Origin of the sequence: Sphingomonas sp. BLCC-B65 (genome assembly GCF_028550675.1) — a bacterium.
Lineage (GTDB): Bacteria > Actinomycetota > Actinomycetes > Actinomycetales > Microbacteriaceae > Microbacterium.
This window is the reverse complement of sequence record NZ_JAQQGL010000001.1, coordinates 2,629,464-2,685,963: the sequence shown is the minus strand read 5'-3', so window position 1 is coordinate 2,685,963 and position 56,500 is coordinate 2,629,464. Positions and strand designations below refer to the sequence as shown.

The 56,500-nt window shown below is 70.3% G+C and carries 53 protein-coding genes (2 of these 53 only partly in view); 25 read left to right on the top strand and 28 right to left on the bottom strand.

Features of this window, described 5'->3' with window-relative positions; translation table 11 throughout:
• The 3 genes in view from PP359_RS12665 to PP359_RS12655 are tightly spaced (at most 36 nt apart) and all read left to right on the top strand, a layout consistent with a single transcriptional unit that may run on beyond the window.
• A protein-coding gene (locus tag PP359_RS12665; protein ID WP_112930874.1) for an ABC transporter permease crosses the window boundary here: on the top strand, positions 1-162 show its final stretch. Its footprint begins 531 nt before the window's first position; only the last 162 of its 693 coding nucleotides appear in the window; its start codon lies beyond the left edge, outside the window; its stop codon occupies positions 160-162.
• Positions 159-872: an ABC transporter permease gene (locus PP359_RS12660; protein ID WP_347417600.1), complete on the top strand. Its 714-nt coding sequence runs from the start codon at positions 159-161 to the stop codon at positions 870-872. Before PP359_RS12665 ends, PP359_RS12660 begins: the two co-directional genes overlap by 4 nt.
• Positions 873-908: 36 nt before the next feature.
• On the top strand, positions 909-1,838 hold the full coding sequence (locus PP359_RS12655; protein WP_294947389.1) for an ABC transporter substrate-binding protein: 930 nt from the start codon (positions 909-911) through the stop codon (positions 1,836-1,838).
• 183 nt (positions 1,839-2,021) lie between these two features.
• On the opposite strand, the gene PP359_RS12650 is transcribed toward PP359_RS12655, so the two are convergent.
• The 6 genes from PP359_RS12650 to PP359_RS12625 form a co-directional block, all read right to left on the bottom strand.
• Complete coding sequence (locus tag PP359_RS12650; RefSeq protein WP_499250740.1) at positions 2,022-3,338, bottom strand: LLM class flavin-dependent oxidoreductase; 1,317 nt, start codon at positions 3,336-3,338, stop codon at positions 2,022-2,024.
• On the bottom strand, positions 3,335-4,645 hold the full coding sequence (locus PP359_RS12645) for an O-acetylhomoserine aminocarboxypropyltransferase/cysteine synthase family protein (RefSeq protein WP_499250739.1): 1,311 nt from the start codon (positions 4,643-4,645) through the stop codon (positions 3,335-3,337). The genes PP359_RS12650 and PP359_RS12645 overlap by 4 nt, the downstream gene beginning before the upstream one ends.
• 103 nt (positions 4,646-4,748) lie before the next feature.
• The gene (locus PP359_RS12640; RefSeq protein WP_499250738.1) at positions 4,749-5,714 is read right to left on the bottom strand and encodes a hypothetical protein; all 966 of its coding nucleotides are present in this window, start codon (positions 5,712-5,714) and stop codon (positions 4,749-4,751) included.
• A gap of 33 nt (positions 5,715-5,747) precedes the next feature.
• On the bottom strand, positions 5,748-6,824 hold the full coding sequence (locus tag PP359_RS12635) for a DNA glycosylase AlkZ-like family protein (RefSeq protein WP_294947400.1): 1,077 nt from the start codon (positions 6,822-6,824) through the stop codon (positions 5,748-5,750).
• 50 nt (positions 6,825-6,874) lie between these two features.
• The gene (locus PP359_RS12630; RefSeq protein ID WP_294947403.1) at positions 6,875-7,621 is read right to left on the bottom strand and encodes a sulfurtransferase; all 747 of its coding nucleotides are present in this window, start codon (positions 7,619-7,621) and stop codon (positions 6,875-6,877) included.
• 20 nt (positions 7,622-7,641) lie between these two features.
• Positions 7,642-8,592 carry an aldo/keto reductase gene (locus PP359_RS12625; protein ID WP_039411528.1) on the bottom strand — a complete coding sequence of 317 codons (951 nt, stop codon included), beginning with the start codon at positions 8,590-8,592 and terminating at the stop codon, positions 7,642-7,644.
• Positions 8,593-8,648: 56 nt separating this feature from the next.
• Between PP359_RS12625 and PP359_RS12620 the strand changes: the two genes are divergently transcribed.
• The 5 genes from PP359_RS12620 (at position 8,649) to PP359_RS12600 (ending at position 12,502) form a co-directional block, all read left to right on the top strand.
• Positions 8,649-8,981, top strand: coding sequence for a hypothetical protein (locus PP359_RS12620; RefSeq protein WP_347417604.1), 333 nt, complete (start codon positions 8,649-8,651; stop codon positions 8,979-8,981).
• A gap of 184 nt (positions 8,982-9,165) precedes the next feature.
• Positions 9,166-9,657 carry an FBP domain-containing protein gene (locus PP359_RS12615; RefSeq protein WP_499250737.1) on the top strand — a complete coding sequence of 164 codons (492 nt, stop codon included), beginning with the start codon at positions 9,166-9,168 and terminating at the stop codon, positions 9,655-9,657.
• A gap of 45 nt (positions 9,658-9,702) precedes the next feature.
• Positions 9,703-10,734: an LLM class flavin-dependent oxidoreductase gene (locus PP359_RS12610; RefSeq protein WP_135949454.1), complete on the top strand. Its 1,032-nt coding sequence runs from the start codon at positions 9,703-9,705 to the stop codon at positions 10,732-10,734.
• A 168-nt stretch (positions 10,735-10,902) separates the two neighbouring features.
• Positions 10,903-11,547, top strand: coding sequence for a dihydrofolate reductase family protein (locus tag PP359_RS12605; protein ID WP_294944627.1), 645 nt, complete (start codon positions 10,903-10,905; stop codon positions 11,545-11,547).
• 22 nt (positions 11,548-11,569) lie between these two features.
• Positions 11,570-12,502 (top strand): extracellular catalytic domain type 1 short-chain-length polyhydroxyalkanoate depolymerase, encoded by a 933-nt coding sequence (locus PP359_RS12600; protein WP_499250736.1) that lies wholly within the window; start codon positions 11,570-11,572, stop codon positions 12,500-12,502.
• A gap of 265 nt (positions 12,503-12,767) precedes the next feature.
• On the opposite strand, the gene PP359_RS12595 is transcribed toward PP359_RS12600, so the two are convergent.
• Both PP359_RS12595 and PP359_RS12590 read right to left on the bottom strand, forming a co-directional pair.
• Positions 12,768-14,072, bottom strand: a complete 1,305-nt coding sequence (locus tag PP359_RS12595; RefSeq protein WP_112930862.1) for an alpha/beta hydrolase — start codon at positions 14,070-14,072, stop codon at positions 12,768-12,770.
• Positions 14,073-14,081: 9 nt separating this feature from the next.
• On the bottom strand, positions 14,082-16,907 hold the full coding sequence (locus PP359_RS12590) for a lamin tail domain-containing protein (protein WP_499250735.1): 2,826 nt from the start codon (positions 16,905-16,907) through the stop codon (positions 14,082-14,084).
• Between the two features lie 225 nt (positions 16,908-17,132).
• Here PP359_RS12590 and PP359_RS12585 point away from each other — a divergent pair, with 225 nt between their 5' ends.
• The 5 genes from PP359_RS12585 to cydC all read left to right on the top strand — a co-directional run bounded on the left by PP359_RS12585 (position 17,133) and on the right by cydC (position 23,785).
• The gene (locus PP359_RS12585) at positions 17,133-17,756 is read left to right on the top strand and encodes a helix-turn-helix transcriptional regulator (RefSeq protein ID WP_378795206.1); all 624 of its coding nucleotides are present in this window, start codon (positions 17,133-17,135) and stop codon (positions 17,754-17,756) included.
• A 100-nt stretch (positions 17,757-17,856) separates the two neighbouring features.
• On the top strand, positions 17,857-19,302 hold the full coding sequence (locus PP359_RS12580; protein WP_039411509.1) for a cytochrome ubiquinol oxidase subunit I: 1,446 nt from the start codon (positions 17,857-17,859) through the stop codon (positions 19,300-19,302).
• 8 nt (positions 19,303-19,310) lie between these two features.
• Positions 19,311-20,345 (top strand): cytochrome d ubiquinol oxidase subunit II, encoded by a 1,035-nt coding sequence (gene cydB / locus PP359_RS12575; RefSeq protein WP_135949457.1) that lies wholly within the window; start codon positions 19,311-19,313, stop codon positions 20,343-20,345.
• 78 nt (positions 20,346-20,423) lie between these two features.
• Positions 20,424-22,109 (top strand): thiol reductant ABC exporter subunit CydD, encoded by a 1,686-nt coding sequence (gene cydD, locus PP359_RS12570; protein WP_499250734.1) that lies wholly within the window; start codon positions 20,424-20,426, stop codon positions 22,107-22,109.
• Complete coding sequence (gene cydC, locus PP359_RS12565) at positions 22,106-23,785, top strand: thiol reductant ABC exporter subunit CydC (RefSeq protein ID WP_499250733.1); 1,680 nt, start codon at positions 22,106-22,108, stop codon at positions 23,783-23,785. The genes cydD and cydC overlap by 4 nt, the downstream gene beginning before the upstream one ends.
• A 2-nt stretch (positions 23,786-23,787) precedes the next feature.
• On the opposite strand, the gene moaA is transcribed toward cydC, so the two are convergent.
• Positions 23,788-24,846 carry a GTP 3',8-cyclase MoaA gene (gene moaA, locus PP359_RS12560; protein ID WP_499250732.1) on the bottom strand — a complete coding sequence of 353 codons (1,059 nt, stop codon included), beginning with the start codon at positions 24,844-24,846 and terminating at the stop codon, positions 23,788-23,790.
• Between the two features lie 128 nt (positions 24,847-24,974).
• Here moaA and PP359_RS12555 point away from each other — a divergent pair, with 128 nt between their 5' ends.
• Entirely contained in the window at positions 24,975-25,490 is a 516-nt protein-coding gene (locus PP359_RS12555) for a tetratricopeptide repeat protein (protein ID WP_499250731.1), read from the top strand.
• 24 nt (positions 25,491-25,514) lie between these two features.
• On the opposite strand, the gene PP359_RS12550 is transcribed toward PP359_RS12555, so the two are convergent.
• The 4 genes from PP359_RS12550 to PP359_RS12535 are packed head-to-tail and all read right to left on the bottom strand — an operon-like array spanning position 25,515 to position 28,613.
• Positions 25,515-26,597, bottom strand: a complete 1,083-nt coding sequence (locus tag PP359_RS12550) for a sulfate/molybdate ABC transporter ATP-binding protein (RefSeq protein WP_295776244.1) — start codon at positions 26,595-26,597, stop codon at positions 25,515-25,517.
• Complete coding sequence (locus tag PP359_RS12545) at positions 26,594-27,418, bottom strand: ABC transporter permease (protein WP_499250730.1); 825 nt, start codon at positions 27,416-27,418, stop codon at positions 26,594-26,596. Before PP359_RS12545 ends, PP359_RS12550 begins: the two co-directional genes overlap by 4 nt.
• Positions 27,415-28,218 (bottom strand): molybdate ABC transporter substrate-binding protein, encoded by an 804-nt coding sequence (gene modA, locus PP359_RS12540; protein ID WP_499250729.1) that lies wholly within the window; start codon positions 28,216-28,218, stop codon positions 27,415-27,417. Before modA ends, PP359_RS12545 begins: the two co-directional genes overlap by 4 nt.
• Complete coding sequence (locus PP359_RS12535) at positions 28,218-28,613, bottom strand: TOBE domain-containing protein (RefSeq protein WP_499250728.1); 396 nt, start codon at positions 28,611-28,613, stop codon at positions 28,218-28,220. Before PP359_RS12535 ends, modA begins: the two co-directional genes overlap by 1 nt.
• 126 nt (positions 28,614-28,739) lie before the next feature.
• Here PP359_RS12535 and PP359_RS12530 point away from each other — a divergent pair, with 126 nt between their 5' ends.
• From PP359_RS12530 to PP359_RS12515, 4 genes are read left to right on the top strand one after another with little or no spacing between them, the layout of a single operon-like run.
• Positions 28,740-29,855, top strand: a complete 1,116-nt coding sequence (locus PP359_RS12530; protein ID WP_499250727.1) for a ThiF family adenylyltransferase — start codon at positions 28,740-28,742, stop codon at positions 29,853-29,855.
• The gene (locus tag PP359_RS12525) at positions 29,840-31,117 is read left to right on the top strand and encodes a molybdopterin molybdotransferase MoeA (protein ID WP_499250726.1); all 1,278 of its coding nucleotides are present in this window, start codon (positions 29,840-29,842) and stop codon (positions 31,115-31,117) included. Before PP359_RS12530 ends, PP359_RS12525 begins: the two co-directional genes overlap by 16 nt.
• On the top strand, positions 31,105-31,584 hold the full coding sequence (gene moaC / locus PP359_RS12520) for a cyclic pyranopterin monophosphate synthase MoaC (protein ID WP_499250725.1): 480 nt from the start codon (positions 31,105-31,107) through the stop codon (positions 31,582-31,584). Before PP359_RS12525 ends, moaC begins: the two co-directional genes overlap by 13 nt.
• Positions 31,584-31,817, top strand: coding sequence for a MoaD/ThiS family protein (locus PP359_RS12515; RefSeq protein ID WP_499250724.1), 234 nt, complete (start codon positions 31,584-31,586; stop codon positions 31,815-31,817). Before moaC ends, PP359_RS12515 begins: the two co-directional genes overlap by 1 nt.
• A gap of 3 nt (positions 31,818-31,820) precedes the next feature.
• On the opposite strand, the gene PP359_RS12510 is transcribed toward PP359_RS12515, so the two are convergent.
• The 7 genes from PP359_RS12510 to PP359_RS12480 form a co-directional block, all read right to left on the bottom strand.
• Positions 31,821-32,249, bottom strand: coding sequence for a molybdenum cofactor biosynthesis protein MoaE (locus PP359_RS12510; protein WP_499250723.1), 429 nt, complete (start codon positions 32,247-32,249; stop codon positions 31,821-31,823).
• A complete protein-coding gene (locus PP359_RS12505; RefSeq protein ID WP_499250722.1) occupies positions 32,249-32,725 on the bottom strand; it encodes a MogA/MoaB family molybdenum cofactor biosynthesis protein in 477 nt (158 codons plus the stop codon). The genes PP359_RS12510 and PP359_RS12505 overlap by 1 nt, the downstream gene beginning before the upstream one ends.
• 4 nt (positions 32,726-32,729) lie before the next feature.
• Positions 32,730-33,350, bottom strand: coding sequence for a GNAT family N-acetyltransferase (locus PP359_RS12500; RefSeq protein WP_499250721.1), 621 nt, complete (start codon positions 33,348-33,350; stop codon positions 32,730-32,732).
• Positions 33,351-33,359: 9 nt separating this feature from the next.
• The gene (locus tag PP359_RS12495) at positions 33,360-34,919 is read right to left on the bottom strand and encodes an SDR family oxidoreductase (protein WP_499250720.1); all 1,560 of its coding nucleotides are present in this window, start codon (positions 34,917-34,919) and stop codon (positions 33,360-33,362) included.
• A gap of 74 nt (positions 34,920-34,993) precedes the next feature.
• Positions 34,994-36,937 (bottom strand): helicase HerA-like domain-containing protein, encoded by a 1,944-nt coding sequence (locus PP359_RS12490; protein WP_499250719.1) that lies wholly within the window; start codon positions 36,935-36,937, stop codon positions 34,994-34,996.
• 5 nt (positions 36,938-36,942) lie between these two features.
• Entirely contained in the window at positions 36,943-37,587 is a 645-nt protein-coding gene (locus PP359_RS12485; protein WP_295776275.1) for a phosphatase PAP2 family protein, read from the bottom strand.
• A 27-nt stretch (positions 37,588-37,614) separates the two neighbouring features.
• On the bottom strand, positions 37,615-38,955 hold the full coding sequence (locus PP359_RS12480; RefSeq protein WP_231560203.1) for a multidrug effflux MFS transporter: 1,341 nt from the start codon (positions 38,953-38,955) through the stop codon (positions 37,615-37,617).
• A gap of 245 nt (positions 38,956-39,200) precedes the next feature.
• On the opposite strand from PP359_RS12480, the gene PP359_RS12475 reads away from it, so the two are divergent.
• Both PP359_RS12475 and PP359_RS12470 read left to right on the top strand, forming a co-directional pair.
• The gene (locus PP359_RS12475) at positions 39,201-39,911 is read left to right on the top strand and encodes a thioredoxin-like domain-containing protein (protein WP_499250718.1); all 711 of its coding nucleotides are present in this window, start codon (positions 39,201-39,203) and stop codon (positions 39,909-39,911) included.
• The gene (locus PP359_RS12470) at positions 39,908-40,582 is read left to right on the top strand and encodes a DUF305 domain-containing protein (RefSeq protein ID WP_499250717.1); all 675 of its coding nucleotides are present in this window, start codon (positions 39,908-39,910) and stop codon (positions 40,580-40,582) included. The genes PP359_RS12475 and PP359_RS12470 overlap by 4 nt, the downstream gene beginning before the upstream one ends.
• A gap of 9 nt (positions 40,583-40,591) precedes the next feature.
• Here the strand turns inward: PP359_RS12470 and PP359_RS12465 are convergent, their stop codons facing one another.
• From PP359_RS12465 to PP359_RS12445, 5 genes are all read right to left on the bottom strand, one after another.
• Complete coding sequence (locus PP359_RS12465; protein ID WP_499250716.1) at positions 40,592-42,253, bottom strand: amidohydrolase; 1,662 nt, start codon at positions 42,251-42,253, stop codon at positions 40,592-40,594.
• On the bottom strand, positions 42,250-45,117 hold the full coding sequence (locus tag PP359_RS12460) for an HAD-IC family P-type ATPase (protein ID WP_499250715.1): 2,868 nt from the start codon (positions 45,115-45,117) through the stop codon (positions 42,250-42,252). Before PP359_RS12460 ends, PP359_RS12465 begins: the two co-directional genes overlap by 4 nt.
• 75 nt (positions 45,118-45,192) lie before the next feature.
• Positions 45,193-46,170 carry a carbohydrate ABC transporter permease gene (locus PP359_RS12455; protein WP_112930843.1) on the bottom strand — a complete coding sequence of 326 codons (978 nt, stop codon included), beginning with the start codon at positions 46,168-46,170 and terminating at the stop codon, positions 45,193-45,195.
• The gene (locus PP359_RS12450; protein ID WP_112930842.1) at positions 46,167-47,513 is read right to left on the bottom strand and encodes a carbohydrate ABC transporter permease; all 1,347 of its coding nucleotides are present in this window, start codon (positions 47,511-47,513) and stop codon (positions 46,167-46,169) included. The genes PP359_RS12455 and PP359_RS12450 overlap by 4 nt, the downstream gene beginning before the upstream one ends.
• 117 nt (positions 47,514-47,630) lie before the next feature.
• Entirely contained in the window at positions 47,631-48,965 is a 1,335-nt protein-coding gene (locus PP359_RS12445; protein WP_036314783.1) for an ABC transporter substrate-binding protein, read from the bottom strand.
• 227 nt (positions 48,966-49,192) lie between these two features.
• Between PP359_RS12445 and PP359_RS12440 the strand changes: the two genes are divergently transcribed.
• A complete protein-coding gene (locus PP359_RS12440; protein ID WP_112930840.1) occupies positions 49,193-50,212 on the top strand; it encodes a LacI family DNA-binding transcriptional regulator in 1,020 nt (339 codons plus the stop codon).
• A gap of 69 nt (positions 50,213-50,281) precedes the next feature.
• Here the strand turns inward: PP359_RS12440 and rplL are convergent, their stop codons facing one another.
• Positions 50,282-50,665 carry a 50S ribosomal protein L7/L12 gene (rplL, locus tag PP359_RS12435; protein WP_005051460.1) on the bottom strand — a complete coding sequence of 128 codons (384 nt, stop codon included), beginning with the start codon at positions 50,663-50,665 and terminating at the stop codon, positions 50,282-50,284.
• Positions 50,666-50,714: 49 nt separating this feature from the next.
• Positions 50,715-51,203, bottom strand: a complete 489-nt coding sequence (gene rplJ / locus PP359_RS12430; RefSeq protein ID WP_005051470.1) for a 50S ribosomal protein L10 — start codon at positions 51,201-51,203, stop codon at positions 50,715-50,717.
• Positions 51,204-51,521: 318 nt separating this feature from the next.
• Between rplJ and PP359_RS12425 the strand changes: the two genes are divergently transcribed.
• From PP359_RS12425 to PP359_RS12410, 4 genes are all read left to right on the top strand, one after another.
• Positions 51,522-52,214 carry a YqaJ viral recombinase family protein gene (locus tag PP359_RS12425; protein WP_294944579.1) on the top strand — a complete coding sequence of 231 codons (693 nt, stop codon included), beginning with the start codon at positions 51,522-51,524 and terminating at the stop codon, positions 52,212-52,214.
• A gap of 145 nt (positions 52,215-52,359) precedes the next feature.
• Positions 52,360-54,066 (top strand): MDR family MFS transporter, encoded by a 1,707-nt coding sequence (locus PP359_RS12420; RefSeq protein ID WP_499250714.1) that lies wholly within the window; start codon positions 52,360-52,362, stop codon positions 54,064-54,066.
• A complete protein-coding gene (locus PP359_RS12415; RefSeq protein ID WP_036316898.1) occupies positions 54,059-54,523 on the top strand; it encodes a MarR family winged helix-turn-helix transcriptional regulator in 465 nt (154 codons plus the stop codon). Before PP359_RS12420 ends, PP359_RS12415 begins: the two co-directional genes overlap by 8 nt.
• A gap of 168 nt (positions 54,524-54,691) precedes the next feature.
• Entirely contained in the window at positions 54,692-55,744 is a 1,053-nt protein-coding gene (locus PP359_RS12410; protein WP_295776296.1) for an NADP-dependent oxidoreductase, read from the top strand.
• Here the strand turns inward: PP359_RS12410 and PP359_RS12405 are convergent.
• Positions 55,731-56,500 carry the 3' portion of a LysR family transcriptional regulator ArgP gene (locus tag PP359_RS12405; RefSeq protein ID WP_499250713.1) on the bottom strand. The gene runs 151 nt beyond the window's last position, so 770 of the gene's 921 nt are visible here — the last part of the coding sequence; its start codon lies off the right edge, out of view — the gene reads right to left on this strand; its stop codon occupies positions 55,731-55,733. The genes PP359_RS12410 and PP359_RS12405 overlap by 14 nt on opposite strands.

Below are 56,500 nucleotides of genomic sequence, written 5' to 3'. Positions count from 1 at the left end.
GAAGTGCTCGCGGGCGTGGTGATCGTGGTGCTGATCGCGCTCCTCTTCGATCTGCTGCTCGTTCTCGCGGGACGCCTGCTCATGCCGTGGGTGCCTCGCCGCGACGGCAGTCGCGCCGAGCGACGCGCCCTGCGCCGCTTCGCGGCCGAGGGGGCGGCATGAACCTCTTCGCCGACGCCTTCGCGTGGATCTTCTCCCCCGACCGCCTCACCGGCTCGCTCCCGCTGCCCGAGGCGATCGCTCAGCACCTGGCGTTCACCTTCGGCTCGGTTCTCGTCGCCGCGCTCATCGCCATCCCCGCCGGTTGGGCGATCGGCCACACCGGCCGCGGACGGGAGTTCGCGGTCGCCCTCTCCGGGGCGGCGCGGGCCATCCCCACGCTCGGTCTGGTCGTGCTGCTGTATCTGCTGGTCGGCGTCGTCTACAAGAGCCAGGCCGCCGTCGTGGCCTTCGTCATCCTCGCGATTCCCTCTATCCTCGCCGGCGCCTACGCCGGCTTCGAGGCGATCGACCGGTCCACGATCTCCGCGGCGCGCGCGGTCGGCATGACCGGTCGCCAGATCCTCTGGAAGGTCGAGGTGCCGCTCGGCCTGCCGCTGCTGATCGGCGGCGTCCGTTCCGCGACCCTGCAGGTCGTCGCCACCGTGACGATCGCCACCTATGTCGGTCTCGGCGGCCTCGGCTTCTACATCATCCAGGGCATCCAGCTGCGCGACACCGCCCAGATCCTCGGCGCCTCCCTCCTCGTCGTCGCCTTGGCACTCGTCATCGACGGAATCTTCGCGCTGCTGCAGCGCATCGTCGTGCCGCGCGGCGTCGCCGGTCGCGCCGCGCGTGCACGGCCGACCAGCCGGCCCGCCACGGCATCCTGACGTCCTCCTCACAGCACCCAACGAAAGGCACCCCTCATGTCCGCACTGCGCACCTCCCGCGTCGGAGCGCGCCTGGCCCTGGCGGCCACGGCGCTCACCGTCACCGCCCTCGCCCTCACCGGCTGCGGCTCCAGCGGCTCCCTCGAGCAGCCGGCCGCCACCGGCGGCGCGACCGGCTCGTCCGAGACGATCACCATCGGCTCGCAGGCCTACTACTCGAACGAGATCATCGCCGAGATCTACGCTCAGGCGCTCGAAGGCGCCGGCTTCACGGTGGACCGCAAGTTCAACATCGGACAGCGCGACGCGATCGTGCCGTCGCTGCAGAACGGCACGATCTCGCTGACCCCGGAGTACACCGGAAACCTTCTGCAGTACTTCGACAAGAGCACCACCGCAACGACCACCGAGGACGTGTACGCGGCTCTGAAGAAGGCGCTGCCCGAAGGCCTGAGCGTGCTCGACCAGGCGTCGGCGACCGACCAGGACTCCTACAACGTGACGGCGGCCTTCGCAGCGCAGCACAACCTCAAGAGCATCGCTGACCTGGCCAACGTGCCGAACCTCGTCCTCGGCGGCGCGCCCGAACTCGAACAGCGCCCCTACGGTCCGACCGGGCTGAAGGACAAGTACGGCGTCACGGTGACTTTCAGCGCCACGGCCGACACGACCGTCGACGAGCTCGTCGCCGGCGGCATCCAGCTGGCCGACGTCTACAGCGCCGACCCGAGCATCAAGACGAAGAACCTCGTGACGCTGGAAGACCCGAAGGGCCTGTTCCTCGCCTCGCACGTCGTGCCGCTCGTGGGAACCTCGTTCCCGGCCGATGCGGCGGACGTCATCAACGCGGTGGACGCGAAGCTCACCCCCGAGGGTCTCGTCGCGCTGAATGTCGAGTCCAAGGTCGACCAGAAGTCGACGAAGGACATCGCCGCCGCCTGGCTGAAGTCCAACGGCCTGGGCTGACCTCGCCCCCGATTCGCTCGTCTGCGTTTCGACTCGTCTGCGTTTCGACTCGTCGCTGCGCTCCTCGCTCAACGACCGGGTACAAACCCCCGGTCGTTGAGCGAGCGCGCGTCGAAACGCAGAGCACAGCGCGTCGAAACGCAGAGCACAGCGCGTCGAAACGCCGCGCCCTCGGTCGCGGCGTCAGAACGACTGCAGGCTCGCGCGCAGGCCGCCGTCCGACAGCTCGTCGCGCAGGATGCCGCGGCGACGCAGCACCGGTACGAGCTCGTCGAGCGTGCGGTGAATCGTCACGGGGTGCAGGTCGCCCCACAGCAGCACCCCGTCGTTGCCCCACTCGCCGAGTTCCTCGACGAGATCGGCAAACTCCTCCGCCGTGCCCACGAAGCCGGTGCGGTCCGAGATGCGACCCGCCCGTGACAGCGCGGTGAGGTGGGTCCGCAGTGGCGCGGTCGCGGCATCCCGGTCGCCGATGAGTCGACGGATGGATCCCTGCGAGACGTGTTCGGCGAAGATGCCTTCCGGCAGCGGAGCATCCAGATCGAGGACGGTGAGGTCGGTCTCGAGGTCGCTCGACTGCCGTTGGGCGATCGCACGCAGAGCGGCGTCGTCGGGGTGCGCGGAGGCGGCGACGACCCGGTCCGCCTCCTCCGCCGACGAGACGATCACCGGCTGCAGCGCGAACAGGATCTTGACGTCGGACGGCGCCCGCCCGCGCTCCGCGGCGGCGGCGTGGATCTTCGCGCGGTAGGCGCGCACGCTCTGCTCCGTCAGCGGCGCGAGCGCCAGTTGGATGTCGGATTTCGCGCCCGCGAAGCCGAGCCCACGCCCCGACCCTCCGGGTGAGGCGATGACGGGTTCGCCGCGCCGGAACGGCACGGCATTGAGCGGGCCGTCGAAAGCGAAGTACTCGCCGCGGTGTCGCACCGGATCCAGTTTCGTGCCGTCGGCGTAGACGCCGGTGGCTGCATCGCGCACCAGCGCCCCCTCACCCCACGAGTTCCAGAGGGCGCGGATGCCGTCGAGCCACTCCTCGGCGCGATCGTAGGCCGCGTCGTGGCTCAGCTGTGGAGCGCCACCGAAGTGGCGGGCGCTTCCGGTGTCGGTCACGACGTTCAATCCGAGCCGGTCGCCGCTCAGATGCTGCAGCGTCGCGAACTGGCGGGCGGCCGTGTAGGGAAGGTACGCGGCCGGGTTGACCGTCGGGATCACACCCAGGCGCGTCGTCGCTTGGAGGAGGTACGGGGCCAGCAGCAGCGGGTCGAGCTTCGGACCGCCGAAGGCGTGCCGTACGCGCAGGTCGATGGTCTCGGGCGAGCCGAGCGAGGGCGCGTCCTCGATGAGCACGAACTCGAAGCCGGCACGTTCGAGATCTCGTGCGGACTGCTGGTAGAGATCGGGACGCGTCCAGTCCCAGTTCCAGTCCAGGTACGGATGCCCCCAGCCATGCGGCCCGAAGCCGCGCGCCAGGAACCAGCCGAAGTGCTGCAGCCGGCTCACGCGAGCACCGCGACGGGAACGTCGCTGGCGACCGACAACGCCTGGGCGAGGTCGTCGATCAAGTCGTGGACGTCTTCGATGCCGATCGAGACCCGCAGCGTTCCGGGGTGCACGCCGACCGCGGCGCGCTCGGCGTCGGTCAGCGCCGCGTGGGAGGTGGATGCCGGGTGCAGCACGAGCGAGCGCACATCGCCGAGGTGCGTCATGTGGGTGAAGACGTCGAGGGCTTCGACGAACCGGCGCGCCGTCTGGGCGTCACCGTGGAGTGTGAAGCTGAACACGGATCCGAACCCGTCGGCGAGATCGCGCTGGGCGAGTTGATGATCGCGATGCGAAGCGAGACCGACGTAGTCGACCGCGGCCACTTCGGGGCGCGCTTCCAGCCATTGCGCGAGTGCCCACGCGTTGGCGCTCTGGCGCTCGACCCGCAAGCTGAGAGTCTCGATGCCCTGTCCGATCAGAAACGCGTTCAGCGGCGAGGGCGTGGGGCCGAATCGCGGAGCGACCGACTCACGGGCATACGCGATGCGCGCGTCTGCGCCCGTCCGCTCGAAGATGCTCGGCGCGCCGCCCCGACCCGGCCCCACCAGATGCGGGTAGGTCTGCGCGATCGTCGCGGCGTCGATACGGCCACTGTCGACGATGGCGCCGCCGAGCACGCTGCCGTGGCCGGCGAGGAACTTGCTCGCAGAGTGGACCACGATGTCGGCGCCGAGCTCGAGCGGTCGGACGAGGTACGGAGTGGCGAAGGTGTTGTCGATGACCAGAACGATCCCGTGCCGATGCGCGAGCGCCGCAAGCGCCGGAATGTCGACGAGTCGGTTGCTCGCGTTGGAGATCGATTCCGCGAACAGCGCACGGGTCGTCGGGAGGATGGCGGCCTCCCAGGCGGAGAGGTCGTCGATCTCGCTGACGAAATCGGTCGTCACGCCCAAACGTGGCAGGTTTTCGCGCAGCAGGCCGCGGGTTCCCTCGTAGATGTGGGTCGATGCCACAATGTGCTGCCCCGCTTCGAGCAGCGAAAGCAAAGCGACCGTCGTCGCCGCCTGGCCGCTGGCCAGCAGCAGTGCCTGCGAGCCGCCTTCCAGGGCGGCCAGGGTGTGCTCGACCGCGTCGATCGTCGGATTGCCGATGCGCGTGTAGGCATAGCCCTCTCCCCGACCGAAATGCGCGGCGGCGTCGTCGTACTCGCCGAACTCGAAGCCGGCGGTGAGATAGATCGGTGTCGCACGGGCCGCCGCGATCGCGCCCTGGTCTCGCGGCGGCCGGTCGTGCAGCTGCCGTGTGGTGAATGCTCGCCTGCTCACGGGTCCTCCTGTCGACATCGACGGATCGGGCGTCGATGACCGACCCATCGTCGCGGTCGAGCGCGGTCGAGGACCAATCGCGTTTCGTCGTGTGACGGCCCACTCAGGCCGACGCCGCTCCCGCCCGCGACAGCGCGCGCAGTGCGAGGAACGTCACCCATCTGGAGGGCTCACCGACCTCGACATCCAGGGGGAACCACACCTCGCCGGGAAAGTGAAACCCCTGCAGCCAGCGACCGTCGCTCTGACAGCCGGCACGCACGATCTCGAGAGTGTCGGCGGCGCGCGGATCCAGAAGGATGCCGTCGTGCACGGCCGCCGCGGTGACGTGGTCGGCGGCCTTCAGCGCACTGAACGGCGCTCGGTAGGGATACACGAGCAGATCCGTCCAGGGTCCGACCTGTTCGCCGGTCGACAGGCGGGTGCGCAGACGCCGGACGAGCAGGTACTCCTCGCCTCGTCGCCGCGAGGCCGCCACAGAGCTGTCACCGGTCAGCTCCTCGTACGCGAGCAGGCCGCGCACGGCATTGATCGTCGAGTGGAACGATGAGCGCACCGACCCGTCGACCCACTCGCAGTTCCAGCCGCCGTCCGGCAGCTGATGAGCGTCAAACCACGCGGCGAGCGGCGACATGTCGCGACCCAGCCACGCCCCGTTCGCCAGCGTCATCGCGTTGATGCAGACATCGACCTCACCGTCCCAATAGGGCAGATCGTCGTACTCCCAACGGGCGCTCACGGCCAGCCGGTCGGCCGTGTCGCCGAGCGCGGCGGCATCCATCCCCCACTCGCGCAGGGTCGTCAGTGTCCAGGTCGTCGCGGTGTACGGCTGACCGGGAATCTCATCCTGGGTGGCGACATCGAAGCCGTCCGGAAAGAAGGCGCCGCCCGCCCACTGTCCGTCGGGATCCTGATACGAAAGCAGACGCGCGCCGTCGCCCTCGAGAGGGATTCGGGCGCGCGTCGCGCGCCACACCTCGGCGGGTTCGTCCAGGAGGTCGCGCTCGACCTGCCATCGCAGCGTGGGGTCCGAATCGAGCAGCCAGTCCCGAACCGTCTCGTCGATCATGCGCACACCCCTCCCTCGCCAGACCCGCGCGCCTCACCGCGCCCGTTGAACGGGAACACCGAGCCAGTCGGCCAGATCACCGATCTCGGCCTCCACCATCTCGCGCTCCTCGGGTTCGAGCTCGATGAACTCGTGCACGGCGGTCACCACGAGGTTCTCCTTCTTCTTGTCCAGCTCGGCATCCAGGAGACCGACGAAGCGATCACCCACGAGGATCGGGTGTGCGAAGTATCCGTAGCGACGTTGGGCCTTGGGCTTGAACTGCTCGAGCACGAAGGAGAACTCGAAGAGCTCGGTCAACCGTGGACGGTCGAAGAGCATGCCGTCGTACGGATTGAGGATCGCCACCCGACCTCCGGCGTCGTCGTCGAGCGCGGCGAGTGCTGCCGGATCGACCCGCCATGACCATGACGATCCCTCGACCGTTGCCGGTTCTCCCACGGTGCCCACCGGCGTCCATCGCGAGTTCTGCCGCGCGATGCCGGCGGCCTGCAACCGGCGCTCTTGCACAACGCGCGCGGCCTCGTCGGGATCGATCACGGGCACGTCGGCGTACACCCGCTCACCCAGGTCCCACACGCGCTGGCGGCCCTCGCGGCCGACGACCGCCGCCTCGCCGACGGAGGACAGCAGGTCGAGCATCCGCGGCACCTGGTTCGAGCCGTACCAGCCGGCCTCGTCCTGGTGCGCGACCTGGCTCGTATCGTCGATCTGGCCCGCCAGCAACGGGCCGTCGGCGCGCAGGCGCGCGAGAACGTCTGCGCGAAAACGCGCATTCGCCTCCAACCAGCCCGCCGCCTGCGCTCGGAACACCCGCGCACGCATGCCTGCGAGCAGTGCAGGTCGCAGGGATGCCGCGTGGAACTGCCCGTCGAACTCGAACAGCGTCCGATCGTCCTCGACCGCCTTGGTGAGCTGGCCGGGTTCGTACCCCCAGCCGATCCGGGTGAACGGGATGGTCTGCTCAGCGGGCGCGATCGTGGCCGTGGGATCGATCTTGATCGACCCGAGCTGTTCGCCGACTTCGACGACGTCTCCGGGGCGGTCGGCGTCGAGCAGCTGAGCGCGCACGGCGATGCGTCGCGCCTGCTCCCGACTCAGGTGATGCATGCCGCGAGCGTACTCGCCGTCACGGACACGCACCGCTGCCCGTGCCGCCCTCAGCCCGCCGTGGCCGGTGCGAGTGCACTGTCGACGGCGACGCGCTCATCGAACACGAAGCAGTCGCCGCGGTAGTGCGCCTGCCCCTGCGCAGCGAACCACCCCAGGATGCCGCCATCGAGCTGCCAGGCCTCGATGCCCTCCTCGCGAAGGACGAGCGCAGCCTTCTCGCACCGGATGCCGCCGGTGCAGTAGCTGACGACCGTCTTGTTGCGCAGCTCGCCACGATGTGCGGCGACGGCATCCGGAAACTGCGTGAAACGCTCCAGCCGCCAGTCCAGGGCCCCTTCGAAGGCACCGTCGTCGACCTCGAAGGCGTTGCGGGTGTCGAGCATGACGACCTCGCGGCCCGCGTCGTCGTGCCCCTGATCGAGCCAGCGGCGCAGCGTCTCCGGCGAGACCGCCGGAGCGCGCCCCTCTGCCGGGCGGATCGTCGGGCGGTCCATCCGGATGATCTCCCGCTTGAGCTTCACCAGCATCTTGCGAAACGGCTGCGCGGAAGACCAGCTCTCGGTAGCCCGCAGCGGGGCGAAGCGAGGGTCGGCGCGAAGCTCGTCGAGGTAGGCGCGCAACGGCTCCGCCGCACCCGCCAGGAAGAGATTGATTCCTTCCTCGGCGAGGATGATCGTCCCCTTCAGCCCCGCAGCGACCGCACGCTCCCGCATCGGCCCGCGCAGTTGCGCGGCATCCGTGAGCGCGGTGAACAGGTAGGCGGACACGTTGAGCACGGCGGGAGGGGCAGACACCGTTCGAGCCTACGGCGCGCTCACATGTCGGTCGGAGTCCACTCCGAGACCTCGTCGAGCTCGGCCACCTCGTCGGCCGTCAGCTCGACGCGGCCGCCGTCGAGAAGGTCGGCGACCTGCGACAGCTTCGAGGCCGACGCGATCGGGGCGACGACGGTCGGCTTCGCGCGCAGCCAGCCGAGGGCGGTCGCGGCGATCGACACGTCGTGCGCGGCGCCGATCCGCTCGAGCACCTGGATGATCTGAAGCCCCTGGGGGGTGGCGTACACGGCCGCTCCCTGCGCGCGGGGGGTGTCGTGCGCGGCGGCGTCCGTGGAACGGTACTTGCCCGTCAGGAAGCCCTTCGCGAGCGAGAAGTACGGCACCAGCGACAGGCCGAACTCCTCGGCGACCGGCACGATGTCGTTCTCGGTCTCGCGGTGCACGAGGTTGTAGTGGGGCTGGATGGCGACGGGTTCGGCGACGCCCAGCTCGCGGGCGATGCGCACCCACTCGCGAATGCGGTCGGCGGAGTAGTTCGACACGGCGGTGTAGCGGACGAGGCCGTCGGACACGAGCTGGCCGAAGGCCGCGACCGTCTCCTCCAGGGGCGTGTCGGCATCGTCGAAGTGCGCGTAGTACAGGTCGATCGACTCGACGCCCAGCCGCTCCAGCGAAGCCTCCGCGGCGGCACGAACGGTGGATGCCGCAAGGCCCTTGAACTGCGGGTGCTGGCTGACCTTGGTGGCCACCGTGACGTCGGTGTGGCCGCGCTCGGCGAGCCATGCGCCGATGATCGTCTCGCTCTCGCCTCCGGTGTGTCCCGGCGCCCAGGCGCTGTAGGAGTCGGCGGTGTCGATGAAGGTGCCGCCGCCGGCGTGGAACGCGTCGAGGATCCGGAAGGACTCCTCACGGTCGGCCGTCCAGCCGAACACGTTGCCGCCGAGGGCGAGGGGGAAGACGTCGATGTCGGTGTGCGCGATGCGGGTCATACCTCGATCCAACCACCGCCGTGGCGGAGGTGTTCCCCGGGTCTTACGCTGACGTCATGATCGGGGCTGCCGTGATGTGGTTCTTCCTGGCGATCCTCAGCGCGGCACCATTGTGGTTCTGCTGGTATGCCTGGGACACGGCGCGCCGACGCCGGCGAGGCGAGGCCGTCTCTCGGCCGTCCGGCGGCTCCTTCGGGTTCGACGAGGTCTGGCGTCCGAGCGCGGCAGAGGCGCAGGCGGTGTGGGAAGCCGAGCAGATCACTCCCGCTCCCGCCCCGATTCCCGGTGACGGCCCGGGCGTGATCACGGACGGTCGCATCGTGATCGAGACCGGCCTTCGGCCCCCGCGCGCCACCACCCCAGACCAGAGGCGTAGCCTGGAGGGGTGAGTATCGGGAACGGCCCCCGACGTGCGGGCCAGAGGGAGGTCATCGGCGAGCTCTTCGCCGATGAGAGGTGAGTTCGCCTCGGCGCCGTGAGCCGCGTGTCAGACGCGCCCGGCGCCGACCGTCGACCTCGCTTCACGGATGCCGCCAGGGCATCCGCTCCTACGACCTCACGAAAGGCATGCTCATGCACGCACTCACCGAAGCGCAGATCCGCGCATCGCTCATCAACGTCACCCAGTCCGAGCGCCGCAGCCTCACCCTCCCGAACGGCGTCTCCGACACACCCTGGGACGCGCTGCAGTTCTACGGCGCACGCGACCGCAAGCTCGCGCTGGTGGGCTACGTCGTCGTCGAACTCGACGGGGAACCGACCGGGCTGTTGCTGCGACAGGCCGACGCTCGACCGAAGAATCGCGCGCAGTGCTCGTGGTGCAACGACATCCATCTGCCCAACGACGTGCTGCTGTTCACGGCCAAGCGCGTCGGCGACGCCGGACGGCGCGGTGACACGGTCGGCACGCTCGCCTGCGACCGCTTCCAATGCAATGAGAACGTGCGACGCCGCCCCGCGTCGGCATACATCGGGTTCGACGTCGATGCCGCGCGCGCGACGCGCATCGCCGCGTTGCGCGAGAACGTCGAGGCCTTCGTGCGCAGCGTCCGCGACGGCCGTTGACCCATTCAGCGGAATGGATATCGGAAGCGTAGCGTTGTCGCCATCATGCAACGTTTCGGAACTCTCTCGTTCGGCCACTACGGCCCGCTCGGCGGCGGTCGCGAGCTGACCGCCGGCGACATGCTGCACCAGGCGATCGATCTCGCGCAGGGCATGGACGATCTCGGTGTCAACGGTGTCGCGGTGCGGGTGCACCACTTCGCCCGCCAGCAAGCCGCCCCGATGCCGCTGCTGGCGGCGATGGCCGCGAAAACGAAGCGGATCGAGGTCGGCACCGGCGTCATCGACATGCGCTACGAGAACCCGCTGTACCTCGCCGAGGAGGCGGCCGCGGTCGACCTCATCTCCGACGGTCGGCTGGCTCTCGGCGTCAGCCGTGGGTCACCCGAGACGGTCGTGCGCGGCTACGAGAAGTTCGGCTACACGGCATCCGACCCGCGCGGCGCCGACCTCGCACGCGAGCACATGGACCTGTTCCTGCGCGCGATCGACGGCGAGGGCCTGGCCGAGCGCGACGCCAACTCGCCTTTCGGCGGCGGTCACGGACTGCAGCGCATCGAGCCGCACGCGCCGGGTCTGCGCTCGCGCGTCTGGTGGGGCGCGGGCTCGCGCGACACGGCCGAGTGGGCGGGACGCACGGGACTGAACCTGATGTCCTCGACCCTCGTCACCGAGGCCGACGGGCGCCCGTTCGACATCCTGCAGGCCGAGCAGATCGATCGTTTCCGCGCCGCCTGGGCGCAGGCGGGCCACGCCGGCACGCCGCGGGTCTCGGTGAGCCGATCGGTGTTCCCGATCACGACCGCCGAGGACGAGCTGTACTTCGGCCACAGTCAGGAGGGCGACGGCATCGGCTACATCGACGGCTTCCGTTCGACGTTCGGCAAGACGTATGCCGCCGCCCCCGACGTGCTCGTCGAGCAGCTGCTCCAGGACGCCGCGGTCATGTCCGCCGACACCTTGATGCTCACCATCCCCAGCCAGTTGGGCGTGGAGTTCAACCTCCGCATCGTCGAGTCGTTCGCGACGCACGTCGCGCCCGCCCTCGGCTGGCAGTCCACCCTCGCGTCGGCCTGACCCGTCGCTCGCGGGGGTTTCGCACGCGCAGATTCGGAGATGCGCACCGGATGCGGACCGTGGATGCCGCGGCATCCGCATCCGGTGCGCAGATCCGAATCCGATGCGCGCGGGGCGAGCGCCGGGGCGACCTTGCGCGGAGGCTGACGATGACCGACGCTGGTCGTCATGAGCCGTGTGCGCCTGGACCTGAACATCTCCCTCGACGGATTCGCGACGACGACCGATCAGACCCCGGAGAACCCTTTCGGTGACGATTGGGGGCGCCTGACCCGCGACTACACCGCGACGCGAACGTTCCGGGAGCGCGTGCTGCACGACGACACGGGCGCGGGGACCACCGGCGTCGACGACGAGTATGCGCAGCGCTACTTCGCCGACCTCGGCGCCGAGATCATGGGCGCGGGCATGTTCGGCCTGCACGACCACGGCGACGACCCCGACTGGCGGGGATGGTGGGGGGACGAGCCGCCGTTCCGCGTGCCCGTGTTCGTGCTCACCCACACGCCGCGGCCGTCCATCGAGATGGCCAACGGCACGAGCTTCCGCTTCATCGATGCGTCAGCCGAGGATGCCCTCGCCCAGGCGCGCGCCGTCGCCGCCGGGGGTGACATCCGTATCGGCGGGGGCGCCAGGACGGCGCGCTCCTTCCTCGATGCCGGCCTGGTCGACGAGCTGCACGTCGCTGTCGTGCCCATCATCCTGGGGCGCGGCATCCGCCTCTGGGACGACCTGCGCGGCCTGGAGAACGGGTACGAGGTGCGCGCCGAGGCAGCCGAAAGCGGCGTGACCCACCTCACGTTCCGCCGCTGAGGCATCGGGAAGGCAGCCGCGGATGCGCCGGGCGATCACCGTCATCGCACTGCTCGCGATCATGGCGAGCCTCACCGCGTGCGCCGGCTCTCGGTTCGACCCGCCTGCGCTCTCCACGGCCGGCGTCAGCGCCCCCGGAAGCTCGGAGCATCGCCTCACCGTCGGCGGCCACGACCGGTCGTATCGGCTGTACGTGCCCGCTCACCTCTCCGCGCCGGCGGCACTCGTCGTGATGCTGCACGGTGGCTACGGGTCGGCGCAGCAGGCCGAGGCGTCGTACGGGTGGGACCGGATCGCCGACGAGCACGGCGTCGTCATCCTCTACCCGGACGGCGATGGCCGGGCCTGGAACGCAGGTGGGGGATGCTGCGGGCGGCCCGCCCGCGACGGCACCGACGACGTGGCGTTCATCGCTGCGGCCGTCACCGACGTGCAGAAGCGGGTTTCGATCGATACCGGGGCCGTCTTCGGCGCCGGCATGTCCAACGGCGCAATGATGGCCTACCGACTCGCGTGCCAGACGACGCTGTTCGCCGCGATCGGCCCCGTGTCGGGAACGATGCCGGTCGGGCTGGAATGCGCGGCTCCCGCCCCGATCTCGGTGATCGCCGTTCACGGCGTGGACGACACCCGTGTGCTCTACGAGGGCGGTGCGTCCACCGTCGGCACCGCCCGGATCGACGCCACCGCACAGCAGGATGTGCACACGCTCTGGGCGCGCGCGGCGTCGTGCGACGAGGACGTCACCACCTCGGCACCGCCGCTGAGCACCGAGACGGCGGCCTGCCCCGATTCCCGCGCGGTGCAGCTGGTCAGCATCGCCGGGTACGGCCACGAATGGCCCTCGCCCGACGGCGGATCCACGCCGCAGGGCGAGCAGGTGTACCGCGGATGGGACGCCACCGCGCAGCTGTGGTCGTTCTTCGACGCGCACCGGCGAGCGGCATCCGGCTGAGCGGGCAGGACGATGAAGGCGACCGTCGCATCCCCCCAGACCGACGATCGCCTTCATCGTGTCGCTGTCCGGCTTCGGGCGCCGGATCGCGTAGTCACGACGCTACGTCCCCGAGCCGCGCACGCCCAGCGAATACAGCCAATCTTGCGCTGACCTCCACATTCGAGTGAATGGAACGCTTCGGACGGGCGTGCCGACCACTCGGAACGCATGGATCTTGCGCAAATCTTGAGGAAGTCAGTCTTGACAAGAAGTCAACAGCTCGCTAAAGCTTGGTGCCGACCGAGAGGCCGAGGACGGGATAGAGCACGGTGAATCCCTCGACCAGGCCGAGCTTCAACGCGTCTCCCGTGTGCCCGACCCCCGGGATGTCGTACCGGGTGACGGTCATCCCCGCCTTTCGCGCGGCCTCCGCCACGGTGTCGGCATGCGCCATATAGGCAGGGTCGGCCGATCCCGCCGTGAACACCGCGGTCATCCCGGCATACGTCCCGGCCGGAGCAGCCGCCAGGATGTTGACGGGCTTGGAAGCCTCGAACGCCGCGCCGCTGCCGCCGTACACGGTCTTGGTGATGTTGGCGACCTGCTCTGATCCCGGAAAGGGCTCCCCCGAGATGTCGAGGATGTTCTTCCACATCGTCGGATAGTCGGCCCCGAACGAGATCGCACACCCTCCTCCGTTGGAATATCCGGCGATGGTCCAGAAGGCGGGGTCGTCGATGATGTGCAGGTGCGTCTTGGCCCATGCGACGACGTCCTGCGTCACATAGGTGCGCGCCCGACCGAGCGCCGCGGAATCGGCGCACGCAGTGTCGGCGTTGGCGGATCCGACCTGGTCGGCGACGATCACGATCGGCGCCAGGCCGTGATTGCGCGCAGCGAACTCGTCGAGCACGTCACTGATCGCGGTCGGGTCGGGGTTTCCGGGATGGCCCATCATCATGATGACCAACGGGAGGGCCGGGGCGTTGGCGACGAGCGCCGCCGGGGGAAGATAGAGACCCGCGGGGCGCGCCGCGAACCCGGATGCCGTCGCAGGGATGATCTGGGTGCCGCGCGACCCCTTGGCCGGCATCCCGGCAGGCGGCACGAAGGATTGAGCCAGCGGAACGGTCGGAACCCCGGAGGTCGGCCCGACATCGGGCAGATCGAGCCGGTCGTAGCCTGATACGCCGAACAGCGTCGCCAAGGTGGGGTTCAGGCCGAAGCCGGCGTTGATGCCGATCGTCGCGGCGAGCAGGAACGCCACCACGGCGAGGGCGGAAACGATCCGCCGCCACCACCGCGCGCCGACCATCGCGGCGAGGGCCCCTCCCGAGGCGGCCAGGGCGCCGGCGGCCCACTGCACGACGAAGACCGGCAGAGGCGCCGTCCCGAACAGCTGCATCCGGTCGACGATGTGCACGAGCGCCACGCCGAGCCCGGCCCCGACGATCGCGCCGCCCGCGGCCCACAGGATGCTGCGCCTGTTCCAGCGGCGCACGAGCACGACCAGGAGGAACGCTCCCGCGATCGTGTAGACGATGATCGGGACAGCGCCATCGATGATCGGCAACTGCCAGATCTGCATGCACCGACTCTAGGGCGACACACCTTGGCCATCGCTGAGCGCCGCGGGAGAGATCTCCCCGACTCGTCGCCGGCGGCTGCGCCTGTGCAGCGCGCCGAGACCCGCGAGCAGCGCGATCAGCGCGAACGTGACGAGCGCCGGAAGCGACTGCGCGTCGGAGCCCGTGCTCGCCAGCGCGGATGCGTTCACCGTGATCTCCGTCCAGCCGAGTACTGCTCCGGCGGCATCGGTCACGACCAGGCGGTGGACACCCGCCGACGCCGTCAGCGGCAGGGCCGCCGACACCGTGTGCGCCGCCGTGACGGTCGCCGCACCGAGGTGGACGGGGGTCGAGAACATCCAGATGTCCACCGTCTGGCCGGGCAGCGCCGCCGGAACGGTGATCGTGACCGTCTGGCCGGGCAGCGCGGATGCCGGACCACTCAGCCCGCCCCGGTTCGCGCCGGTCAGCGCGGATGCGGCGGGAGGGACGGGCGTCGTCGCGCCGGCGGTCGGGGCGAGGGTCGGCGACGGCAGCGGCGTGGGCGCGGATGTCGGTGTGACGGTCGGGGTCGGCTGCGGTGTCGGCTGCGGTGTGGGCGTGGAAGAGCCGGCGGTGCAGGCGATCGTGCCGCTGCGCAGCGAGAAGCCGTCGGTACGCGCATCGTCGGCGTAGAAGGTCTCCGCGACGCCGTCGACGCAGGTGTCACCGATGGCGAACCCTTCGTTCGCGACGTTCGCGGTCTGCGCCGGGCGTGCGTACAGATGCGTCTGGCGGAATGTGCCGCCCGCCGTGCCGGCAGACGGCGGGGTGATCTCGAAGGTCGCGATGCGGCCGTCGCACGCGTCGTCGCAGACGATCCAGAGGCGATCGCCGGAAAACTGCACCTCCGCGACGATCGGGAACGGCGAGGGGATCGTCGCGATGCGTGAGAATCCGCCGTCGGCGGCCAGGGCATAGGCATAGACCGCCGCCGTCCCCTCGACGCCGACGAAGAACAGACCGTCACCGTGGCCGGGGTAGCGCGTCGGGACGTACGCGGCGCCCGTGGTCGCATCGACGAACCCGCGAGCGGTCAGCCATGCGTCCGAAATCCAGGTCAGACCCTCGATGCCCGCGTTGGCTCCGAGCCCCGGCAGATCGGCGGCGAGGTTCCACTCGGCCGTCGCGACGAGCTCGCTCGCCGACGTCGAGGGCTGATAGCGCAGCACCGCGGGGCGGCTGACCTTGTTGTTGTCGTTGTCGCGTTCGCTGCCCACATACACGGCGTCGCCGACCACGGTGACCGCCTCGGCATCCACCCGTCCCGACCCGTTCGGGTAGTGCAGCGCCTTGCCGTCGGCCCAGCCGGCGGCCTGCACCCACCCATCGCCCTGCGGGACGATGCGGTGAAGCCGGCCGCGGCCGTTCTCCACGGCCCACAGTGCGCCGTCCGCGACATCGAGCCCGCTGAGGTTCGCGTCGGGGTACTCGTTCTTGGCATCGAGCACCCGCACGCTCGCACCGCCCGGCCACACCTCGGCGGTGGGTGCATCTGCGGTGCAGGCGTTCACAGAGCCCGGGGTGGATTCCACGGTCTCGCCGAACGAGCCCGTGGCGTCGGGGCAGCGCCCCCAGGTGGTGGCGGCGTGTGCGGTCCACGATGTCGCATCGAGTTCGGTGACACCGTCGCTGTCGAAGAGGTGGACCGCGTCGGCCCCGCCCAGACCGAAACCGAACGCCGCCTTCTCGAGGACGAGGTGGCCCTTGGCCGCAATCGTCGTGCCCGCCGGGATCGTGTAGCGGTTCTTCGTGATCTCGGAGTCGGTGACGACCAGGCCCGCGACCGAGATCTCGGCGTTGGAGCGGTTGACGAGCTCGATCCAGTCATCGGGGCTGCCGCCGTTGGACTCGACCTCGTTGATCGCCACGGGCACACCGCACGCGTTGGCCGCCCCCTTGGTCGCCGCGGCCGTCTCCCGCAGCTCGCCGGTGCCGTCGGGGCAGCGACCGAGCGTCGTCGCAGCGTGAGCCGCCCATGCCGCCTCGGCGACGAGCGTCGTGCGATCCGGCGCGAACAGGCGCACCTTGTCGGCACTGCCGAGCCCGAACGGGAACCCGGGGGCGGAGCCGACGCTCTTCTGCACGACCAGGAAGCCCCGCGCGGGCAGGATCGAGCCCGACGGCAGGTCATAGCGGTGGTCCGAGGCGTCGCCGTCATCGCGCACCTCGTAGCCGGTGAGGTCGATCGCGGCGTTCGTCGTGTTGAAGAGCTCGAACCAGTCGTCGGGGTCACCGCCGTTGGACTCGACCTCGTTCACGACCACGGCGCCGGACGGCGGCACCGCGCTCGTCGGCGAGGGGGTCGGGGTGGGAGTCGGGGTCGCCGCGCCGCAGGCATTGGACGCGCCCCGCGTCGCCGTCGTGGTCTGCGAGAACCCACCGACGCCGTCCGGGCACCGGCCGTAGGTCACCGTCGCGTGAGCCGTCCACGTGTACGAGTCGACGAGTGTTGTGCCATCGGGACGGAACAGACGTGCCGCATCTGCTTTGCCGAGTCCGAACGACATCGCCGGGGCGGTGAACACGTAGAAGGCGCCGGGCGCGAGCGTGGTTCCCGCCGGAACCGCATCGGTGCGGCTGTCGTCGTCGTCCTTGAGGATCCAGCCGGAGATGTCCACCGGTGCGCTCGAGGTGTTGACCAGTTCGATCCAGTCGGGGTTCTTGCCGTCGTCGGACTCGATCTCGTTGATCACGACCCCCGCGGGCGTCGGCACGGCGGCAGCGGGGAGGGCGACGGCGATGCCCGCTGACAGACAGGCGAGTCCGGCGGTCAGCAGCGCGATCAGGCGCAGACGCGAAGACGAGGAGGACAAGTCGGCTCCAGACTCGAGACGAACGCTCGATGAGAGGGTCGGCGGGGCCGCCGCGACGGCGACTCTGCCGACGTTTGCGGGTGCGGGAGAACGCCGCATCGACGGCAGGTGAACGGATGCCGACGCCCGCGTTTCCACCCATCGGACCGCCTTCCGCCCCGCCGGAAGAAACCCCCCGCAGATCGGGGGTGGCGCACACGAGCGACACCGTGAATAATGTGAGGTATGACCACAGGTCGCCCGGTTGGGTACAGCGCCATTTCCAGCTATTCACGTGTCGAGATCCTGCACCTCGTCCAGGAGCAGCCGCGTCGCACGATCACCGAGATCGTCGAGGCGACGGGCCTGCACCCGAACACCGTGCGCGAGCATCTGCAGCGCCTGATCGACGAGGGCTACGTCGTGTCGGCGGCGGAGCACCGCACCACTCGCGGCCGCCCCCGAGTCCTCTACAGTGCGGCCGACGGCGTCCTCGCCTCCAGCCCCATCCAGCGCCGCAAGGTGCGCGCCGCCGCAGAGCGGGGCGATCTGATGCGTCGCGTGCTGCCGGGGGCCGCCCCCGAGCTGGACACCGAAGCCCTCCACCAGGTCGACGCCCTCGTGGAAGACCTGATCGACGCCGGCTTCGATCCCCTCGTCGATGAGCGCGAGCTCACGGTCGACCTCACCCCCTGCGCACACGCGTCTTCGCAGGCCGAGCATCGCGAAGTGCTCTGCCGCGTGCACCTGGGGCTCATGCAGAGCGTGCTCAGCGCCGCCGGTGGGCCGCTCGCCGTCGACGACATGCGCCCCTCGTGCGACCCGCGCGAGTGCGTCGTCCAGCTGATGTTCGCCGGCGCCACGGCCTGATCAGAACGCCTTTCTTTTTCACGGCCCAGGGCGCCTGCGGCTGGGAAATCCCTGTGTAGCTTCAGTCTCGAAGAAGACTCCCGCCCTCGGAAGGATGACGATGGACTTCCTGGACCCGCTACTGCTGGCACGCTGGCAGTTCGGCCTCACGACCCTGTACCACTTCATCTTCGTGCCGCTCACGCTCGGCATGTCGCTGTTCGTCGCCATCTTCCAGACGGTGTGGCACCGCACCGGTGACGTGAAGTGGCTGCACCTGACGCGCTTCTTCGGGAAGATCTTCCTGATCAACTTCGCGATGGGCATCGTCACCGGCATCGTGCAGGAGTTCCAGTTCGGCATGAACTGGTCGAGCTACTCCCGCTTCGTCGGCGACGTCTTCGGAGCCCCGCTCGCCTTCGAGGGCCTCATGGCCTTCTTCTTCGAGGCCACGTTCATCGGTCTGTGGATCTTCGGGTGGAACAAGCTCCCCCGGCGCATCCACCTGCTCACCATCTGGATGACGGTCGTCGGCACCTGGTTGTCGGCGTACTTCATCCTCGCGGCCAATGCCTTCATGCAGAACCCGAAGGGCTACCAGATGTCGGCCGCGGGTCACCGCGCCGAAATGGCCGACTTCTGGCAGGTGCTGACCAACCCGGTCGCACTGACGCAGTTTCCGCACACCATCTCCGCGGCGATCATGTTCTCCGCCGGTGTCGTGATCGCGGCATCCGCCTGGCACCTCGCCCGCAAGCAGAACATCGAGATGCTGCGCCCGGCGCTGAAGTTCGGCCTCTGGGCGATGATCATCGGTTTCGTCGCGGTGTTCCTGTCCGGCGACCAGCTGGGACTCGTGATGGTCCAGACGCAGCCGATGAAGATGGCCGCCGCCGAGGCGATGTTCAACTCGGCCTGCGGGGCCAATGCCTCCTTCTCGATCTTCTCGATCGGCACCCCTGACGGCACCGGTGAAGTGTGGTCGCTGCGCGTTCCGTACGTGCTCGCATTCCTGTCGACCCACGACTTCAACGGCTGCGTCGAGGGCATCAACGACCTCAACCAGCTGTACACGACGCAGATGTTCCCGCAGTTCGCCGATCAGGTCGGCGGCAACTTCGCGCCCGTCCTGTGGGTCACCTACTGGGCCTTCCGCTGGATGATGGGCTTCGGCCTGCTGTCCACCGCGATCGCGGCCGCGGGCCTCTGGGTCACCCGCAAGAACGCGAAGCGCCCGGTCGCCGGCTGGATGTGGCGGCTCGCCGTCTGGCAGGCGCCGCTGGCCCTGCTCGGCATCCTCGTCGGCTGGATCTTCACCGAGATGGGACGTCAGCCCTGGATCGTGTTCGGTCTCATGCTCACGCAGGACGGCGTCTCGCCGAACGTGCCCGGCTGGACCGTCCTGATCTCGCTGATCGCCTTCACCGCGATCTACGCGATCCTCGCGGTCGTCGAGTTCGGCCTCATCGTCAAGACGGTCAAGGAGGGTCCGCAGCCCCTGCCCGGACCCGATGACCCCGACCCGTCCGATGTCCCGGTCGATCAGACCCCGTCCACGGTGTACTAGGAGCTGACATGGACCTCGCCTACCTCTGGTTCTTCATCGTCGGAGTGCTGTTCGTCGGCTACTTCGTGCTCGACGGCTTCGACTTCGGTGTCGGCATGTCGCTGCCCTTCCTCGGCAAGGACGAGGTGTCGCGACGCCAGGTGATCAACACGATCGGACCGATCTGGGACCTCAACGAGACCTGGGTCATCGTCGCGGGCGCCTGCCTGTTCGCGGCCTTCCCGGAGTGGTACGCCACGCTGTTCAGCGGCTTCTATCTCCCCCTGCTGCTCATCCTGCTCGCGCTGATCGCGCGCGGCGTCTCGTTCGAGTACCGCCACCAGCGCGACGACCTGCGATGGAAGCGCCGTTTCGACTGGATGATCACGATCGGCTCCGCGGTGCCCGCGCTGCTGTGGGGCGTCGCGGTCGCGAACATCGTGCAGGGCGTGCCGATCGACGCCGACAAGAACTTCACCGGCTCGCTCCTCACGCTGCTGAACCCCTACGGGCTCTGGGTCGGCGTGACGACACTGCTGCTGTTCTTCCTGCACGGCGTCTACTTCGTGGGCCTGAAGACCGACGGTCAGGTGCACCACGACGCGCAGGCGCTCGGCAAGAAGCTCGCGATCCCGACCGTGATCTTCGCGGCCGGAACCGTGGTCTGGACGATCTTCCTCGCCGCCGGTCGCGGCGCCCCGCTGCTGTGGGCGGTCATCGCGTGCGGCGTGATCGCGGCCGTCGCGCTGCTCCTGTCGGTGTGGTTCAACATGGCCGACCGGGACGGCAAGGCCTTCGCGGCCGGAGCGGTCACGATCGTGTTCGCCGTGCTCACCCTGTGGCTGGCTCTGTTCCCCTACGTCATGCCGTCGACGACCGATGACGCCTTCAGCCTGACCATCTCGAATGCGTCCAGCACGCCGATGACGCTGCAGATCATGTCGTGGGCCGCGCTCATCTTCCTGCCGCTCGTGCTCGCCTACCAGGCGTGGACGTACTGGATCTTCCGCAAGCGGATCACCCGCACGACGATCGAGAAGGCGGAGCTGACCGCAGCCCACTGAGTGCGCTGCACCGGCCCCGGCGCTCACCCCACGGGTGAGGACCGGGGCCGGTGTCCGTTTATGAGGCAGGATCGAAGAATGGCAACCGAAGCCGACCAGGGCCGAACGCGGGTGCGGCCCGTCGACCCGCGACTGGTGCGCTACGCGTCGGCATCACGGGCGTTCTTCGCCGCGATCGCGGTGATCGGCGTGCTGCAGACCGCGGTCGTCGTCGCGTTCGCGTGGCTGCTGACGCACGCGATCACGCGCGCGATCGACGGGATGCCGTGGGCCGAGCTGACCGCACTGCTGACCGCGCTGGCCGCCGTCATCGTCGCCCGTGCGCTGCTGCTCTGGGCGCGCGAAGCCCTCTCGGCGCGCGCCGCCGCGCGCGTGCAGGCGCAGCTGCGCGCGCAGCTCGTGGATGCCGTCGGCATCCTGGGTCCGGGATGGCTCGCCGGACGCAACTCCGCCCAGCTCGCCGTGACCGCGGGGCGCGGTCTCGAAGCGCTGGACGCGTACTTCGGCCGCTACCTGCCGCAGCTCGTGCTCACCGTCATCGCGACGCCGGTGCTGGTGGCCGTGATGTGGTGGCAGGACTGGATCTCCGGGCTGACGGTACTGCTCACCCTCCCCCTGATCCCGTTGTTCATGGTGCTGATCGGCCTCGCGACGCGAACGGTGCAGCAGAAGCAGTGGCGCACTCTGGGGCGTCTGGCCGCCCGCTTCGCCGATACGGTCCAGGGCCTGTCGACACTCAAGGTCTTCGGGCGTCAGCACCGCGCCGTCCGGTCCATCGAGAAGGTCACCGAGACATACCGGGTCGAGACGATGCGGGTGCTGCGCGTGTCGTTCCTGTCGGGATTCGCGCTCGAACTGCTGGCGTCGATCTCGGTGGCGATCGTGGCCGTGTCGATCGGCTTCCGGCTGGTAGACGGGTCGCTGGCGCTGGCCGTCGGCCTGTTCGTGCTGCTGCTGGCGCCTGAGGCCTACCTTCCGCTTCGCCAGGTGGGCGTGCAGTTCCATGCCGCGGCAGAGGGCGTCGCGGCGACCGAGGACGTCTTCGCGGTGCTCGATGAGGCGCGCGCCGCCGGATCGGCGCACGCACGGCGCGGAGTCGCGGCATCCGGTCCGGCCCGCCTCGTGCTGCGCGGCCTGAGGGTGCGGCGGGGCGATCTCGTGCTGCCGCCGGTCGACCTCGTGGCCGAGCCCGGCACCGTGACACTGATCGAGGGCCCGAGCGGCGCCGGCAAGTCCAGCGTGTTCGCCGCGTTGCGCGGCGCGGTGGCCTTCGACGGCGACGCACGACTGAACGACACGCCCGTCGACACCCTCTCCCCCGCGACGTGGCTCGCCTGGGCGGGCCAGCACCCGGGCCTGGTCGGCGGCACGATCGCCGAGAACGTCGCGCTCGGCGACGACGAGACGGATGCCGCGTCACGCCGCGATCTGGTGCGGCGTGCCCTCGCCGTCGCACAGGCCGACGCCCTCGATCCGGATCAGGAACTCGGCGTCCAGGGCGCCGGCGTGTCGGGCGGGCAGGCCCAGCGGCTGGCGGTGGCGCGCGCCGTGTTCCGCCACCTCCGCGGCCGTGCGCCGGTCATCGCCCTCGACGAGCCGAGTTCGGCGCTGGATGCCGCGACCGAGGCGGCCCTGTGGCACGGCATCCGCGGGCTCGCCGACGACGGCGCCACGGTGCTTCTGATCTCGCACCGACGCAGCGCGCGCGAGATCGCCGACCGCGTCGTGACGCTGTCGGCGACGCGGGCGGAGGTCGGCGCATGACCACCACGACGGACGTACTGCGCCGGGCGATGCCGTCGTTGCGACGATTCTGGCCGGGCGCCGCAGCGGGCTTCCTCTCGGAGGCCTCGGCGGTCGCGCTGCTCGCCTGCAGCGCGTGGCTGATCGTCCGCGCCAGTGAGCAGCCTCCGGTGATGTACCTGTCGGCAGCCGTCGTGGGCGTGCGCGCCTTCGCACTCAGTCGGGCCGCCTTCCGCTACACGGAGCGACTCGCGAGCCACGATGCGGCCCTGCGCCAGCTCGCGGTGACCCGCACCGATCTGGTGCGCCGGCTCATTCCGCTCGCCCCGGACGGGCTGACCCGCACCCGGCGCGGCTCGGTGCTCGGAGCGCTCGTCGACGATGTGGACGAGCTGCAGAACCTGCCGCTGCGCGTCGTGCTGCCTCTCGTATCGTCGGCGGCGGCGGCCCTCGGCGCCGTCGTGCTCGTCGGCATCGTCTGGTGGCCCGCGGCGCTCACGCTCCTCGCCTGCCTCGTCGTGGCGGCCATCGTGGCGGTCGGCTGGGGATGGGTGGCCGGCTCCCGCGCGGAGCGTTCCATCGCGCCTTTGCGCGCCGGTCTCGCCGACGCCGTGCTCGATCACCTCGCAAGCCTGGACGTCCTCGCCGCGTACGGCGCCGACGATCAGAGCGCGCGGCGCATCGCCGCGGCGGACGATGCCCTGCGGCGGGCGGTGACCCGCCGCGCCGGGGCGCAGGCGGGCTCCACCGCCGTCGTGTCAGTACTGGCCGGCGCGGCCTCCGTCGTCGCCGTCCTGGCCTCCGTTCCGGCACTCGGCGACGGCACGATCACCGCCCCCGCCTTCGCCGTGGCCGTGCTCGTGCCGATGGCCGTGTTCGAGGTCTTCACCGCGGTTCCGGCCGCGGCGTCATCATGGCGACAGGTACGCGCCGCGGCCACCCGGATCGCCGAAGCCCTGCCGGGCGAGACTCCGGCGGGCATCCCGCCCGAGGTCGCTCACGATGACGATGGTCACGCACGCGAAGCCGTCGCGCTCGGCGATGGCCTCGTCCTGCAGGGCGTCGCGGCGCGCTGGCCGGGAGCGGCTGAGGACGCCCTGCAGGCGGTGGATCTGACGGTCGCCCCGGGCGAGCGGATCCTGGTCGTGGGCTCCAGCGGCGCCGGCAAGACCACGGCGGCGCACGTCCTCGTGCGCTTCTTGGAGACGAGCGCCGGCCGGTACACGATCGGCGGGGTCGATGTGCACGACCTCGACCCCGACACCGTCCGCGAGACGGTGGGTCTGTGCGAACAGCAGCCCATGCTCTTCGACGAGGACATCCGGCAGAACCTCCTGTTCGCCCGCGACACGGCGACGGATGCCGAGCTGGAGGCGGTGCTGCACCGCGTGGGCCTCGGTGACTGGCTGAGCGCGCGCGGCGGCCTGGACGCGCGGGTCGGCGAACGCGGGGCGCTCGTGTCGGGCGGGCAGGCCCAGCGCATCGCGCTGGCCCGGGCTCTGCTGCACGGCTTCCCCGTGCTCGTGCTCGATGAGCCGACCGCCGGTGTCGACGTCGACGCGTCCGACGCACTGCTGGCCGACCTGCTCGGGGCAGTCGGTCCGGATCGTGCCGTCGTGCTGATCTCGCACGTGGACGTTCCCGCCGGCCTCGTCGACCGCACGGTGCGGCTGACCGGCGGGCGCATCGAAGACTGAGTTCAGCCGCCGATCGCGTTCATCCCGCGCACCGGCTGCAGGAACGACGGGTCATCGATCGCATGTCCCGGAAGCTTGCCGGCGATGCACTCGTGCAACAGCGCGTCGATCGCGACATCGTCGGCGCCCGCACGCAGCAGCGGCATGAGGTCGTACTCGTCGTTGGAGAACAGGCAGTTGCGCAGCTGCCCGTCGGCGGTGAGCCGCAGGCGGTCGCAGGCGCCGCAGAACGGCGCCGTCACCGAGGCGATCACGCCGACCGAGGCCGGCCCGCCGTCGAGCAGGAAGCGCTCCGCGGGTGCGCCGCCGCGGCCGGGGACGGGCTCGAGGTGCCACCGGGTCGAAAGCGCTGCCAGGATCTCCTCGCGGGTCACCATGCGTGTGCGGTCCCACGTGTGCCCGGCATCCAGCGGCATCTGCTCGATGAAGCGCATCTCGGCGCCGTGATCGAGCGCGAAGGCGACGAGGTCGACGAGTTCGTCGTCGTTGATGCCGCGCATCGCGACCGCGTTGAGCTTGAGGGGGCGCAGTCCCGACGCGGATGCCGCGGCGATGCCTGCCACGACCTCGTCGAGGCGGTCGCGGCGGGTGAGGTCGCGGAAGCGGTCGCGGTCGAGGGTGTCGATCGAGATGTTGAGGCGGCGCAGACCGACGTCGACGAGATCGGGCAGTACGTCGCCGAGACGGATGCCGTTCGTCGTCAGGGCAATGTCGACCGGCCCGTCGGGGCCTTCGACCGCGGCGAGCCGCCGCACAACCTCGACGATGTCGGCGCGCAGCAGCGGCTCGCCTCCCGTGAGTCGGAACGTGGAGATCCCGGATGCCGCGGCGATGCGCGCGACGCGCACGATCTCGTCCGTGGAGAGGATGCTCGTGCGCGCGAGCCATTCGTTGCCCTGCTCGGGCATGCAGTACGTGCAGCGCAGGGAGCAGCGATCGGTCAGCGAGATCCGCACATCGCGGTGCACGCGGCCGAAACGGTCGACGAGCGGCGCGCCGGGGGCCGTCGGCAGCGCTGACGTGGCGCGTCCCGTGCGCAGGGTCAGCGGGACGGCGGGCATGGTCCGAGGCTACCCGGCGAATGGAGGGGGAAGGCCGAATGGCGGATTTCGCCCGCCGAGCAGACGGATCGCCGCACGTTCGCGCACGGCTCGCCGGACGCGCCCCACCGTTCTGAGAGGATCGGTGGATGAGTGAGAGCCTCGACGACGAGTTGGACCGCATCTTCGCGGCACGAGATCGCGATGACATGGCGCCGACGGTCGCGGCGCTCGAGGAGATCCACGCGCGGCATCCCGACCACGCGCGCGTTCTGTACGAGCTCGCGGGGGCATATGACACCGCCGGCGACGAGAGTGCGGCCGCGGCTCTGTATCCACGCGCGCTCGAAGCAGGCCTCACCGGCGACGTCCGCCGCCGATGCCTCTTGCAGTACGCCAGTACGCTGCGCAACCTCGACCGGCTCGACGACTCCCTCCGGGTGTTCGCCGACGCACGCCGCGAGTTTCCCGACGCGATCTCCCTCGCCGTCTTCCAGGCCCTCAGCCGACATGCCGCCGGCCAGGTCCACGCCGCCTTCGCCGAGTTGCTCGACGTCATCGCCGCGCACGCGCCGGCGACGGAACTGGATCGCTATCGCCCGGCTCTGCGGGCACACGCCGACTTCCTGCGACACCTCGACACCGCTATCGACACCGAGACGTGACACCAGCATGCCGCCGGCGCCGATTCATGCGGCGACGATCCGCACGTCGGCGGTGTCCACCGACAGGACCACCCGGTCGCCCTCCGCAATCGCCGCGGCCAGCATCTGTGCCACGGTGAGTTCACAGACGATCGCCGGCGACGCCGTGTGCACGCGCGCGCCCGAGGGCGTTGCCTCGATGCGTTCGACGCGCGCCGACCATGTCGCGACGCCATCGATCGAGCCCGGGCCCGCGACGCCGGCATCCGCGGCATCGAGCCGCACGGCACCGATCGGGATGAGCGCCGCGGCGTCGCCCTCGACGCTCGAGGGTGCGGGCAGACGCAGCCGGTCGGCCGCCCACACGCCGTCCTCCACGCGCCCGGCCGCCCGGTTGACGCCGGCGAGCGCCGCGACGAAGTCCGTCGCCGGCGTCGTCAGGACCTCACGCACCGCACCGGACTGCATCACGCGCCCGGCTTCGAGCACGACGAGGCGATCCGCGACCGCGACGGCATCCACCACGTCGTGCGTGACGAACACCGCCGTGGTGCCGGCGGCGCGCAGCCGCTCGGCGAGCATCCGACGCAGATCGGCCACCGTGACAGGATCGAGCGCCGTGAAGGGCTCATCCAGCAGAAGCACACGCGGGACGGTCGCAAGCGCACGGGCGAGCGCGACCCGCTGCTGCTGACCGCCCGACAGTTCGGCCGGGCGGCGATGGCCGACCCCGGCGAGCCCCACCTCGGCGAGCGCCCGCTCGGCACGCGAGCGACGCTCCACGCGCGCGGCCGCCCGTGCCCGACCGTCCGGCGCACTCATCCCGAAGGCGACGTTGTCGCGCGCACTCACGTGCGGGAACAGATGCGGTTCCTGCCCCAGGAGCACGACGCCACGGCGCTGCGGCGTCACCTGTGCGCGCGGCGAAGAGACGACCTCGCCGGCGACCCGGACGGCGCCATCGCTCAGCGGCGACAGCCCCGCGATCACCGAGACGAGCGTCGATTTCCCCGCACCGCTCGGGCCCATCACCGCGACGACCTCCCCCGCGGATGCCGAGATCTCGGCATCCAGGACGAAGCCTTCCCGGCGCACGACGACGTGCGCCTCGAGCATCGCCCCGCTCATCGCGTCGCCCCCGGCCGCCACGCCCGCACGGCCAACAGCACCGCGAGCGCCGTCACCAGCAGCAGCAGCGAGAGCGCCACGGCGGTGCCCTGCGAGACCCCCGCACCGTTGAAGGCCGTGTAGATCGCGAGCGGCATCGTCTGGGTCACTCCCGGTGCGTTGCCGGCGAACAGCGCCGTCGCGCCGAACTCGCCGATCGCGCGCGCGAAGCACAGCACCACCCCCGCGATGAGGCCGGGCGCGGCCAGCGGCAGCGTGATCCGCCACAGGATGCGCCACCGGCCCGCGCCCAGGGCCGCCGCGGCACGTTCGTAACCGGTGCCGGTCGCCCGGAGCGCCCCTTCGAGCGCCAGCACGAGGAACGGCAGCGCCACGAAGGTCTGGGCGATCACCACGGCCGCCGTCGTGAACGGCACCCGCACGCCGATCACCGCCAGCGCCTGCCCGAGCCACCCGTTGCGTCCCAGCAGAAACAGCAGCGCGACCCCGCCCACCATCGGCGGCAGCACGAGCGGCACGGTGATCACGGCCCGCAGCACCCCCGCCAGCCGCGGTCCCGACCGCGCGATCCACAGCGCCAGCGGGATGCCGAGAACGATGCAGACGAGGGTCGCGACCGCTCCCGTCACCAACGACAGCCCGAGTGCCGACAACGCTGCCGGCGAGGTGATGTCGGCCCAGAACGTCGCGACGTCGACACGCCCGACGAGCGCGGTCAACGGCACCACGAGCACCGCGAGGCCCAGCACCGCCGGCACCGCCAGCACGGTCGGGACGAACCCCCGCGGCTGCGCGCGACGCCCGGCGGTCGTGGCCGTCACGGCGTGCCGAAACCGAGGTCGGTGAGCGTGACGCGCGCGGCGTCGGAGCGCACGAAGTCCACGAACGCCCGTGCCGCCGCGGGATTCGCCGCGTCGTCCAGGGCGACGATCGGGTACGTGTTGACCACGGCATCCGCGCCCGGCGTCGCCACCGTCTGCACGGCGGCCGTCGTCGCGGCGTCGGTCACATACACGAGACCGGCATCCGCCTCTCCGCTGGCCACTTTCGTGAGGACGGCGGTCACGTTCTGCTCGTAGCTGTCGACGGATGCCGTCACGCCCGCCTTCTGCAGGAGCGTCTGCGATGCCGCGCCGCACGGCACCTCGGCCGCGCACAGGACGACACGCAGCGACGGCGTGGCGAGGTCGGCGAGCGCGTGCACACCGGCGGGATTTCCCGAAGGGACGATGAGGGTGAGCACGTTCGTCGCGAACGGCTGCGGCGAGGACGCGAGTCCGGCGGCGACGACCTTCTGCATGTTCTTCTCGTCGGCGGAGGCGAAGACGTCGGCCGGGGCCCCCTCGATCAGCTGCGTCGCCAACGTCGACGATCCGTCGTAGCTGATCGGACGGATCGTCACGCCCGGGTGCGACGCCTGGAACTGCTCGGCGAGCCGCGTGAAGGCCGCCTTCAACGACGCCGCGGCGAAGACGGTCAGCTCCCCGGTCACGGCGTCCGACGACGCCGCCGCGGAGGCGGTGCGGTCGGCATCCGCCGATCCCCCCGCCGCGCTGCAGCCGGCGAGCGCCACGACCCCGGCGAGGAGGGCCGCAAGGACGTATCGCGATCGTGTGCGCATCAGTGCTCCCTCGGGGTCTCGACGATGACGGTGGTGGCTTTGATGACCGCGACGGCGAGCGCACCGGGTTCGAGTCCCAGGTCGCGCACCGCTTCCGACGACATCAACGACACCACGCGGTGCGGGCCCGATTGGATGTCGACCTGCGCCATGACACCGTCCTGCTGCACGCGCGTGACCAGTCCGACGAAGCGGTTGCGGGCACTCGAGAGCACATCGGCGGGGTCCGCGGCGGCGTGCGCGACCTCGACGGCTCGCGCGGCGAGGGCATCACCCGGGATCTCCACCGGCGAGACTCCCGTCGTCGGAAGGATGCCGTGATCGATCCACCGGCGGACGGTGTCGTCGCTCACACCCAGCAGACGCGCGGCCTCCGTAACACGATAAGAACGCATACCGCCGACCATATCGCGCATCTGCGGCGAGAGGGCGGGCTTCGAAGACGCAGTTGCGGCTTTGTGCCGCGTGGAGGACTTCTTGATCCCCGACCCGCGGGCAGACACGGCGGATACGCTGGCTCCGTGCCGCTGCCTCCTCTCGTCGCCCCCGTTCCCGCCCTCGGCCCCGCCGAGCGTGCCCGCACTCAGCGCCATCTCGTGCTCACGGGCGTGGGCGATCTCGGTCAGCGCCGGCTGGCGGCCGCACACGTCGCCGTCGTCGGGGCCGGCGGCCTCGGCTCCCCCGTCGTGATGGCGCTCGCTGCCGCCGGTATCGGCACCCTCACGGTCATCGACGACGACGTCGTCGACCTCAGCAACCTCCAGCGGCAGCTTCTGCACCGACACGTCGACATCGGCGCTCGCAAGACCGCGTCGGCGCAGCGCGTCGCTGCGGACCTGTCCCCCGAGACGGTCGTCATCCCGGTCGACGAACGCCTTACGACCGAGAATGCGAGAGAGCTGCTCCACAGCGCCGACCTCGTCGTCGATGGCAGCGACACGTTCGAAACCCGGGCAGCGGTCGCCGGCGCGTGCGAACGTCTCGGCATCCCGCTCGTCTGGGGCGTGCTGCAGGAGTTCCATGCGCAGGCCACCGTGTTCTGGAGCGCGCCGCCCGAGGGGAGGGAGGCTGTCGTGCTGTCCGACCTGCACCCGGCCGACGCTGCCGGTACCCCGCCCACCTGCGCCGAGGTGGGCGTGCTGGGTGCCCTCTGCCTGCAGGTGGGCGGCATCCTCGCGATCGAGGCGGTCAAACTCATCGTCGGCATCGGCGAGCCCCTGTTGGGCCGTGTGCTCGTGATCGACGCGTTGCGCGGCACGCAGACCGAGGTGGCGCTGCGGGCTGCCGCTCCCGCATCGCCGACCCCGCCGCCGACGACGCCGAGCGTCGCCGCGGAAGAAGCACCCCCCGCACCCATCCGCGAGCTGACGGCGAGCGAGATGCTCGCCGCGCAGGATGCCGGCGCCACTCTCCTCGATGTGCGCGAGCCCTGGGAGACGCAGACCGGCATCGTCGCCGGCTCCGTCCTGATCCCGCTCGGCGATCTGCTCGACGATCCGGCGCAGATCGACGACGACCACGTGGTCGTCATCTGCGCGCATGGCATCCGCGCCCGCCATGCGGCCGAGGCCCTCCGCGCCCGCGGCATCGACGCCGACATCCTCGTGGGCGGTCTCGCCGCGTGGCAGCAGGCATGAACCCCGCCGCGCCGCTGCGCACCGTCGAGGAGCAGCTCGGCGACGTGCTCGCCGCCGTGCGCCCGCTGCCCACCGTGCGCGTCCCCCTGGCCGAGGCGACCGGCGGCACACTGCGCGAACCGGCGCGCGCCGAGCTCGACATCCCCGTCTTCGACAACTCCGCCATGGACGGATTCGCCGTGCGATTCGCCGATGTCGCGCACGCGAGCCCCGACGCTCCCGTCCCGCTGCGTGTCGTCGCGGACCTCCCCGCCGGCACGTCCGCCGAGCCGGCGCTCGCGGCGGGCGAGGCGGCGCGCATCATGACCGGCTCTCCCGTGCCGTCGGATGCCGACGCCATCGTCCCCTTCGAGGACACCGCCGGGGGCCTCGCCGACTCCCTCCGGACCGCGGTCGTCCAGCACGCCCCCCGGGCAGTGGGAGCGTTCGTCCGCCGCGCGGGCGACGACCTGCGCTCCGGCGATGTGGTCCTGGAGCCGGGCATCATGCTCGGGCCGCTTCAGATCGCCGCGGCGACCGCCGCGGGACTCACACACGCGGTCGTCGCGGCGCGCCCGCGGGTCGGGATCGTCTCGACCGGCAGTGAGCTGGCGCCCGCCGGAACGCCGCTCCGCCGCGGGCAGATCCCCGAATCCAACGGCGTGCTGCTCGCCGGCCTCGCCGCGGCGGCCGGGGCGGAGGTGGTCGCTCAGGTCGTCGTGGATGATGAGGGCGGAGCGCTTCGCGACGCGGTGGCGGCGCTGCTGGCGGCATCCGTCGACGCCGTGATCTTCTCCGGCGGCGTCAGCGCCGGGGCCTTCGAAGTCGTGCGGACGGAGTTGGCCGCGGCCATGACCTTCAGCCGCGTCGCCATGCAGCCGGGAAAGCCCCAGGGATTCGGCACCCTGCCGACGCCGGCCGGCACCGCGCTGCTGTTCGGCCTGCCGGGAAATCCGGTCAGCGCGGCGGTCTCGTTCGAGGTGTTCGTCCGCCCCGCCCTGTTGACGATGCAGGGCAGACGCACCGTCGAGCGGGCGCGTCTGACGCTGCCGGCCGCCACGTCGTGGCGAACCCCGGAGGCACGCCGGCAGTACCTGCCCGCGGTCATCGACACCTCCGCGCCGACGTGGACGGTCCACCCCGCGACCGCGGGCGGTTCGGGATCGCACCTGGCCGGCGGCCTGGGCCTCGCGCGCGCGCTCGCCGTCGTCGCGGCCGACATCGCGGAGGTGCGGGAGGGCGACCCGGTGCAGGTCCACCTGCTGGAAGGATGGGACGCATGAGCTTCACCCACCTGGACGAGGCCGGCCACGCCCGCATGGTCGATGTGACCGAGAAGCAGCCCACGGTGCGCGCCGCGACAGCCGCCGCCGTGGTCCGCTGCGCTCCCGCCGTCGTCGCAGCGCTCCGCGACGGAACGGTGCCCAAGGGCGACGTGCTGGCCGTCGCCCGCATCGCCGGTATCCAGGCTGCCAAGCGCACGCCCGAGCTGCTGCCGCTCGCCCACGTGATCGGTGTCCACGGTGCGAACGTCGACCTTGCGATCACCGACGACGGCGTCGAGATCGCGGCGACCGTCCGCACCGCCGACCGCACCGGGGTCGAGATGGAAGCATTGACGGCGGCAACGGTGGCCGCGCTCACGATCGTCGACATGGTCAAGGGCATGGACAAGGGCACGTCCATCGAGAACGTCCGCCTCCTCGCGAAGACCGGCGGCAAGTCGGGCGACTGGGTCCGGGAGTCCTGATGCCGCGGGTCCGTTACTTCGCCGCGGCCGCGGAGTTCGCCGGGCGTGCCGAGGAGGTGCGAGCCGAGACCGATCTCGACGACCTGCGCGCCGCCTGGGCTCGTGAGTACCCGGCGCTCGGACGCATCCTTCCCCGCTGCGCCGTGCTCGTGGACGGACGACGCACCGATACGTCGACAGTGTTGGGCGACGACGCCCTGGTCGACGTGCTCCCGCCGTTCGCCGGCGGGTGAGCCTCAGCCGCCGATGCCCTTCCAGGCGGCGGCGCCGTCGGCCGTGAGCTGACGCTTCCACACCGGCAGTTCGCGCTTGATCGCCTCGATGATGGCGCGGCACACCTCGAACGCCTCGGCGCGGTGAGGGGTGGACACCGCGATGACGACGGCGGCTTCGCCGACGTCGACGCGTCCGACGCGATGGCTCACAGCGACGGTCGCACGCGTGTCGCCGATGGCGGTCAGCGCGATGTCGTGCAGCGTCGCCTCGGCATCCGGGTGCGAGGAGTACTCCAGCGCGATGACGGCCGTGTCGGCGTCGGGGTCGTGATCGCGGACCGTGCCGATGAAGCTCGTGACAGCCCCCGCGCGGGGGTCGTCGACGGCGGCGAGGTGCGCGGCGGCATCCAGCGGTTCGTCGGTGATGCGGGCGATGCGAACGGCAGTCATCAGTGATCTCCTCCGTCGAGCTGATGCACCACGTGAGCAGCGACCGAGAGGATGACGGGCATCCCTGAGGCCACAGCCGCGGGCGATCCGGGCAGGTTGACGATCAGGGCGCGCGCGGCGACCCCGGCACGACCGCGGGAGAGCATGCCCGCCGGCTTCTCGGCGACGGCCCGTCGGCGCAGTTCCTCGGGGATGCCGTCGATCGTGCGTTCGATGACGCGATCGGTGCCCTCGGGGGTCTCATCGCGGGCGGCGACACCGGTGCCCCCGGTGGTGACGATGAGACGCGCGCCGCCGTCGAGCGCGGCGCGCAACGCGGTCTCGACGCTGTCGGCGCCGTCGGCGACGACGCGCGCGTCGGAGCACTCCCACCCCGCTTCGCGCAGCGCCGCGACGGCCAGCGGGCCCGCCGTGTCGGCACGCACACCCGCAGCCGACCGATCCGAGACGGTGATCACGACGGCGAGGCTGGCCACCTCGTCAGCCTACGCCCGGGTGCGGCGCCAGTGACATGCCGAAGGCGGCGACGTCAGCGGGAGCGTCCAGGCGCGTGAAACCCAGACGCTCGTAGAACGCGATGGCGCCGGCGTTGGCGCCGGCCGCGACCAGGTGTACCCCCGGAACCCCCGCGAGGCGGAGGCGCTCCAGGAGCACGTCGATCATCCGACGTCCCCATCCCTGCCCCTGGAGTTCGGGAAGCAGATCGATGTGCAGGTGTGCGGGGAAGGAGTCTGCGAACGGCTCGGCGCCCGGCCGGCGGCCGGCAGCATACGACAGCACCTTGTCCTGGCGGGTCGCCGCCTCGCCCACCGGCGCCGGCCAGCGCTGCGCGAACCGCGGCCACCACTCGCGCTGGAACCACTCCTCGAATCCGTCGGTGTCGTCGGTGGCGACCGCGTAGCCCGCGACCCGGCCGTCGTCGGTCTCGATCACGACGGCCAGTTCGGGGTGGCGCGCGGCGTAGGGCAGTACGAAGACGGCCGCCCAGATGTCGTCGTCGTCCAGGATGCCGGTGGCGTCGCTGCCCGTGTCGGCGGTGCGCAGGCAGATGTCGGCGAGGGCCGGCTCGTCGCCGGGGCAGAAGGAACGCAGATGGGCCACGACGCGAGTTTAGGCCGCAGCACCCACGCGGTCGGCGGCATCCGCGTGCTCCGCCGCCGCCGTGATGCGGTTGGCCATCCCCCGGAAGATGAACCCGTGGAACGGCAGCACCGCCAGCCAGTACAGCCGTCCCGACAGCCCCGACGGGAAGAAGACGGCGCGCTGGCGGTACACGGCGCCGCCGTCGACGCCGGGCTCGCAACCGAGGTCGAGCCACGCCAGACCCGGCACCTTCATCTCGGCACGCAGGCGCAGCAGCCGCTCCGGCTCGAGCTTCTCGACCCGCCAGAAGTCGATGACGTCGCCGACGGCCACGCGGCTGCGATTGCGCCGACCGCGCACGAGCCCCACGCCTCCGACGACCCGGTCCATCCAGCCGCGCAACGCCCACAGCACGGGCGCGGAGTACCAGCTGTTCTCGCCGCCGATCCCTTCGATGACCTCCCAGAGCCGCGCGGGGCTCGCGGTCGTCGTCGCCGTGCGCACGTCGGTGAACACGGTGCGCCCCGACCACTCCGGGTCGGAGGGCAGCGGATCCGATGGCACGCCGCTGACCTCGGCATCCTGCCAGCTCGTCTCCACGCTGTCGGCCGCGACGCGCCCCAGGGCCAGCGCCACGGCCCGGCGATAGGGCGTGAGGCCGCCCGCCGGCGGCGGGATGATGGCGTCGATGTCGTGGTCGTCCATGACGCACTCGTTCTGCAGCGAGGCGATGAGCGGGCGCGCGATCGAGCGCGGCACCGGTGTGACGACGTTGACCCAGTGCGACGCCAGTCCCGGCGTGAGCACCGGCAGGGGCGCGATCGGCCGCTGCGGCAGGCCCGCCTCGACCGCGTAGCCGTTCATCATCTGCCCGTAGCGCAGCACGTCGGGTCCGCCGATGTCGACGGCGCGGTTCACGTCGGCGGCGACGCGCGCGGCGCCCAGCAGGTAGTGCATGACGTCGCGGACGGCGATCGGCTGGATGAAATTGCGCACCCACTTGGGGGCGGGCATGTACGGCAGCACCTCGGTGAGGTGGCGGATCATCTCGAACGAGGCCGAACCCGACCCGATCACGACACCGGCCTGCAGCACGAGCGTGGGCACACCGCTGGCGAGGAACACCTCCCCCACCTCGACCCGGGAACGCAGATGCGGGCTCAGCGGCACGCCCTCCGGGTGCAGCCCGCCCAGGTACACCAGGCGAGCGACGGATGCCGCGGCAGCCGCCGTCGCAACGGCGCGCGCCGCGGCGAGATCGGCCTGCTCGAAACCGGCGCCGGCCGACATCGAGTGGATGAGGTAGTAGAGCACGTCGACGTCGGCGCAGGCCTGCGCGAGCGCCGGTTCGTCGACGGCCGAGCCGACCACGACGTCGACCTCGTCGCCCCAGGAGAACGCGCTCAGGCGGGCCGCGTCGCGCACGAGCACGCGCACGCGGTAGCCGGCCGCGATCAGCCGCGGCACCAGCCGTCCCCCGATGTAGCCGGTCGCACCGAGCACGAGCGCACGCGGCGCCGTGCCGTCTGCGCGCGGCACGGCGCGCAGCTCTTCTTCCCGGCCGGTGGGGCTCGACAGCTCGCTCATGTCCGTCACGCTAGACGGCCGCTGCCCGCGGCGCATCCCCTTGCGCACGGGCTCTTCGCCCGCAAGGCCGAACGTCAGCGGCGGCCGGTGCCGAACAGTCCTCGGATCACCGAGTTGAGGATCGTCTGGGTCGACTTCGAGTTCAGCACCTGCTCGAGCGGCGACTTCTGCGACGAACGCGACGTGCGCGTCGTCCGCGTCGAGCCGCCGGTGGAGCGGAGGATCCGGTCGTACTCCTTCTGCCGCTCGCGCGCGGCGGCGGCATCCGCCTTCGCCTGCGCGGCCTGCTGCTTCTCCTGCTCCTTCGCCGCCTGCTCCTGCGCCTCGGCCCGCTCGGCCGCCGCGTCCGCCTCCGCGGCGGCGTTCATCTTCGCGGTGAGGATCTCGCGCGCCGACTCCCGGTCGATGGGTGTTCCGTAGCGGGCCAGCAGCGGCGAGGCGTGTACCGCCCGCTCGATGTCGGGGTCGGGGGTCGGCGACATGAGGCCCTGCGGCGCGCGCAGTCGGGTCCAGGCGACCGGGGTCGGAGCGCCCTTCTCGTTCATGACGGTGACGATCGCCTCTCCGGTGCCGAGCTCCTGCAGCACCCGTTCGAGGTCGTAACCGCTCTTCGGATACGTGCCGACGGTCGCCCGCAGCGCCTTGGCGTCGTCGGGCGTGAAGGCACGGAGGGCATGCTGCACGCGCGAGCCCAGCTGGCCGAGCACGTCCGCGGGGACGTCCTTCGGCGTCTGCGTGACGAAGAACACGCCGACGCCCTTGGAGCGGATGAGGCGGACGGTCTGGGTGATGGCGGACAGGAACGACTTCGACGCATCGCGAAACAGCAGGTGGGCCTCATCGAAGAAGAACACGAGCTTCGGTGTGTCGAGATCCCCCACCTCCGGAAGGATCTCGAACAGCTCCGCCAGCAGGTACATGAGAAACGTCGAGAACAGGGCCGGCTTGTCGGCGACGCCCGGGACCTCCAGCAGCGAGATCACACCGCGCCCGTCGGCGGCGGTACGCAGGAAGTCACGCACGTCGAACTCCGGCTCGCCGAAGAAGACGTCGGCGCCGTCGTCGGCGAAGGTGATGAGCTTGCGCAGGATCACGCCGGCGGTCGCCGACGACAGTCCGCCGAGCTCCTTCAGCTCGTCCTTGCCGTCGTCGCTCGTGAGCCAGGTCAGCACGGCGCGCAGATCGGAGAGATCGACCAGGGCCAGCCCGTTGGCGTCCGCGTAGTGGAAGACGAGCCCGAGACTCGACTCCTGGGTCTCGTTGAGGCCGAGCACCTTGCTGAGCAGCAGCGGTCCGAACCCCGAGACGGTCGCCCGCACCGGCACGCCCTTTCCGACGCCTCCGAGGGCGAAGTACTCGGTGACGGATGCCGCGGGCGTCCACTCCTGACCGATTGCGGCCGTCCGCGCGAGCAGCTTCTCGCTCGGCTCGCCGGGCGTCGCCACGCCCGACAGGTCGCCCTTCATGTCGGCGGCGAAGACGGGCACGCCCTTCGCGGCGAGCTGTTCGGCGAGCCCCTGCAGCGTGCGGGTCTTTCCGGTGCCGGTGGCTCCCGCGACCAGGCCGTGCCGGTTCATCATCCCCAGCGGGATGCGGATCTGCGCCGACGGCACCGGGTCGGTGTTCATCAGTGCCCCGAGATCGAGGGTGAGGCCGTCGAAGGCGTATCCCTTCGCGATCGCCGCAACCTGCGCATCGTTCAAAGGACCGGATGCCGCGGCATCCGCAGCCGGCGCCTCGGGAACCATCTGCGCGGCATCCGCCGCCGGCGCCTCGGGAGGAGATACCGCCTCGGGAGGAGCCGATGCGGCCGCGTCGACCTCCGGAGCGGAAATCTCCTCCGCAGGCGCACCAGCGGCAGCCCCCGCCGCGGCACCCCCCGCCGCGGCACCTCCCGCAGCGCGCGCGGCTTGGGCTGCGGCGAGCGCGGCTTTGGCCTGGGCGAGCTTCAGCGCGGCCTCCGCCGCTTCGGCCTCGGCCTGCAGTCGGGCAAGTTCTGCGTCATCGACAGCGCTCATGGCGCTCAGCCTAGCGAGCGCACCCGCTCGTTCTCACGCTCGAGCATGCGCGCGCAGATCGCCGCGACCACGAGGGTCGCCCCCACGCCCACGAGGGTGCCGCCGACGGTGTCGCTCAGCCAGTGGGCGTGCACCTGGGTGCGGCTGAACGCCATCGCGAACACCCACGCGCCGCCGACCACGGCGACCCACACCCGCGGAAAGAGGATGACCGCGATCGTCGCGACCGTCGCCGCATTGGCGGTGTGTCCGGAGGGGAAGGAGCCGTGATCGGAGAAGACGATCATGTCCTCAGGGCGCGCGCGTCCGAACAGCGCCTTCAGCAGCTGCACGAGCGCGACGCTTCCCAGGGACGCGACGACCACGAACAGCGCGCCGCGCGGACGACGCCGGAACAGCAGCAGCGCGACGCCCGCGAGCGGGACGATGAAGGTGGCGAACCATCCGCCGCCGAGGAAGTTCATCGCGAGGGCGACGCCGTCGAGAAAGGCGAAACGGTCGACGAACACGTTCCACCACTCGTCGACGTTCACGTCGGCTTCGACCACCACCTGGATGCCGAGCCACACCGTGGTCGCGATCAACAGCACCCCCACGACGAGCCGCTGCAGCATGATCGTCGTGACGTCGTCGTCCCGGGGCGCTCTCATCGCCCCATTGTGCCGGACGCCGGCGGCTCAGGGCGCGAGCCGCTCCACGGTCCACGGTCGCACGACCGCCCAGAGCGAGACCGCCCCGATCAGGGCGCACCCCACCATGACCGATGCCATCGTCGTCGCCGTGATGCCGGCATCCCGCGCGACCCATCCGACGATCGGGGAGATCAGCCCCGCGACGCCGAAGTTCGTCGCCCCGAGGATGGATGCCGCGGTGCCGGCGGCCTTGCCGTGGCGATCGAGCGCGAGCACCTGCACGCAGGGGAAGGTGAAGCCGCACGCCGTCATGAACACGAACAGCGGCACCATGGTGCCCCACAGCCCCCACCCGAGCTGGTCGCACGCGATGATCGCGATCGCGGCGAGCACCAGCACACCGGTTGACACCGACAGCACCCACTGCGGGCCGAAGCGGGCCGCGAGCCGCGCGGCCACCTGCACACCCACGACGAGGCCGAGGGAGTTGGCGGCGAACAGCAATCCGTACTGCTGGGCGTCGAACCCGTAGGTCTCCTGGAAGAGGAACGAGGAGGACGACAGGTATGAGAAGAGACCGCTGAAGGACATGCCCCCGATGATCAGGACACCCACGAACACCCGATCGCTGAAGACGCCGCGGTAGCGCTGCAGCACCGTGGTCGCCCCGCGCTCTTTGCGCCGCGCGGCCGGCAGCGTCTCGGGGATGAGCCAGATCGCCGCCACGAGCATCACCGCACCGTAGAGCGCCAGGACCACGAAGATGCCACGCCACGGCATGACCGACAGCAGAGCGGAGCCGATGAGCGGCGCGACGACGGGTGCTGCTCCCGACACCAGCGCGAGCCGGCTCAGCATGACCACCAGCCGGCGACCTCCGAACAGGTCGCGGACGATCGCCATCGCGACCACGCCACCGGCTGCGGCCCCGACGCCCATGAACACGCGCGCGATCGCGAGGAGCGTGAGATCGGGGGCGAGAGCCGCAGCGGCACTGGCCACGACGTGAAGGGCGGTGACCGCGAGCAGCGGCACGCGGCGTCCGACCTTGTCGCTGAGCGGTCCGACGATCAGCTGACCGAGCGCGAAGCCGACCATCGTGCCGGTCAGGGTGAGCTGGATCGCCGCGGCGGACGTGCGGAAGTCGGCCTGCAACGTCGGGAACGCGGGCAGGTAGAGGTCGATCGTGAAGGGTCCGAGCGCAGTGAGCGCGCCGAGCAGGATGATGTACACCACGCGGCGTGCGGTGGAGATCGCGTCACCGGGGTGCAGGACGACCGGAGCGGTGGCGGGGTGCGATCCGAGCGTGCGGATGGCACCGGTGGCCGTACGCGCAGCCGCGGGCAGGGGTGTCGAGGCAGTTCGGGGGGCGGGGTTTTCGCGCACGGTTTCCAGACGGGTGGGATGACGGACAGACGGGCGACGCGGATGCCGCAGCGCAGAGCGCCGCGCGGTCGCGAAGAGGCGGCGAGGCGTCGATCGGAGCGCGATGACGCCGGCGAAGAGGTTCGAAACGATTCGAGACTCCTTCGATCCTAACCGTTTCCCCAGCATCCGAGTCATTCATGCGCATACGATCGGAAGGCACCCCGTGCCTTGATCACCCCGACCGCGACCCGAGCCGAGGATCCATGACCCCCACGCCGTCCGACCGCAAACGCACGAGCGGCAACCCCGCCACGCGTGCGAACATCGAACTGACCGTCAAGCAGCAGCGCGAACTCCAGAAGCAGGAGAAGCTCGCCGAGTACCAGCGTCAGCTCGCGCGCCGGCGGCGCAGCCGTCTGACCTGGTGGATCGTCGGCAGCACCGCAGCCGTCGCCGTCGTCGCGGTCGTCGCGGCATCCATCGCCTTCGCGCCGAAGCCGGTCGCCTACCAGGCCGGAGGAACCGGCGCCGTCATCGACGGCGTCGAGACGTTCACGAACGCCACGCAGCACGTCGCCGGCACGGTCGACTATCCGCAGAATCCGCCGGCGGGCGGCCCCCACAACCAGTTCTGGCTGAACTGCGGCATCTACGACCAGCCCCAGCAGAACGAGAACGCCGTGCACTCGCTCGAGCACGGCGCCGTGTGGGTCACCTACGACCAGACGCGCGTCAGCGGCGCCGATCTCGACGCCCTGAAGGCGCAGCTGCCCTCGTCGTACGTGATCCTCTCGCCGTACGTCGGCCTGCCCAGCCCGATCGTGCTGAGCGCCTGGAACGCACAGCTGAAGCTCGACAGTGCGAGCGACCCCCGCATCCCGACCTTCTTCGAGGAGTACTGGCGCAACCAGAACGTCCCGGAGCCGACGGCATCCTGCAGCGGCGCGATCGACGGGCCGGGCAAGCAGTCGTGACCGCACCCGAGCCGGCGACCGGACGCACCCTCCCCCCGTGGTGGGCGGTGCTGCTGGTCGCGCTCGCCGTGGCGGCGCTCGCGTTCGCGATCGGGCGTTTCTCCACCTTCGGCGCGGAGGGCGCGGCGGCGCCCCCGTCCGACTCCCCCGAGGCCGGGTTCGCCCGCGACATGCAGCTGCATCACGGTCAGGCGGTCGAGATGGCGATGGACATCTACCGCACGACGCAGAACGACGGCGTGCGAGTGCTGGCCTACGACATCGCGACGACGCAGTCGGCGCAGAAGGGCGAGTTCTACGACTGGCTCGTGAAGTGGGGCCTGCCCCAGACCGGCGGTCCGCTGATGTCCTGGATGGATGCCGCGGACTCCTCTCACCAACACGGCGGCGGTGCGACGCGTCCGACCGACGCGGAGCTGATGACGCAGATGGGCATGGCGAGCGCCGCCGAGCTCGCCGCGATGCGGGCACAGTCCGGCACCGCGGCGGACTGCACGTTCCTCGGCCTCATGATCCGACACCACGAGGGCGCGCTGCCGATGGCACAGGCATTGCTGCGGCTCGGACACGAGCCGCGTGCGCTCGCGGTGGCTCAGGGCGTCATCGCGACGCAGTCCGCCGAGATCGACCTGATGACCTCGCTGCGCGCCGGACTCGGCTGCACGGGCTGACGCGGCCGCTCACGCGCAGGCGGGGCACGCCGTTGCCCGGCCGCGCTCCGAGCCTGCGTGCGTGTGAGCGCCGACCACCTCACCGGCGCACACCGTCCACGCGGTGCGCGTGAACCCGATCTCCTCGGGCGCGCCGGCGAACGGATCGCGATCGGCCACCGCGAGATCGGCGGCAGCGCCCGCACGGATCCGTCCGATGGTACCGTCGCCGATCAGCTCGTGCGAGCCGCTCGTGTATGCCGCCAGCGCCGCGCTCAGCGGCAGCTCCTCGCCGGAACCGAGCGGCTCGGCATCCGCGACGCCGACGTCGCGACGGGTGACGGCGACGCCGATCGCCGCCCACGGATCGGGGGTCGAGACCGGCCAGTCCGAGCCCATCGCCAGGGCGGCACCCGCGCGACGGAGGGAGCCGAACGGAAACTGCCATGCCGCGCGCACGGGCCCGAGCAGCGGCTCGGTGACCGTGCGCATCACCTCGTTGCGGCAGGCCCAGAAGGCCTGTGCGTTCACCGTGGTTCCGGTCGCGGCGAATCGGGGCACATCCCGCGGATTGACGACCTGCAGATGCGCGATGTGGTTGCGCACACCGGTCGGGGCGGCACCGGCGGCGAACGCGTCGAGCGCCTGGGTGACGGCGGTATCGCCGATCGCGTGCACGTGCACGGCGAGACCGGCCGCGTTCAGCGCGGCGACGACACGGTGCACGAGCTCATCTGAGAAGTAGCGCAGACCAGCCGACCCGTCGGGATAGCCGTCCGCGAGCGCGGCGGTCTTCGATTCGATGATCCCGTCCAGCATGAGCTTGGCGGTGCGCGTGGGAAAGCCCGTGGCGTGCGCGGCGTCGGCGCCCTCCCGCACGCCGGCGACGAAGGCATCGACGCCGTCCACGGTGAGGTCGCGAGGCACCCAGATCGCGCCGGTGGGCCGACCGCGCAGTCCTGCGGCGAGCGCGAGATGGTACGCGTCGGTGAAGTCGGGGATGCTGCCGAACGACGCCAGAGCGGCCTCCTGCCAGGCGGTGACACCGAGGGAGATCAGGTGATCGGCGCCCGCGCGGATGCCGGGTGCCAGCGCGGCGGCACTCGGCTCGGGCGCCACGCGTCCGACGAGGTCGACGGCGCCCTCGCGCAGCGTCCCCTGCGGTTCGCCGTCCGCACGGCGGACGATGCGCCCGTCCGGCGGGTCGGGGGTCGTGCGATCGATGCCGGCGAGGGCCAGTGCGCGCGAGTTCGCCCAACCGCCGTGCCTGTCGCTGTCGAGGAGGAGTACGGGCCGGTCGGGAACGATCGCATCGAGCGCCTCCCGCGAGGGCGTACCGCCCGCGAACCACTCCGCGCGCCAGCCGCCGCCGCGCACCCATGCCTGCGGGTCGTCCAACGAGTCGGCGTGGGTGCGCACCCGCTCCAGACATCCCGCCTCGCTTCCGGCGTCATCGAGGCTGCAGTCCAGCGCCTCGAGGGCCACGAGGCCCAGATGCACGTGGGCGTCGGCGAACGAGGGCGCGATCACGCCGCCCGCGGCATCCAGCTCGTCGGCGCCCGGGGCGGCCGCGCGGGCATCGGCGAGCGATCCCACCGCGACGATGATCCCGTCGCGCACCGCGACGGCCGTCGCCGGGATCAGTCGCTCCCCGTCGAACACCGGTCCGCCGGTGACGATCAGCGCCGTCATGACCCGGCTCGCAGGACCGGACGGAAGAAGCGGTTCGCCGGCGGTGCCCACACCGCCACGAGCACCGCGGCGTAGACGACGACCTGGGCGACGGACCAGCCGTCCCAGTCGTGGTCGACGACGAGGCTCCACAGCTGCAGGCCGACGAGGGCGACCGCGAGCACGCTGATGAACAGGCGCGACAGTCCGCTGCCGCGGCCCAGCCCGGCGGCGGCGGCCACCGACAGCAGCCCGAACAGGATGATGCCGGCGCCGATCAGCGACACGCTCATCACCAGCGAGCCGGGGACGTCGTAGCGGGTGAGCAGGAACAGGATCCCGAACATGGCGTTCGCCAGGCCGCCGACGTAGACGAGCGCCACGGCGATGGTCACCGGCACCGGCCGCGACACCTCTCGGGTGTGCGAGATGGCGTGCGGCGCGGCATCCTGCAGCGCTCGGGCGACGTAGCGGCGCTGCACCGCCCGCACGATCTCGATCAGCACGATGGCGCCGATGCAGCCGGCCGTCACGACTAGTGCCGTCGTCTGGCCGGGGTCGACGAGCATGAAGAACTGGCGCGAGAGGGCCACCGAGAAGATCACGACCAGAGCGATGAACATGCCTCCCACGACCGCGCCCTTGAAGCGGTTGAGCGGCCGGCTCAGCACCGCGAGGATCCAGATGCCCACGACGGCCAGGATGATCGTCGCCCCCGTCCGCACCTCGTCGACCGGCGTCTCGGCACCCCGCACGATGAGGGTGTAGAGGGTGAGGGTGACCGCCACGATCACGCCCGCCGGAACGGCGAAGCTCAGCGAACGTCGCAGAAACCCCGGAATGTAACGCTGCGCGTTGGGCATGAGCGCGAGGAAGAACGCCGGGATGCCGATGGTCAGCCCGTCGGTGATCGAGAGCTGGCGGGGCAGGAAGGGGAACTCCAGCACGAGCACGCCGAACAGGAGCGCCAGCAGCGTCGCGTACGTCGTCTTGGTGAGGAACAGCATCGAGACGCGCTCGATGTTGGCGATGACCTGCCGCCCCTCGGCGACGACGTCGGGCAGGTGTGAGAACCGCCCGTCGAGCAGCACGAGCCGCGCGACCGCCTTCGTCGCCGCCGCGCCCGAGTTCATCGCGATGCCGATGTCGGCGGTCTTGATCGCGAGCGCATCGTTCACGCCGTCGCCCGTCATCGCGACGGTGTGCCCGCGGGACTGGAGGGCGACGACCATGCGCTTCTTCTGATCCGGCGTGACGCGACCGAAGACGGTGTGCTCCTCCAGCACCGCAGCGAGCGCCTCGTCGTCGTCCGGGAGCGCGCGGGCGTCGTAGCCCTCCTCGGCATCCACGCCCACCTCGCGCGCGATGGCGGCCACGGTGCGCGGGTTGTCGCCGGAGATGATGCGGATGCCGACGCCCTGCGCGCGGAAGTACTCGAGCGTCTGCGCGGCGTCGGTGCGCACCTTCTCGCGGAAGGTCAGCACCGCGACGGCCACGAGCTCGTCGGGCAGGCTCTCCGCCTCGACATCGGCCGTCGTCAGCGGTCGCGGCGAGAAGGCGAGCACGAGGGTGCGGCGGCCGGTCGAGGCGCGCTCGACCACGGCCGCTCCGAGCGGGCCGGCGACGTCGGTCGCGGCGGCGCCGAACACCATCTCGGGCGCTCCGAGCACCCACGTTCCCGCCGGATCGCCGTCGTCGTCGAACGCCACCGCGCTCCACTTGCGCGCCGACGAGAACGCGATGCTCGCCCGCGCGGTGCGCGGCCGGTCCTCCGCCTCGGAAGCGAACGGCTCCCGGAGCGTGCGCGCCGTCGCATTCGCGTCCGGAGCGCTGCCGTACCAACCGAGCGTCCGCCGCCAGCCGGCGACCTCGTCGAGCAGGTGGGCGTCGTCGTAGGCGATCTCGCCCTCGGTCAGCGTGCCGGTCTTGTCGAGGCAGATCACGTCGACCCGGGCGAGACCCTCCACGGCGGGCAGCTCGTTGACGAGCACCTGACGCGCCGCCAGGCGCGCGGCTCCCACCGCGAAGGTGATCGAGGTCATCAGCACCAGCCCGAGCGGGATCATCGCCGTCAGCGATGCGATCGTATTGACGACGGCCTGCACCCAGCTGCCGCTCTCCCACGCGGCGCGCCATCCGCCGGCGACCTGCATCTGAGCGTTCAACACCAGCAGACCGATCGGGCCGATCGCCCAACCGACCCAGCTCAGCACACGGTTGATCGAGTCGCGCAGCTCGGAGCCCACGAGGGAGAACCGCTTCGCCTCATCGGCGAACGCATTCGCGTAGGCGTCGGCGCCCACACGGACGACCTGCGCATCGCCCTCACCCCCGACCACGATCGACCCCGACAGCGCCTCGTCTCCAGGGTGCTTGTCGACGGCGTCCGACTCGCCCGTCAGCATCGACTCGTCGATCTGCAGACCTCGCGAGCGCACGATGCGCGCATCGGCCGGCACCTGGTCACCGGCGCGCAGCACGAGGATGTCGGCGAGCACGACGGCCGATTGCGCGACCTCCTGCTCCACGGCGTCGCGTCGCACACGCGCCTGCGCGGCGTTCAGCAGCGCGAGCTTGTCGAGGGCGGCTTTGGCCCGGAACTCCTGCACCGAACCGATGACCGCGTTGGCGACGGCGGCGAAGCCGAAGAGGGCGTCCTGCCAGCGTCCGAGCGCGAAGAGGATGCCGAAGCACGCGAAGACGATGCCGTTGAACAGCGTGAACACGTTGGCGCGGATGATGCTCAACGCACTGCGACTGGTCTCGGCGCGGTAGGCGTTGGACCGACCATCGGCCGTCCGAACATCGACCTCCGCGGCGCGCAGTCCGACCGCGAGATCGACCTCCTCGATCGGTGCGGGCGCCGTGGCGCCGGGGCTGCTCATGGCTTCACACTAAAGGAGCGGCGCGGCTCGCGTGCTCGCGAATCCCGCGCCGCTCCCGAAGGGCCCCGCCGAAAATCAGCCCTTCGTCGCCCCCGCCAGAAGTCCCCGCACGAAGAAGCGCTGCAGGGCGAAGAAGACGACCAGCGGCACGATGATCGAGATGAACGTGCCCGCGGCCTGCAGGAACCACTGATCACCCCACGTCCCCGACAGCGAGTTGAGCGACTGGGTGATCGGAAGCGATGACGACGGAGCGAAGATCGTGGCCACCAGCAGGTCGTTCCACACCCAGATGAATTCGAGGACGGCGAACGACGCGAGCGCCGGCGCCGCCAACGGCAGGATCATCCGGAAGAAGATCTGGCCGTGGCCGGCGCCGTCCACCCGCGCCGCCTCGATCACCTCGCTGGGGATCTCCGCGATGAAGTTGTGCAGCAGGAACACCGCCAGCGGCAGCGCGAAGATCGTGTGCGCGATCCACACCGTCGCGAAACTGTGCTCGAGTCCGCGCAGATCCAGCGCCGGGAAGACGGTGACGTCGCCGATCGTCATCCCTCGGGAGAACAGGCTCAGCAGGGGCACCAACGCCATCTGCAGCGGCACGATCTGCAGGGCGAACACCGCGATGAACGCGAGGTTGCGCCCCTTGAAGTCGATCCAGGCGAAGGCGTAGGCGAGCAGCGAGGCCACCGCCAGCGCGAAGAACACGACCGGGATCGTGATCGCGAGCGAGTTGAGGAACGACTGGCCCAGAGTCAGCGCGGTGCCTCCCGAGGTCAGCGCCTTCTGGTAGTTCTCCAGCGTGAACGACGGGTCGGTGAACACCGTCCACCAACCGGTGCTCTGCACGTCCGAGCCGGGGCGCAGCGAGGTGACGAACAGGCCGAAGGTCGGGATGGTCCAGAAGATCGCGATGACCAGCGCCGCGATCGTCGCCCCCTTGGAGGTCAGGCGCTTACGCGCCATGGCCTCGTGCTTGCGCGTGTCGCGGGAGACCTGTCGAGCCGAGCGGGTGTCGGTGACGGGCTCGATGATGTCGACTCCGGTGCTCATCGGATCTCCCTCTGCTTGCGGATCTGGATGATGTTGAACACGATCAGCGGCGTCACGAAGATGAACAGCACGACGGCCAGCGCCGCCGCGTGCCCGTAGCTCTGGAAGCGCTGCTGCTGGTTGACCATCTCGAAGGCGAGCACGGAGGTGTTCGCGCGACCGCCGGTCATGACGGCGACGATGTCGTAGATCTTCAGCGACGCGATGGCGACGGTGGTCACCACGACGACGATCGACGAGCGGATGCCGGGGACGGTCACGTTCCTGAACCGCTCCCACGCGTTCGCGCCGTCCAGCTCCGCGGCCTCGACCTGCTCCGGCGGAACCGCCTTGATCGCGGCGGAGAGGATGACCATCGCAAGTCCCGTCTGGCTCCAGATGAAGACGACCATCAGCAGCAGGCTGTTCACGAGCGGCGTGACGCTGAGCCAGGCGACGGGGTCGCCCCCGAACGCCGTGATGATGGCGTTGAGCAGACCCAGCTGGTCGCCCTGACGGTAGTCGTACATGAACTTCCAGATGATGCCCGCGCCGACGAACGAGATCGCGAAGGGCATGAAGATCAGCACTTTCAAGAACCGCTCGCCCGCGGCGCGATCGATGAACACGGCGTAGGCGAGACCCACGATGGTGGCGATCGTCGGGCAGATGAGCACCCAGATGACGGTGTTGATGACCGACCAGGTGCCCTCGGGCTGCGTGAAGACCCACACGTAGTTGTCGAAGCCCACGAACTCGGCACCCGTCTTGTCGAAGAACGACTGCACGAACGTCGCGAAGAACGGGTAGATGAGACCGATCAGCAGCAGCACCGCAGCCGGGGCGGCGAAGAGCACGAGCTGGAAAAGATAGCCGGCGCCCTTGCGTGCGCGGTAGTCGAGCACGAACAGTGCGGCACCGGAGACGAGCGCGATGCCGAGCACGTAGATGAAGGCGTTCGCGTACGGGCGCAGCAGCAGCAGGGCCAGGACCGGGATCGCGAAGCAGGCGACGAGGCGGATCCAGAAGTAGACCCGCCCGGGACGGGGCGCGTACTCGATCAGCAGGAGCAGCACACCGACCACGGCGGCGAAGGCGACGAGGATGATGGGGATCTGCACGATCGGGCCCATCACGCCGAGCCACTGGAAGAACGCGGTGAGCGAGACTCCGGGGATGACGATCTTCGCCGGGTCCTCCACGGGAGTGCTCAGCAGGAGCAGCACCACCAGAGCCAGCAGGATGACGAGCGCACCGGTGGCGATACCGGCGGTGACGCGGGGTGAGAAGGCGCGGCGCGGACCGGGATCAGGCGCCAGCCTGTCCGTCTTGTCTCGCGCGGGCGCGGTGGTGGGTGCGGACATCGATGAGCCTCCGTGTGCTTCGGTGGACGCGGAATGGGAGCGAGACGGGGCGCGGGCGCCACGGGCGGGATGCCGAGGCTACGGCATCCCGCCCGCGGTGTCACGCGGCTGGTGTGACTAGTTGTTGTAGCCGGCCTGGATGTCGCTGAGGACCGTGGCCTGGTCCTTGCCGTCGATCCAGTCGACCATGCCCTTCCAGAACGAGCCGGAGCCGACCGTGGCGGGCATGAGGTCCGAGGCGTCGAAGCGGACCGTGGTGTTCGGGTCCTGCAGCAGCTTCATCGCCTCGGTCAGGAACTCGCTCGAGGCCTTGCTCGGGTCCGCCTTGAGGTTGGCCGAGATCGCGCCGCCCTCGCTGACTCGCGCGTTGGCGAAGTCGGCGCTCGACATGAACTCGAGCACCTTCTGCGTCGCCTCGTTGTCCGAGAAGCCCGCGACGAACTCGCCGCCGACCTCGATCGTGGCCGCGCCCTCCTTGTAGCCCGGGAGCACGAAGGCGTAGACATCGCCGTCGGGTGCGACCTTGGGAGCCTGACCCGACGCCGTCTTCACCGTGAGGAAGTTGGCCGTCAGGAACGACGCCTGGTGGGTCATCGGGCACGAACCGTCGGCGACCTTCGCCGCGACGTCACCGAATGCCGTGCTGTTGATGCTCTTGACATCGCCGAAGCCGGCGTTGACGTACGACGGGTTCAGCAGGATGTCGCCCACCGCGGTGAAGGCGTCGGCGATCGGCTTGTCGGTGAACTTCACCGAGCCGTCGACCCACTGGTCGTAGACGTCGGGGCCGGACTGGCGCAGGACGAGGTCCTCGATCCAGTCGGTGCCCGGCCAGCCGGAGGCGCCGCCCGACTCGAAGCCGGCGCACCAGGGCGCGGCCCCCGTCTTCTCCTGGATCGTCTTGGTCAGCGTGAGCAGCTCGTCCCACGTCTTCGGAACCTCGACGCCCCATTCCTTGAACTTCGCCGGGGAGTACCAGACGTAGCCCTTGATGTTGGCGAGCATCGGCGCGGAGTAGAACGTGCCGTCGATCGTGCCGTACTTCTTCCAGTCCGGCGACCAGTTGGCGTTGACGTTGTCCTCCACCGCCTGCGGCGCCTTCTTGACGTCGCCCGTGCCGACCAGGGTCTTCAGCAGACCCGGCTGCGGCACGATCGCGATGTCGGGCGCGTCGCCACCGGTGACCTTGGTGACGATGTTCGCCTCGAAGCTCTTGTCACCGGTGTACTGCACGGTGATCCCGCTCGTCTTGCTCCAGTCGTCGAAGACCTTCTGGAGGGCGTCGGCCTCGGAGCCGGTGATACCGCCGGAGATGCGAACCGTCCCCCCGGCCGCCCCCGTCCCGCTGGCGCTGCCGCCGCTGCTGCCGCCCTCGGCGCAGCCCGCGAGTGCGAACGCCGCCACGCCCATGACAGCCAGAGGCGCAATCCAGCGCCGCCGTGACATCCCCATGTGATTCCTCCTCATTGAGTGCTCGGATGATTCCTGGTGCACACGGCTCCGTTCCGGAACCGATTCCAGGCCAAGCTATTGGACCCGCTCCCACGACACAACCCGACGATTGTCACAACCCGATAACAACCACTACCACGCGGCATCCCGCGACACGAAGATGAGAGCAACCGGTTCCATACTGAGCCGTGAGAAAGTCAGCGAACAGCGCTCGAGGAGGAGCACCGATGGCCGGCATCGCCGAAGTCGCCGCCCACGCCGGCGTATCGAAAGCGACGGCCAGCCGCGCTCTCAGCGGCGCCGGGTACGTGTCGGAAGCGACCAAGTCGCGCGTCCAGGCCGCCGCCGCAGAACTGGGATACGTGCCGTCGGCGGGTGCGGTGGGCCTTGCGACCGGGCGCACCCAGAACATCGGTGTCGTCATGCCGTACGTCAACCGGTGGTTCTTCGCGGAGGTGCTCGAAGGCATCCAGCAGGCGCTGCTGGAACGAGGTCTCGATCTCACGCTCTACGACGCAAAGCCGGGCACCGAGGGCCGTGCCCGCATCTTCGACGATTTCCTCGCACGCAAGAGATTCGACGGCTTGATCGCCGTCGGTCTGGAACCGGTCGATCACGAGTTGGAGCGGCTGACCCGCATCGACCGCCCCATCGTCAGCGTCGTCGGCTCCAGCGAGCTGACGAGCGTCGTCGCGGTCGACGACGACTACGCGGCGCGGCGGGCGACCGAGCACCTGATCGCCCTCGGCCACCGCGACATCGCGTTCGTCGGCGGTGCACCGCAGAGCCACTGGGCCCACGTCGACCAGGAGCGGCTGTCGGGCTACCAGCACGCGATGACCGAAGCCGGGCTGGCGAGCTTCATCCGTCACGCACACTCCGAAGTGACCCTGCCCGGCGGCTACGCCGCCGCGGCGGATCTGCTGAGCGATACGCGCAGACGTCCGACCGCCATCGTCGGGGTGTGCGACGAAGTGGCGATCGGCGCCATCATCGCCGCACGCCGCCTCGGCATCCAGGTGCCGTCCGCGCTCAGCGTCGCGGGCATCGACGATCACGAGTTCGCCGAGATGTTCTCCCTGACCACTCTGCAGCAGGTCCCCCGGGAGCAGGGGCGGGCTGCGGTGAGCGTCTTGCTCGCCGAGATCGCGGAGCCCGGCCGCGCCCGCACCGAGCTGCGCATTCCGGCGCGCCTGATCGTCCGCAGCTCCACCGCAGGCATCGCTCCGGTCGAGAGCGGCGTCTGAACGCAGAGAACGCGGAAGGCCCCCGGGCGAACCCGGGGGCCTTCACTGCAGTTCTTCGAGAAGAGCTGATTACTTCAGGGTCACCGTCGCGCCGGCTTCCTCGAGGGCAGCCTTCGCCTTCTCGGCGGTCTCCTTGTTCGCGCCCTCGAGCACGGCCTTGGGGGCACCGTCGACGACGGCCTTGGCCTCGCCGAGGCCCAGCGAGGTGAGCTCGCGGACCGTCTTGATGACCTGGATCTTCTTGTCGCCAGCAGCCTCGAGGATGACGTCGAAGGAGTCCTTCTCCTCGACCTCTTCCGCGCCGCCCGCGCCACCCGCAGCGCCGGCAACGGCGACGGGGGCAGCAGCGGTGACGTCGAACTTCTCCTCGAACGCCTTCACGAACTCGCTGAGCTCGACGAGGGTCAGGCCGGCAAACTGCTCGAGCAGCTCCTCAGTGGTGAGCTTCGCCATGATGTATCTCCTAGATAGGTGGGGTGTGGGGAAAGAGCTCGCCGGTCGCTTACGCGGCCTCGGCGGTCTCCAGCTTTTCGCGAAGCGCGTCGATGGTGGCCGCAGCCTTGCCCATCGTCGCCTTCATCATGCCCGCCGCCTTCGCCAGCAGAACCTCACGGCTCTCCAGGGAGGCGTACTTGTTGATCTCGTCGGCACTCAGGGCGTTGCCCTCGAAGATGCCGCCCTTGATCACCAGAAGCGGGTTGGCCTTGGCGAAGTCACGCAGAGCCTTGGCGGTGGCGACGAAGTCACCGTGCACGAACGCGACGGCCGAGGGACCCTTGAGGTCCTCGTCCAGCGCCGTGATCCCCGCGTTGTTCGCGGCGATCTTGGTCAGCGTGTTCTTCACCACGGCGTAGCTCGCGTCCTGACGGATGCTGTTGCGCAGCTGCTTGAGCTGGGCGACCGTCAGACCGCGGTACTCGGTCAGCAGTACGGCAGTCGAGTCCTCGAAGTTCTTCGTGAGCTCGGCGACCGATGCATCCTTCTGCGCCATGGTCACTCCTTGATGTGAACGTGACACTCCGCGGTGGCGGAGCATCAGCCGTGATCGCGGCTCTCGCGAGCGACGCCCGCAACACAAAAAAGCTCCGGCGCAAGCGCACGGAGCTGAGAATCGGTTTCCCGGAGACTGTCTGTGACACCTGCGCGGGCCCCTGCGATGCAGAGCTTCGTCGGCATCCACCGAAGCGGACGACGAGACCAGCGGTCTTTGGCTCCATCCAGCATACGTGAGCCGCCCACACGCACCAAATCGCCGGTCGCACGGGTGTCGCGTGCGCCGCCGTCGACGGTCGGGGTTAGCCTCGATGACATGACTCCGGAAGCTTTTGCGCGCCTGGCGCCGGAGCTGGCGGAGCGGATCGTCGCCGACTCCCGCGACCGCGTCGGCTGGATGCGGGCACGCTCGCGCGGCATCACCGCCACGGACGTCGCACAGCTGACGAGCCCCGCCGCCATCGCCCGCGCTGCCGATGCCAAGCTCGGAGCAGGCCGCGGCTTCTCCGGCAACGCCTACACCGACCACGGGCGCCGCCGCGAACCGGAGATCGCGGCGTGGGTCGCGGCGACCCACGGCATCCACCCGTCGTCCGCGCTCTTCCACGCCGTCGTGGAGAAGCGCCATCTCGCCACCCCCGACGGCATCACCGTCGACGCGGACGGGCGTGTGATCCTCGCCGAGATCAAGACCACCAACAAGACGTGGAAGTCGATCCCGCGCACGTACCTTCGACAGGTCTGGTGGCAGCAGCACGTGCTGGGCGCGGAGCGGACCCTCGTCGTCTGGGAGGAGCACGACGGATTCGTGCCCGTCGGCGACGAGCCCCGGTGCGCCTGGGTCGATCGCGACGAGCGCGAGATCGGCAACCTCGTGCGCTTGGCGACCGAGCTGATCGACGAGCTCTACCGCCGCACGATGCGGCGCCGGACGGGCGTGGAGACGGCGGTGGATGCCGCCGCATCCCGCCCGCGCGAGCCGTACCGCGCTCTGGCTCTGAGCGACTGATCCGGGCGACATCCCCCACGTGGGAATAGTTGACGTAGGTCAACGTTGACCATATAGTTGACCAAGCTCAACCGTTGACTAACGTCAACCACTTCGCCGCTCTCGGCGTCACCTCCGCAACGCAGCACCTTTAGGAAATCCCTCTATGTCAGAAACGCTCGCCGCCGGCACCGCGCCGCGCATGAACCATCGACAGGTCCTCGAAGCCCTGTCGGGGCTGCTGCTGGGCATGTTCGTGTCCATGCTCGCCTCCACGGTCGTCTCCAGCTCCCTGCCCGTCATCATCCACGACCTCGACGGCAACCAGGCCGCCTTCACGTGGGTCGTCACCGCGACCCTGCTCACGACCGCGATCTCCACCCCCGTCTGGGGCAAGCTCGCCGACCTGACGAATCGCAAGGTGCTCTACCAGCTCGCGATCGTGATCTTCGTCCTCGCGACGGCCGCGGCCGGATTCTCGCAGTCGCCGGAGATGCTGATCGCCTTCCGCGCCGTGCAGGGAATCGGCGCCGGCGGCCTCGCGGCCCTCAGCCAGGTGCTCATGGCCGACATCATCAGCCCCCGCGAGCGCGGTCGGTACATGGGCCTGTTCGGCGCGGTCATGGCGCTCGCGACGATCGGCGGCCCGCTGCTGGGCGGTGTCATCACCGACGCGTGGGGCTGGCGCTGGAACTTCTTCGTGTCGCTTCCCGTCGCCGTCGTGGCGCTGATCCTGGTGCAGGCGACTCTGCACGTGCCCGCACGACCCCGTAAGAAGACGACCATCGACTACCTCGGGATCGTGCTGCTGTCGGCGGCCGTCTCGCTGCTGCTGATCTGGGTCACCAACGCCGGCACGACCACGACCGGCGACTGGTGGGATCTCGGCAACAACGACTGGTGGAGCCTGACCACCGTGCTGATGGTCGGCGGAGCGATCCTCGCGGCCCTGCTGTTCGTGATCGTCGAACTGCGCTCGCGCGAGCCGCTCGTCCCGCTGACGCTGTTCCGCAACCGCACCTTCACCCTGTCGGTCATCGCCTCGATCGCCACCGGCATCGCGATGTTCGGCGCATCGGTCTTCCTCAGCCAGTACATGCAGCTGGCCCGCGGCGCGACGCCCACCGAGGCGGGCCTCATGACCATCCCGATGATCGCCGGCCTGCTGGTCGCCTCCGTCGGCGTGGGAACCCTCGTCACCCGCTACGGCAGGTGGAAGCCCTACCTCATCGTCGGAGCGGTGCTGCTGATCGCCGGGTCGGCGCTGCTGTCGACCATCCACTACGACACGAACTTCGCTCTCGTGTCGGTGTACATGTTCCTGCTGGGCGCCGGCGTCGGCATGACGATGCAGAACCTCGTTCTCGTCGTGCAGAACACCACCCGGCCGGAGGAGATCGGCGTGGCGAGCTCGGGAGTCACCTTCTTCCGCAGCCTCGGCGGCACGATCGGCGTCTCGGTGATGGGCGCCGCTCTCGCGGCACGCGTCGTGGATCTGGTCACACAGCGCAAGGAGGACATCACCGCCGCGATCATGGGGCTCGGCGACCAGGCCTCGTACTGGGCCCAGCAGCTGCAGACCGGCTCGCTGCCCAAGGTGTCGGCCATGCCCGATACGCTTCGAGTCGTGTTCGAGGACATCTACGCCAACGGCATCTCGCACTCCTTCCTGATCGCGGTGCCCTTCGCGGTGGTCTCGCTCATCGCGATCGTGTTCCTGCCCAACAAGCCGCTCACGACGATGACCACCGTCGAGCGCATGCAGGCCAGCGAGGCCGATCTCGCCACGGTCTCGGTTCCCGAGGCGATGGAGACGCTCACCGCCACCGGCGCCGTGCGCACCGTGCCTGCCGGATCCCGGAACGATGGCTGAGACGACCGAAGACTCCGGTTCCCGCACCGCCGCGGTGCGGGAACTGGAGTCCGAGTTCGGTGAGCTGATCACCCGCTTCCAGCGGGTGATCAGCGAGATCGCGAACCGGGTGAGCCCCGGCCTTCTCCCCGGCGCCTACAAGGTGTTCACGACGATCGCGCGCCGCGACGGCGTGACGCTGTCGTCCCTGTCCGATCTGCTGATGATGGACAAGGGCCAGCTGAGCCGGACCATCCGCGAACTCGAGTCGCTCGGCCTCATCTCCCGTTCCCCCGACCCGGCCGATGGCCGCTCGAGCCTCCTCGCCCCGACGCCGGAGGGTCTTGCCCGTCTCGAGGCGGCCCGCGCGCCCCAGCAGGGACTGCTGCTCGACGCGATCGTGGACTGGCCGCTGGACGACATCAACGCCCTCACCCGGCTGCTGCGGGCGCTCGGCGACAGCGTGACCCGACGCTGACGGAGATGCCGCTCGGCGCCGAGGAGATGAGCCGAGGAGATTAGTCGCCCGGTAGCACTCGCGTAACACGGTCGAGACATCTCCGGGGTTGACTGTCTTCACGGGGGCACCGCGCCGCCGCGGCAGCACGTGCAGCCAACGCCGACACGCACGGGAAGGAGCGACCAGATGGTCTCTCACCGTCTCACCAGATTCCGGCCGCTGCGATCGGCATCCACGAAGGATGCCGCCGGACAGGCCTCCGTTCCCGAGCCCCCGGCGCACATGCGCGCGATCGTCTTCGACGAGCCCGGCGCGGCCGACGTGCTGCGCGAAGACACCGTCCCGGTGCCGACACCGGTGCTGAGCGAACTGCTGGTGCGCGTGATCGCGGCCGGCGTGAATCCGATCGATGCCAAGACCCGCTCCGGCGCCGGCGTGTACGGCGCCCTCTCCGACCAGCCTCACAGTCTCGGCTTCGATTTCAGTGGCGTCGTCGTGTCGACCCCGTACGAGTCGCACCCGCTGCCTCCCGGAACGGAGGTGTTCGGCATGACGGCCTTCCCGCGCTCACCCGGCTCGTACGCCGACTACGCCGTCGTCCCCACCCTCGCCGTCGCCCGCAAACCCGCCGCCCTCTCCCACGTCGAGGCGGCCGCCGTTCCCTTGGCGGCTCTGACGGCATGGGGGCTGGTGGTCGAGACCGCGCACGCCCACGAGGGGCAACGGGTGCTCATCCACGCCGGTGGCGGCGGGGTGGGCCACTTCGCCGTGCAGCTGGCCTCGTACTTCGGCGCGCAGGTGATCGCGACCGGATCGGCCGCCAATCTGCCCTGGCTGCGCGAGCTCGGCGCCTCGGTCGTCATCGACTACGCCTCGACCCGCTTCGAAGACGTCGTCGGAACGGTCGACGTGGTGATCGACCTTATCGGCAACGTCCACGATGACACCGGAACCCGATCGCTGTCGGTCCTGCGTCCCGGCGGGCTGTACATCCTCGTGCCGACCGGCGCGTGGCCCGGCTACGCGGATGCCGCGGAGGCGGCCGGCGTGCGGGCCACGTCGTACAAGGTCGTACCCGACGGCAGCGTGCTCGCGACCCTGGCGCGACTGCTCGATTCGGGGGCGATCCGGGTCTTCGTGGATCGCGTCTACGACCTCGCCGAGGCCGAGGCGGCCCATCGCGAGATCGAGCGCGGCCACACGAGGGGAAAGATCGTGCTCTCCATCAGCGATTGCTGATCCGACCGGAGGGATCCGCCGGGGCGAGAACCCGACGACCCTCCGCGACGAGCTCCTCCGCCACGGCATCCAACATCTCGGAGCGCAGATTCCACTGCTGCCAGTACAGCGGCACGCGAATCGGCTCACCCTCCAGCGCGACGAGCGTGCCGTCATCCAGCGCCTGCTGCGACTGCAGCCGCGGCAGCAGCGCCCATCCGAGACCCAGCTGCACCGCCGTGGCGAAGTCGTGCGAGGCCGGCACGCGGTGCCGCGGTGGCGCCGCCGGATCAATGCCGCGTGCGCGCAGCCACCTCGTCTGCAGGTCATCGCGTCGATCGAAGTCGATGAGCGGCGCGTCGCGCAGGCGCGCGGCAGCATCGGGTGCCCCCGTGCCGAGCCACCGATCGCGGAAGGCGGGAGTGGCGACGGCTTCGTAGACCAGCTCGCCGAGGGGAACGACGCGGCATCCGGCGACGGGGTGTGTACGCGAGGTCACCGCGCCCGTCACCGTCCCGGACTCGAGGAGCGCCGCGGTGAAGTCCTGATCGTCGCGGTGCAGGTCGAAGACGACCGGATGCCGCTCGGCGAGCCGGGTCAGCGGTGGCAGGAACCACGTGGAAAGCGAGTCGGCGTTGACGGCGAGCGGCATCCGAACCGGCTCGGCGTCGTGGCCCAGCGCCCGCGCCGCATCGGCCTCCAGAAGCGCGAGCTGACGCGCGTACCGCACGACGGGGTGCGCGGCCTCGGTCGCCTGCACCGGCTTGGTGCGCACGA

Coding starts and splice junctions, on each gene's coding strand:
- PP359_RS12660 (WP_347417600.1), top strand. CDS start 159: ATGAACCTCTTCGCCGACGCCTTCGCGTGGATCTTCTCCCCCGACCGC.
- PP359_RS12655 (WP_294947389.1), top strand. CDS start 909: ATGTCCGCACTGCGCACCTCCCGCGTCGGAGCGCGCCTGGCCCTGGCG.
- PP359_RS12640 (WP_499250738.1), bottom strand. CDS start 5,714: ATGATCGACGAGACGGTTCGGGACTGGCTGCTCGATTCGGACCCCACG.
- PP359_RS12635 (WP_294947400.1), bottom strand. CDS start 6,824: ATGCATCACCTGAGTCGGGAGCAGGCGCGACGCATCGCCGTGCGCGCT.
- PP359_RS12625 (WP_039411528.1), bottom strand. CDS start 8,592: ATGACCCGCATCGCGCACACCGACATCGACGTCTTCCCCCTCGCCCTC.
- PP359_RS12620 (WP_347417604.1), top strand. CDS start 8,649: ATGATCGGGGCTGCCGTGATGTGGTTCTTCCTGGCGATCCTCAGCGCG.
- PP359_RS12615 (WP_499250737.1), top strand. CDS start 9,166: ATGCACGCACTCACCGAAGCGCAGATCCGCGCATCGCTCATCAACGTC.
- PP359_RS12610 (WP_135949454.1), top strand. CDS start 9,703: ATGCAACGTTTCGGAACTCTCTCGTTCGGCCACTACGGCCCGCTCGGC.
- PP359_RS12605 (WP_294944627.1), top strand. CDS start 10,903: ATGAGCCGTGTGCGCCTGGACCTGAACATCTCCCTCGACGGATTCGCG.
- PP359_RS12600 (WP_499250736.1), top strand. CDS start 11,570: ATGCGCCGGGCGATCACCGTCATCGCACTGCTCGCGATCATGGCGAGC.
- PP359_RS12595 (WP_112930862.1), bottom strand. CDS start 14,072: ATGCAGATCTGGCAGTTGCCGATCATCGATGGCGCTGTCCCGATCATC.
- PP359_RS12585 (WP_378795206.1), top strand. CDS start 17,133: ATGACCACAGGTCGCCCGGTTGGGTACAGCGCCATTTCCAGCTATTCA.
- PP359_RS12580 (WP_039411509.1), top strand. CDS start 17,857: ATGGACTTCCTGGACCCGCTACTGCTGGCACGCTGGCAGTTCGGCCTC.
- cydB (WP_135949457.1), top strand. CDS start 19,311: ATGGACCTCGCCTACCTCTGGTTCTTCATCGTCGGAGTGCTGTTCGTC.
- cydD (WP_499250734.1), top strand. CDS start 20,424: ATGGCAACCGAAGCCGACCAGGGCCGAACGCGGGTGCGGCCCGTCGAC.
- cydC (WP_499250733.1), top strand. CDS start 22,106: ATGACCACCACGACGGACGTACTGCGCCGGGCGATGCCGTCGTTGCGA.
- moaA (WP_499250732.1), bottom strand. CDS start 24,846: ATGCCCGCCGTCCCGCTGACCCTGCGCACGGGACGCGCCACGTCAGCG.
- PP359_RS12555 (WP_499250731.1), top strand. CDS start 24,975: ATGAGTGAGAGCCTCGACGACGAGTTGGACCGCATCTTCGCGGCACGA.
- PP359_RS12550 (WP_295776244.1), bottom strand. CDS start 26,597: ATGAGCGGGGCGATGCTCGAGGCGCACGTCGTCGTGCGCCGGGAAGGC.
- modA (WP_499250729.1), bottom strand. CDS start 28,218: ATGCGCACACGATCGCGATACGTCCTTGCGGCCCTCCTCGCCGGGGTC.
- PP359_RS12535 (WP_499250728.1), bottom strand. CDS start 28,613: ATGCGTTCTTATCGTGTTACGGAGGCCGCGCGTCTGCTGGGTGTGAGC.
- moaC (WP_499250725.1), top strand. CDS start 31,105: ATGGGACGCATGAGCTTCACCCACCTGGACGAGGCCGGCCACGCCCGC.
- PP359_RS12515 (WP_499250724.1), top strand. CDS start 31,584: ATGCCGCGGGTCCGTTACTTCGCCGCGGCCGCGGAGTTCGCCGGGCGT.
- PP359_RS12510 (WP_499250723.1), bottom strand. CDS start 32,249: ATGACTGCCGTTCGCATCGCCCGCATCACCGACGAACCGCTGGATGCC.
- PP359_RS12495 (WP_499250720.1), bottom strand. CDS start 34,919: ATGAGCGAGCTGTCGAGCCCCACCGGCCGGGAAGAAGAGCTGCGCGCC.
- PP359_RS12490 (WP_499250719.1), bottom strand. CDS start 36,937: ATGAGCGCTGTCGATGACGCAGAACTTGCCCGACTGCAGGCCGAGGCC.
- PP359_RS12485 (WP_295776275.1), bottom strand. CDS start 37,587: ATGAGAGCGCCCCGGGACGACGACGTCACGACGATCATGCTGCAGCGG.
- PP359_RS12475 (WP_499250718.1), top strand. CDS start 39,201: ATGACCCCCACGCCGTCCGACCGCAAACGCACGAGCGGCAACCCCGCC.
- PP359_RS12465 (WP_499250716.1), bottom strand. CDS start 42,253: ATGACGGCGCTGATCGTCACCGGCGGACCGGTGTTCGACGGGGAGCGA.
- PP359_RS12460 (WP_499250715.1), bottom strand. CDS start 45,117: ATGAGCAGCCCCGGCGCCACGGCGCCCGCACCGATCGAGGAGGTCGAT.
- PP359_RS12455 (WP_112930843.1), bottom strand. CDS start 46,170: ATGAGCACCGGAGTCGACATCATCGAGCCCGTCACCGACACCCGCTCG.
- PP359_RS12450 (WP_112930842.1), bottom strand. CDS start 47,513: ATGTCCGCACCCACCACCGCGCCCGCGCGAGACAAGACGGACAGGCTG.
- PP359_RS12445 (WP_036314783.1), bottom strand. CDS start 48,965: ATGGGGATGTCACGGCGGCGCTGGATTGCGCCTCTGGCTGTCATGGGC.
- PP359_RS12440 (WP_112930840.1), top strand. CDS start 49,193: ATGGCCGGCATCGCCGAAGTCGCCGCCCACGCCGGCGTATCGAAAGCG.
- rplL (WP_005051460.1), bottom strand. CDS start 50,665: ATGGCGAAGCTCACCACTGAGGAGCTGCTCGAGCAGTTTGCCGGCCTG.
- rplJ (WP_005051470.1), bottom strand. CDS start 51,203: ATGGCGCAGAAGGATGCATCGGTCGCCGAGCTCACGAAGAACTTCGAG.
- PP359_RS12425 (WP_294944579.1), top strand. CDS start 51,522: ATGACTCCGGAAGCTTTTGCGCGCCTGGCGCCGGAGCTGGCGGAGCGG.
- PP359_RS12420 (WP_499250714.1), top strand. CDS start 52,360: ATGTCAGAAACGCTCGCCGCCGGCACCGCGCCGCGCATGAACCATCGA.
- PP359_RS12415 (WP_036316898.1), top strand. CDS start 54,059: ATGGCTGAGACGACCGAAGACTCCGGTTCCCGCACCGCCGCGGTGCGG.
- PP359_RS12410 (WP_295776296.1), top strand. CDS start 54,692: ATGGTCTCTCACCGTCTCACCAGATTCCGGCCGCTGCGATCGGCATCC.